The organism is Rathayibacter sp. AY1G1 (genome assembly GCF_002932095.1).
GTDB lineage: Bacteria > Actinomycetota > Actinomycetes > Actinomycetales > Microbacteriaceae > Rathayibacter.
In genome coordinates this window covers 114,946-171,195 of sequence record NZ_PSUZ01000001.1, presented here as the reverse complement: position 1 = coordinate 171,195, position 56,250 = coordinate 114,946, and the positions used below count along the sequence as shown (strand labels likewise).

Sequence of the window (56,250 nt, the reverse complement as noted above, 5' to 3'; positions counted from 1 at the left end):
GTCCGGTGGGTCTCGATGCCCCGCGTCCCGCGGCCTCTCGACCAGCAGCGACCCGTTGTCCGTGCCTGGCGGTTCTCGATAGGCCGCGTCCCGCGGCTACTTGACCGGCACGACTCGGGCACGCCCGCCCTGCTCGATCGCAGGAGCAGGTGGCCGCCGCTCGACGAGGTGGAGCCCGCCGACAGTGATCCGCGTGTCAGCGGATCGATGCCGGGCGACGCGCCCCGCTCTGCGGAACGCACTACGTCGTGAAGTCGACCGCGCCGCGGCGGGCGGGGACCGCCGCGCCTTCGTGGAGCCCGCCGACAGTGATCCGCGTGTCAGCGGATCGATGCCGGGCGACGCACCTCGCTCCGCGGAGCGCGCCGCGTCCTCAAGTCGACCGCGCCGCGGCGGGCGGGGACCGCCGCGCCCTCGTGGAGCCCGCCGACAGCGATGCGCGTGCCAGCGGATCGATGCCGGGCGACGCACCTCGCTCCGCGGAACGCACCACGTCGTGAAGCCGACCGCGCCGTGGTGGGCAGGGACCGCCACGGAAGAGGACTCAGTCCGTCTCGATGAGGATCCCGTCGTGGATGGCGCGCTTGCGGAGCGCCACTTTCGTGCCGACGTCGATGCCGACGACGCGGTACTTCTCGCGGATCCGCTTGAGGTACGACTTCGCCGTCTCCTCCGAGATGCCCAGCTCGAACGCGACCGACTTGACCGGCTCGCCGCCGCCGTAGAGGGCCATCACGCGGCGCTCCTGCGCGCTGAGCTTCGGCGCTCCGTCGGAGTCGCCGGTGGAGAGCGCCATGTCGAGCTCGTGCGAGATGTAGGAGTGGCCGTCCTTGGCCGCGCGGATCGCCTCGACGATCATGTCCGCGTCCTCGGTCTTCACGAGGTAGCCGAGGGCTCCGGAGGCGAGTGCCTCGCGGACCACGGCGGGCTCGGAGTAGGTGCTCATCAGCACGGTCTTCACCCCGGTGGTCTTGAGGGTCGAGAGCTTCACCGAGATCGGGATGTTGTCCTTGAGGTCGAGGTCGAGGAGCACGACGTCGACGGGGAACTCGGGGTGCGTGAGCAGCTCGGGCCAGGAGGCGACCGCGGCCACCAGCTGGATGTCGGAGGCGGCTCCGCGGATCCACTCCGTGAGCGCTCCGAGGAGCATCTTGTGGTCGTCCACGACCGCGAGAGTGATCTTCGCGTCAGCGGTGGGTGTCATCGGTGTCCTTCGGTCGGCGGTCGTCGGCGGTCTCTCGGCGGCTGCTCACCGGTCGGCGGGATTCTCGACCAGGCAGTCGATCTCGATCCGGAGCTCCCCGTCGCGTGAGGTGTCGCGGAAGACGCCGACCTGAGCGATAGCCTCCCACGTCGCAGGATCGACGCCGCGCAAGGGCGCGCCTGAGGAGCGGAGCGTGATCGGCACGAGCAGTCCTCGGGCGGCCGTCCCGGCTCCGGGATCGCGGGGGCTGCCCGACTCGACGTGGAGGACCACGGCGAGCCCGGTCGCGCTGTCGGCGATCAGCCAGATCGCCGAGAGGAGCCCGTCGCGCTGCTGGTGTCCGAGGAGTCCGGCGGTGCCGTCCGGGTCGTCGAGCTCGACGAGCGGCGCGAGCAGCTCGGACTCGAGCACGGCGTGGTGCAGCCAGGTCTCGCGCCGCCCCTCGATGAGGTGGAGGCGGAGCTGGGTGGCGAGCGAGGTCGCGTGCGCGGCGCGCTGGGCGTCGAGGGGCAGGCGGACCGAGCCGTCGCCCACCTCGGCGAGGAGGCGCTCGGCGGCGAGGTCGAGCCGTGCGAGCTCCTCCGAGGCGAGCATCCCGACCGCGTAGCGCGGGCCGAGCGTGGTGCTCTGCACGAGGGCGCGGTCGATCTCGAGCTGAACCATCCGGCGGAATCCGCGCATCATCACGACCACGACGACGGCCGGCGCGATCGTCACCACGAGGGCGCTGATGCGCACCGAGAGCGCGCCCGCGCCGCCCGACTCCATCGAGAGGAACGCGATCACCTCGGCGATCGCGATGAGGGCGCTCACCGCGAGGATCTCGATCCCGCGCCGGTGGACGATCAGCGCGGCGTGCGCGACGGCGCCCGCGACCGCGGCGGTGGGGACGGTGCGGGCCGCGCCGGAGTCGGTCACGGCCACCAGGTCGAGCACGACGGCGGCTCCGAGGGCGACGAGGAAGCAGAGGTAGACCGGGAGCGGCAGGCGGCGTCCGCCGAGGTGGATCGCGAGGACGGTGGACCCGAAGGCCAGGACGACGAGGACCCAGGCGATCGCCGCGGGTGCGAGGTCGCTGTAGCGGGCGGAGGTCGAGAGGAAGATCAGCAGCTCGTAGGCGAGGATCGCGGCGGCGATGCCGTTGAGGCCGCTGCCGAGGTAGTTGGTGCCGAGCCCCTCCTGCTGGCGGCGGACCGAGCGGGCGGACCGGGAGGAGCGGCCGTGCGTCGCGGGCACGCGTCCCAGCAGCGGGGCCCGCGACTCCGGCGCGGGGCTCACTTGGGGACCTCCAGCACCACGGTCGTCCCCGATCCGGGGGCGCTGAACAGTCTGGTGCGGCCGCCGACGTCGCCGAGCCGGGCGATCACCGACTCCTTGAAGCCGAGCTTCGTGTCGGGGACGGTCGCGATGTCGAAGCCCGCGCCCGCGTCCGTGACCATCGCGCGGACGGTCGTCTCGTCCTCGGTGATCGTCACGTCGGCCGAGGCGACGCCGGAGTGGCGGCGCACGTTCTCGAGGCACTCCGCCAGGGCGAGCACGAAGGAGTCGAGGGCCGCGCCGGTGAGCGCCACCTGGCCGGAGCCGTGCCAGATCACGTCGAGCCCCATCCGGCCGAAGCGGTTGCGGACGGTCTCGAGGGTGTTGGCCGCGGGGGCGGAGGTGACGCTGGTCAGCTGGTAGGAGCCGGACGCGCTCGGGGTGGGGGTCCCGCCGAGCCGGAGCTGGCGCAGGAGCTGCGCGTCCTGCGCCGCCTGCTGCCGGAGCGCGTCGACCGACACTCCGCGGCCCGAGTGCGCGAGGAGCGTGAGGGTGGCCAGCACCGTGTCGTGCAGGAGCCGCGCACCCTGCCGGCGCTGCGCCTCCGTCTCGCTGGCGAGGCGCTCCACACGGTGCGCGTTGCCGATGCTGTCGATCCGCCGCACCACCCGAGGGACCGCTGTGCCGATCCAGAGGGCGAATCCGCAGAGCGTGCCCCAGGGCAGCAGGCTCTGGACGACCACGGTGGGGATCATGGTGCCGCTCGAGACGAGCACCGACGGGATCAGGCTCGGGAGGAGCACCGGCAGCAGCAGGAGCAGTCGGCGCGCGGACGTCGTCACGACCACGGCGATGCTCGCGGTCACGGCGTTCGCGGTGTTGACCAGGACGAACCCGGCGAAGTCGGCGCCCGGAGCGAGCCCTAGCGCGAGGCCCCAGCCCAGCAGCAGGCCGCCGACGGCGACGGCGATCACTCGGCTGCGGCGCCCCGTCCGGGCGAGCTCGACGTGGGCGGCCATCATGCCCAGGAGCAGCGCGACGGCGAACGGCACGGCGGCGGGCTGGAGCGTCCCGGGGATGAGGGCCATGCCGAGCGCCCCCGCCTCCGTGAGCAGGCCGATCCCGCAGGCGGAGTGGCGCAGCAGCCGATCGCGCTCGCGGGCGCTGCGGATCATCGGCACGCTCTGGCCCCCTCCGGTCGTGGCGCGGGGCTGGCCCCCGTCTCACGATAGCCACTGGCCGGGCCGGTCGGCGCGGTTCGGGGCGTCGAACCGCGCCGGAGTCGGGCGGGTCAGGCCGTCGCGGGATGCGCCAGCAGCCGGGCGAGGTGCGCGCCGACCGCGTCGTCCTCGATGAGGAACCCGTCGTGGCCGAACGTCGAGGTGATCACCGCGACCTCTCCGCCGTCGAGAGCGCCGGGAGCGTGCGCCGCGATGATCCGCTGGCCCTCGACCGGGAAGAGCCGGTCGCTGTCGATGCCGAGGACGAGGGTCGGGCTGGTGATCCGGGAGAGGGCGGCCGCCTCGCCGCCCCGGCCGCGGCCGACGTCGTGCGAGTTCATCGCCTCGACCAGCGTGATGTAGCTGTTCGCGTCGAAGCGGCGCGTGAACTTGTTGCCGTGGAAGTCGAGGTACGACTCCACGGCGAAGCGGCCGCCGCCGCCGAGCGGGCTGAGCCCCGACTGCCAGCTGCGCTCGAAGCGGTCGTTGAGCTCGGAGGGGCTGCGGTAGTTGAGCAGTGCCATCCGGCGGGCGAGCGCGAGGCCGTGGTACGGGCCCTGGCCGTCGCCCGCGTCGTAGTAGGAGCCGCCCGCGAAGGCCGCGTCGTTGCGGATCGCCTCGAGCTGCACGAAGTTGAGGGCGATCTGGTCGGCCGTGGCCCGCGGGGGAGCGGCCAGAACCGCGAGGCGCGCGACCCGCTCCGCGTGGTCGATCCCCCACTCCAGCGCCTGCATCCCGCCCATCGAGCCGCCGATGACGGTGTGCCAGCGCTCGACGCCGAGCAGGTCGCTGAACTGCACCTGCGCCCGCACCTGGTCGCGGATGCTCGTGTACGGGAACCGTGCGCCCCACTCGTGGCCGTCCGGGGCGAGGGACGCGGGCCCGGTGGAGCCCTGGCACCCGCCGAGCATGTTCGGGGCGACCACGAAGAAGCGGTCGGTGTCGATCACGAGGCCGGGGCCGACGAGTCCCGACCACCAGCCGTCCGTCGCGTGGCCGGGATCGCCGCGGCCGAGCAGGTGGGAGTCGCCGGTCAGCGCGTGCAGGACGAGGACGGCGTTGTCGCGGCGCTCGTTCAGCGCGCCCCAGGTCTCGTAGGCGATGCGGGCGTGGGGGAGGCGGCCGCCCGCCTCGAAGTCGAACGGGCCGAGGTCGACGAAGCGGCGCCCGCCCGGGTGGTCGCCGTCGCGCCAGGCTCCGGTGGCGGGCGGCTTGCCGATGACCGAGAGGAGCTGGCGCTCGGTGACGAACGCCGACGGGACCGTGTCCTCGAGTGTCTGCTGCCAGTCCATAGCGCTGTCCATCGTGTCAGAGCGCCGCGGGGCGGAGCCGTTTGTTACGCCCTGCTCCCGCGCTCCTCCGCCTGCGCGCGGAGCGCCCCGACGCGATCCCCGAGGACGGGGACCCCGTCAGGGCGCCGAGGGGCCTCAGGCGTTCGCGCGGGAGGCCTCGACGACGGCGCGCGCGGCGCGGAGGGCCTGGTCGAGGTCGGCGCGGAGGTCGTCGACGTTCTCGAGTCCCACCGACAGGCGCACCAGGCCCGGAGTGACGCCGGCGGTCAGCTGCTGCTCGGGCGAGAGCTGCGAGTGCGTGGTCGACGCGGGGTGGATGACGAGCGAGCGGACGTCGCCGATGTTGGCCAGGTGCGAGAACAGCTCCAGCGAGTCGACGAAGGCCCGGCCGGCGTCCACTCCGCCCTTGAGCTCGAACGAGAGCACCGCGCCCACGCCCTTTGGCGCGTAGCGGTTGGCCGCGGCGTACCAGGGCGAGGTGGGCAGGCCCGAGTAGTTCACCGAGGCGATGTCGGAGTGGTTCTCGAGGTACTCCGCGATCTCCTGCGCGTTCTGCACGTGGCGCTCGATCCGGAGCGAGAGGGTCTCGATGCCCTGGATGAGCTGCCAGGCGCTCGCCGGGGCGATCGAGGCGCCGAGGTCGCGCAGCAGCTGAACGCGGGCCTTGATGATGTAGGCGAGGGAGTCGCCGACCGCGTCCGTGTAGACGGCGCCGTGGTACGACTCGTCCGGCGTGGTGAGGCCGGGGAAGCGCTCGGCGTTCGCGGTCCACGAGAAGCGGCCGCCGTCGACGATCGCTCCGCCGATGACCGTGCCGTGGCCGCCGAGGAACTTCGTCGCCGAGTGCACGATGATGTCCGCGCCGTGCTCGAAGGGGCGGATCAGGTAGGGCGTCGCGATGGTGTTGTCCACGATCAGGGGCACGCCGGCGTCGTGCGCGACATCGGCCACGGTGCGGATGTCGAGGATGTTGATCTTGGGGTTGCCGACGGTCTCGGCGAAGAACAGCTTCGTGTTCGGGCGGACGGCGCGGCGCCACTCCTCGCGGTCGTCCTGGTTCTCGACGAAGGTCGTCTCGATGCCGAGCTTGGCGAGGGTGTACTTGAAGAGGTTGTAGGTGCCGCCGTAGATCGAGGACGACGAGACGATGTGGTCGCCGGCCTGGGCGATGTTCAGCACGGCCGCGGTCTCGGCGGCCTGGCCCGAGGCGAGCAGCAGGGCGCCGGAGCCGCCCTCGAGGGCGGTGAGCCGCTCCTCCACGACCGCCTGGGTCGGGTTCTGGATGCGGGTGTAGATGTTCCCGAACTCGGCCAGCGCGAACAGGTTCTGGGCGTGCTCCGCGTTGTCGAAGACGTAGGAGGTGGTCTGGTAGATCGGCGTCGCGCGGGCCTTGGTCACCGGGTCCGGCGCGGCGCCCGAGTGGATCTGCTTGGTCTCGAACTGCCACTTCTCGGAGTCGGTCATGGTGCTTCCCATCGGATCGTCGGGTCGGGGACGGGGCCGTTCTCCGTCGCGACGAGCGTACGCGGGGGCCCGCCGGGCGGCCAGGACCGCCGACACACGGGGTAACGGCCGTCAGCGCCGCTCGGGCTGCCGGTCGCGCTTGGCGCCCGTGGGGTCGGCGCGGTCCGGGCGCCGGGGCCTCTCGTCGGCCGCCGGGGCGAAGAGCCAGGCCGCGCGGGGCTCGACCAGCCGGTGGAAGACGGTGCGGGTCCAGCCGAGCGAGAGCACGACCGAGACCGCGATGCAGAACACGATCATCAGCACGAGGGCGAGCGTGCTCTCCGTCCGCGAGAGGATCCCGGACTCCCGCAGCGGATAGAGGACGAAGCTGTGGAGGAGGTAGACGTACATCGTCGACTGCCCCCAGGCGGTGAGCGGGGTGCGGCGGCGCGGAACCAGCGCGAAGAGCGCGAGCGAGAGCACGACCGCTCCGGCCATCAGGGCCAGCCGCACCAGCCCGGCCCACCACTGGGTCTCGCCGAGGGCGTCGTAGGGGCGGTCGTAGAAGAACCAGTAGCGCAGGTCCGCCGCTCGGAACGCCTCGATGTTGACGGTCATGACGACCGCCGTGACCGCGAAGAGGACGACGGCGAGGATCCGGGCGAGGAGCACCCGCGACGGCGGCTGATCGAGCCAGCGGTCGACGGCGGAGCGGCCGCCGGGGGCGAAGCCGCGCAGGCGCCAGCCGAACACGAAGAACGGCAGGATCCCGATCGCGCGTGCGAGCGAGAAGGTCGAGTCGATGTTGTCGTAGTAGCTGACCCCGACCGCGAGCACCACGCTGATCAGCAGCGGCCAGCGCAGCAGCGCCAGGTAGGGGAGGACGAGGCGGAAGATGCCCAGCGCGAGCAGGAACCACAGCGTCCAGCTCGGCTTCGTCGGGTTGAACTCCTGCTTCCCCTCGACCAGGAACTGCACCAGGGTCCAGATCGTCTCCATGATCAGGTAGGGCAGGAGGATGTCGGTCAGCACCCGCCGCATCGCGCGCCCGCTCGGTGCGCCGCTCTTGGAGAAGTAGCCCGAGATGATCGCGAAGGCCGGCATGTGGAAGGCGTAGATCGTCAGGTAGACGATGAGCGAGGTGTCGGAGTTGGCCGTCAGCCGCTGGACGCCGTGCCCGATCACGACGAGGGTCACGCAGACGAAGCGCGCGTTGTCCCAAAGGGGCACGCGGCGCTTCTGGGTGACGGCTGTCCCGGCGGTCGCGGGAACCGGGTCGGCGGGCGGCACGCGGCCAGACTAGCGTTGGGCTGCGACGACGGAGTCGAGGGTGTCCGAGGCTTGACGGAAGGGGACGGGCGTGGATCGACGCGTTGTCGTGACAGGAGCGAGTTCAGGGATCGGGGCGGCCACGGTCCGCCTGTTCCGCGACCACGGCTGGAAGGTCGTCGCCGTCGCGCGCCGGCGCGACCGGCTGGAGGCGCTCGCCGCCGAGACCGGCGCCGGGTACTTCGCCGCCGACCTCACCGACGCCGCCCAGGTCGACGCTCTGCGCGACCACCTCGCCTCCTCCGGGCCCGTGCACGCCCTCGTGAACAACGCGGGCGGTGCGCTCGGACTCGACTCGGTCGAGAAGTCCGACCCCGAGGACTGGCGCCGCATGTTCGAGATCAACGTGCTCTCGGTGAAGCTCGTGACCAGCGCGCTGCTCCCGCTGCTGCGCGCCGGGATCCGGGGGAGCGGCACCTCCGCGGACATCGTGACGGTCACCTCGATCGCCGGCCACGTCGCCTACGAGGGCGGGGGCGGGTACAACGCCGCCAAGCACGCCGCGCACGCGCTGGTCGCCGTGCTGCGGCTCGAGCTGGCCGGCGAGCCGATCCGCGTGATCGAGATCGCGCCGGGGATGGTGCACACGGACGAGTTCTCGCTGGTCCGCTTCCGCGGCGACCGGGAGCGCGCCGACGCGGTCTACGCCGAGGTCCCCCACCCGCTGGTCGCGGAGGACGTCGCCGCTGCGATCGTCTCCTCGGTGGAGCTCCCCGCCCACGTCAACCTCGACCTGGTGACCATCAAGCCGGTCGCGCAGGCGGCCCCGCACAAGGTCGCGAAGGGACCCCTGGCCCCGCGCGCCTGACCGATGTGACGCGGAGGCCCGCGACGGCCTAGCCTGTCCCTCATGGTTTCCGACGCCGACGACTCCGCCGCCCTCCTCGCCGCCACGGAGAAGGAGGTGCTCGGCTGGCTCGAGTTCGGCGACGCCGCTCGGCACCTGGCCGACGACGTGGTCGCGTCGGGCTACCGGCCGGAGCTGGTCGTCGCCATCGCGCGCGGAGGTCTGCTCCTCGCGGGCGCCGTGGCCTACGCGCTCGGCATCAAGAGCTGCGGCGCGCTGAACGTCGAGTTCTACACCGGCGTCGAGGCGCGCCTGGCGGAGCCCGTGGTGCTGCCGCCGCTGCTCGACGAGGCGTCCGTGCGCGGCAAGCGCATCCTCCTGGTCGACGACGTCTCCGACTCCGGCCACACCCTCGCCCTCTCGGTGAAGCTCATCCGCGCGATGGGTGCCGAGGTGCGCACCGTGACCCTCTACACGAAGCCGCGCACGGTGCTCGAGCCCGATTTCTTCTGGCGCCGCACCCCGCGCTGGATCGTCTTCCCCTGGTCGGCTCTGCCCCCGGTGGACGGAGCCCTCGCCGAGGACGACGAGTGAGCGTCCACCTCATCGGCGGCGGAGGCGGCGTCGAGCACGACCAGCAGCTGTACGGGGCGTTCCTCGCGGAGGCGCGCGCCCACGCGGTCGACGCCGGCCGGATCGAGGGCCCGCGCATCGCGATCGTCGTCGTCCACGACGGGCTCGGCCCGGAGGCCTACGCCGGCTACGCGGCACTGCTCGCGACGGTCGGCCCGCTCGACGCGTTCGCCGTGATGAAGCCGGAGGGCGGCCGGATCGCTCCCGCGGTCTTCGACGACGTCGACGGGATCTTCGTCGGCGGAGGACTGACCCCGGCCTACCGCGACGCGCTCGAGGCCTGCTTCCCGCGGCTGCGCGATCTCGTCTCCTCCGGAGTGCCGTACGCCGGCTACTCGGCGGGGGCCGCCGTCGCGGCCGATCGCGCCCTCGTCGGCGGCCACCGGATCGGCGGCGTCGCCGTCGTCCCGGAGGGCGCGGCGGAGGAGCTCGACGAGGTCACGGTGCTCGAGGGCATCGGCCTCATCGACGTGACGGTCGACGTGCACGCGGCGCAGTGGGGGACCCTCGGTCGCCTGGTCGCGGCCGTCGAGGCGGGCCTGGTCGACGGCGGCGTCGCGCTCGACGAGTCCACCGTGCTGATCGTCGGCACCGGCGCGCTCCGCGTCGGTGGCGCCGGCTCGGTGTGGCGCGTGAGCGGCAGCGACGCCGGAGTCGTCGTCGCGACGCTCGCGGCGGGCTGACCCGGTGGACCTCGCGGAGCTCGCGGCCTCGGGACTGATCGACCGGGGCTGGGCGGAGGCCCTCGCCCCCGTCGCCGGGGACATCGCCGCGATGGGCGACTTCCTCCGCGGCGAGGTCGCGGCCGGTCGGCCCTACCTCCCCGCGGGCCGCGACGTGCTCCGCGCCTTCGCCGCCCCGCTCGCGGACGTGCGCGTCCTCATCGTCGGACAGGACCCGTACCCGACGCCCGGGCACCCGATCGGGCTGTCCTTCGCGGTCGAGCGCCACGTGCGCCCGCTGCCGAGGAGCCTGCAGAACATCCACCGCGAGCTCCGGGACGATCTCGGCGTCGAGCCGCCCGAGCACGGCGACCTCAGCGGCTGGACCTCGAGCGGCGTGATGCTGCTCAACCGGGTCCTCACCGTCGCCCCCGGTGCTCCCGCCTCGCACCGCGGGAAGGGCTGGGAGGTGGTCACCGAGCACGCGATCCGCACGCTGGCCGCCCGGGACGCGCCTCTCGTCGCGATCCTCTGGGGCCGCGACGCCGCGTCGCTCCGCCCGATGCTGGGGGAGGCCGGAGTGATCGAGAGCGCGCACCCCAGCCCGCTGTCGGCCTCGCGCGGCTTCCTCGGCTCCCGGCCGTTCAGCCGCGCCAACGCCCTCCTGGAGGAGCGCGGCGCGGAGCCGGTCGACTGGAGTGCTCTCGCGTGACCGGGCGCTCGCCCGCGGGGCGGCTACGCTGGCCCGGATCGATGGGCGGAGCCGAAGGGGAGCCGGATGCTTGAGGAAGAGTACGAGAGCCGGCGCGTCCTGCCGCCGCACCTGCGGAAGGCGCCGCCTCCCGAGCCCGGCTTCTCGTTCGAGATCCGCGACGCCCGCGACGCCGACCTCCCGGACATCCGCGAGATCTACAACCACTACGTGCGCAACACGGTGGTGACCTTCGACGAGGACGACTCGACGCTGAAGGAGTGGCGGACGAAGTTCACCCGCAACCAGAAGCTCGGGCTGCCCTTCATCGTGGCCGTCTCGCCGTCGGGCCAGATCCTCGGCTACGCGATGGTGTCGCCGTGGTCCTCCAAGCGGGCGTACCGCTTCACCGTGGAGAACTCGATCTACCTGCGGGCGGCCTCCACCGGGAAGGGCCTCGGCCGGGCGCTGATGGCCGAGCTCCTCGAGCGCGCGAAGGCCGTGGGGATCCGTCAGATCATGGCCGTCATCGCCGACAAGGGCGCGGAGGCGTCGCTGGCGATGCACGCGCAGTTCGGATTCGTCGAGGTCGGCCGGATGGGCCGCGTCGGCTTCAAGTTCGAGCGCTGGCTCAGCACCGTCCTGCTGCAGAAGACCCTCAAGTAGGGCCGACCCGCCCCTGCGAATGCGCCTCATCGACAGGTGCCGGGGAGCGCGCCGTCCCTACACTGGACGGCATGGAATGGCTCGTCCCGCTCATCGTCGTCGTCGCGCTCGTCGTCATCCTCGGGGTCTACCTCTGGGCGACGTACAACTCGCTGGTCACCCTCAACGTCCGCGTGGACGAGGCGTGGAGCGACATCACCGTCCAGCTGAAGCGCCGCGCGGATCTGATCCCCAACGTGATCGACTCCGTGAAGGGCTACGCCTCGCACGAGCGCCAGGTCTTCGAGTCGGTGACGCAGGCTCGCGCCGAGACGCTGCAGGCCCAGGGCCCGGCGGAGGCGTCGGTCGCCGAGGACCACATGCAGAGCGCTCTGAAGTCGATCTTCGCGGTCGCGGAGGCGTACCCCCAGCTGCAGGCGAGCCAGAACTTCCTCCAGCTGCAGGGCGAGCTGGTCGACACCGAGGACAAGATCCAGTCGGCCCGGCGCTTCTACAACGGCGGCGTACGCGAGATGAACACCAAGGTGAAGGTCTTCCCGAACACGCTCTTCTCGCGCCGGCTCGGCTTCTCGGAGCGCGAGTTCTTCGAGGTCGGCGATCTCGCCGCGATCTCGGAGCCCCCGCGCGTCCAGTTCTAGGCAGCCGCCGTGTACAGCGCGATCGCCCGCAACAAGCGCAACACGGTCCTGATCCTCGTCCTGTTCCTGGCGATCATCGGCGGCCTGGGCGCCCTGGCTGCAGCGGTCTACCGCAGCACGGCGATCGTCGTGGTGGTGCTCGTGATCGCCGCCGCGTACGCGTTCTTCCAGTACTTCTTCGCCGCTCGCCAGGCGGTCGCGCTCAGCGGCGGCGTGGCGGTGGAGAAGGCGGACGAGCCGAGGCTCTACCGCATCGTCGAGAACCTCTCGATCGCGACGGGCACGCCGATGCCGAAGGTGTACCTGATCGACGACCCGGCGCCGAACGCGTTCGCGACCGGCCGTGATCCCGAGCACGCCGTCGTGGCTGCGACGACGGGCCTGCTCGCGATCATGGACGACGCCGAGCTGGAGGGCGTGATGGCCCACGAGCTGGGCCACGTCCGCAACTACGACATCCGCGTCTCGATGATCGTCTTCGGTCTCGTCGTCGCGGTGGGCTTCCTCTCGGACGCCTTCCTCCGCCTGGCCTTCTTCGGGCGGGGCGGCAACGGCAACGGCGGGGGCAACCCGGCGCTCCTGATCGTCGGGCTGGTGTCGATGGTCCTCGCGCCGATCGTCGCCTCGGTCGTGCAGCTCTCGATCTCCCGCCAGCGCGAGTACCTCGCCGATGCGACCAGCGCGCTGACGACCCGCCACCCCGGCGCCCTCGCCCGCGCCCTGCTCAAGCTCGAGTTCGCGGGCCGGCCGATGCAGCGGCAGAACAGCTCGATGGCGCACCTCTGGATCGCCGACCCGTCGAAGCCGGGGGTGGTCGCGCGCCTCTTCGCGACCCACCCGCCGATCGCGGACCGCGTCGCCCGCCTCTCCGAGATGGGCTCGCGCTTCTAGCAGGCCGATCCGGCCGACGCCCCGTCGACGATCGCCGCCCCGCACCGCATCCCGCTTCGGTCAGAGGTGCGCCCGTCACCGCGCCGGACGGGACGTCATCCGGTCGGAGCCGCGAGCGGACCGCCGTCGACGGTCGTCAGGTACTCGGCGAAGACCGGCGCCGGGTCGATGCCGCTCGCCGCCGCGTCGACCAGCGCCCGCCGGACCAGGGCGAGGACGACGGTGGCCAGGACGGCCGCCCGGTGCGGGGACGTGCGGCCGAGCCCCATCCGCTCCGCGAGGAACGGCGTCAGCGCCTCCTCGCCGTCGTGCAGCGACTGCGCCCAGACGGCGCGCATCGCCGAGGTCTCGGTGAGCAGGGGGATCAGCCGGAGGGTGCGGTCGAGCTGGGGACCGGAGGCCGCCGCGGCGAAGGCGTGGCCGAGCGCCGCGTTCAGCGGCTCGGCGGCCGGGCGCTCGAGGAGGGCGCGTCCCATCGCTGCGATCGCGGCGGCGAGCACCGGGCGCACGCAGTCCTCCTTCCCGCCGAGGTACCGGTGGAAGGTCCGGAGGGAGACGCCGGCCGCGTGGGCGAGCTCGCCCGTGCCGACCCCGACGACGCTCCCGCGCTCGAGCAGACGGGCGACGCAGCGCTCCGAGAGCGCCAGCGCCAGGACGCCGCCGGGCGCGCTCACGCGATCCTCCTCAGTGCTGCGGCGAGGGCGGCCGCGAGGTCGCCGCGACCGACGACCTCGACGGCGTCGAGGCCCTGCCAGGCCGCCGCCTCGACCAGCAGTGCGGCGAGCCGCTCCGGCGTGTCGGCCGGGGCCCCCGGCTCGAGCCAGGCGGCCTGCACGAGGAGGACCCGGCGCTTGCGCTCGCTCTTGAGGTCGACCCGTGCGGCGATCACGTCGTCGAGGAGCACGGGGAGGACGTAGTAGCCGTGGACCCGCTGCTCGGCCGGGGTGTAGATCTCGATCCGGTAGTGGAAGCCGAAGAACAGCTCGGCCCTCGGCCGGTGCCAGACCACGGGGTCGAACGGCGAGAGGAGCGCGTCCGCCCGGAGCGTGCGGGGGCGTCGGGCGTCGACGTGCCGCCAGAGCGGCACGGGTCGCCCGCCCCGCTCCCAGCCGCGCACCTCGACGCGCTCGAGCTCGCCCGCCTCGACCAGCTCGTCGATCGCGACGCGCGTGGGGGACTGGAGCAGCCGGTGGTAATCGGCCAGGTCGCCGAGGGTGCCGATCCCATGGGCCCGGGCCGCCCGGCGCACGAGCTCGCGGACGGCGTCGGGGAGGGGCACGTTGGCATCGAGCACCGCGCTCGGGAGGAGCCGCTCGGCGAGACCGTAGGAGCGCTCGAAGCGCGTGCGCCCCGCCGTCACCACCTCGCCCCAGCGGAACAGGACCTCGAGGCCGCGCTTGATGTCGGACCAGCCCCACCAGGGGCCCGTGCGGACGTTGGCCTCGTGCTCGATCTCGGAGGCGCGGAGGGGACCGTCGGCGAGCGCGGCGCGGAGCCAGTCGAGGGTGGCGCGGTTCTCGTGGGCCCAGCCCTCGTGCTCGGGCAGGCGGACCCGGCGGTAGTGCTCCATCCGCCAGCGGTAGAGCGGGAGGTCCTCGCGGCGGACGAGGGCGGCCTCGTGGGCCCAGTACTCGACGTAGGGGCCGTCGGGGGAGAAGGCCGCTGCGTCGAGGAGGGAGCGATCGTACGGGCCGAGCCGCGCGAGCAGCGGCAGGTAGTGGCTCCGCTCGAAGACGTTCACCGAGTCGAGCTGGAGCGGGCGGATCCGGTCCACGGCGGCGCGCACCCGGCGCGCGTCGACCCGGGACGGACGGGGGACGCTGAACCCCTGCGCCGCCAGGGCGATGCGGCGCGCCAGCGCGGCGGAGAGCTGCTCGGTCATGGTCCGCCCACGCTAGCGAACGCCCCCGACATCGCCGTCCCCGATTCGGCCCCCGGCGTTCGCCCGGCATTGACCGCCGCGCTCCCTCGCCGACTCGCGGCGCTCCTACCGTGCCCGAGGCCGTCCCACCGGGGCGGCCCACCCGACTCCTGGAGGACCCTTGACCATTCAGCGCCTGTCGCGCGCCGCCGCGGTCGCCGCCGCCGGCACCGCCCTCGTCTTCACGCTCTCGGCCTGCTCCGGCGGCGCCACCGCCTCGTCCGACGGCGGCGGCGCGGAGGCGGCGTCCGCCACGTCCGCCGCGGACCTCGGCGGGCTGGACGCCCTGGTCGAGGCCGCGAAGGCCGAGGGCGAGCTCAACGTCATCGCCCTGCCCGACACCTGGGCGAACTACGGCGAGCTGATCAGCGGCTTCGAGGACGAGTACGGCATCACCGTGAACTCCGCCGACCCCGACGTCTCCTCCGCGGAGGAGATCAGCACGGCGGAGAACCTCGCCGGGCAGGACACCGCTCCCGACGTGTTCGACCTCGGGCCGGCCGTCGCTCTGGCGAACACGGACGTGTTCGCGCCGTACAAGGTCGAGTCCTGGGACGACATCCCCGAGGGGAACAAGGAGGAGTCGGGCCTCTGGGTCAACGACTACACCGGCCTGATGTCGATCGGGTTCGACGCGGACGCGGTGCCTGCGCCCACGTCGCTCGAGGACCTCCTCGGCGCCGACTACCGCGGCTCGGTCGCGATCAACGGCGACCCGACCCAGGCGGGAGCCGCCGCGGCCGCGGTGCAGCTCGCGGCTCTCCAGTCCGGCGGCTCCGCCGCCGACGTCCAGGCGGGGATCGACTTCTTCGAGAAGCTGAACGACGCCGGCAACTTCCTGCCGCTGGACCCGACCGACGCCACCATCGCCTCGGGCGAGACCCCGGTCGTCTTCGACTGGAGCTACAACAACCTCGCCGCCGGGAAGGCGAACGAGGGCACCCGCGAGTGGACGACGACCGTCCTCCCGGGCTCCGCCGTCGGCAGCTACTACAACCAGGCGGTCAACGCCGACGCTCCGCACCCGGCGGCCGCGCGGCTCTGGCAGGAGTACCTCTACTCCGACGCCGCGCAGAACCTCTACCTCGCCGCCGGCGCCTACCCGGTGCGTCTGGCCGCGATGACCGAGGCCGGCACGGTCGACCAGGACGCGCTCGACGCCGTCGGCGCCGCTCCCTCCGACCTCGTCCAGTTCACGGAGGAGCAGACCGAGGCGGCCTCGTCGCTCCTCGCCGAGAAGTGGGCCCCGGCGATCCAGTGACCACCGCTCCCGCCGAGGCCGTCTCCGGGGCGTCCGCGCCCCGGGGACGGCGCGGCACCCCGGCCGTGCTGGGCGTCGCCCCCTTCGCGCTCTACGTCCTGCTGTTCCTGGCCGTCCCCACGGTCCTCGCCGTGGCGACCGGATTCACGGACGGAGACGGCCGCTTCACCACGGCTAACGTGCTCGCGCTCGGGGATCCCGTCGTGCTGTCCGCCTTCGGCGCGTCGCTCGGGCTCTCGGCCGTGACCGCCGTCGTCGGCGCGGTGCTGGGCGCGGTCGTGTGCCTGGCCCTGCTCGGCTCCGATCCGCGCGGGGCGCTCCGGACCGTCGTCGATGCAGCGGCGAGCGTCCTCGCGCAGTTCGGCGGGGTGATGCTCGCGTTCGCGTTCATCGCGACGATCGGCGTGCAGGGGCTGGTGACCACCCTCCTCGCGGGAGCGGGCGTCGACCTCTACGCCGACGGCGTGTGGCTCTACCAGCTGCCCGGGCTCGTCCTGCCCTACCTCTACTTCTACTTCCAGGTGCCCCTGATGGTGCTCACGTTCCTGCCCGCGCTCGAGGGCCTGCGTCCGGAGTGGGCCGAGGCGAACGCGGTGCTCGGCGGGGGCCGGCTCGGCTACTGGCTGCACGTGGCCCTCCCGGTGCTGGCGCCGTCGTTCCTCGGCTGCGTGCTGCTCCTGTTCGCGAACGCGTTCTCCTCCTTCGCCACCGCGGCGGCGCTGATCAGCCAGGGCGCGCAGATCGTCCCCCTCCAGATCCGCGCCGCGCTGGTCAGCGAGACGGTGCTGGGCCGCGAGAACCTCGCGGGCGCCCTCGCGCTCGGGATGCTCGCGGTGATGGTGGTCCTGATGTCCGGGTACGCGCTGCTGCAGCGCCGGGCCCGGCGGTGGCAGCGATGAGGCCCGCGCGGCTCCTGTCCGGGGCGGTGCTCGTGATCACCGGGCTGGTGTTCGCCGTCCCGATCGTCGCGATGGCGGAGTTCACGCTCCGCGGCGCCGGCGGCCACGACCTCGCGCACTGGACGGCGATCCTCGACCCGGAGAACGAGCGCGCCTACCGCTCGCTGTTCCAGGGGATCGGAAACTCGCTGGTCCTCGCCGTCGTCACCGCCCTCATCGTCCTGATCCTGCTGGTGCGGACGATGCTGCTCGTCGAGATCCGGCTCCCGCGCCTGCGCCGGGCTCTGGAGCTGGTCTGCCTGCTCCCGCTGACCGTGCCCGCCATCGTCCTCGTCGTCGGCCTCGCGCCGGTCTACTCCGTGGTCACCGAGCTCGCCGGCTCCGCGCCGTGGACGCTCGCTCTCGCCTACGGGGTGCTGGTCCTGCCCTACGCCTACCGCGCCGTGGCGGCGGACCTCGCCGGTCTCGACGCCGTGACGCTCTCGGAGGCGGCCCGCTCGCTCGGCGCGGGCCCGCTCGCGGTGCTCGGGAGGGTCCTCCTGCCGAACCTGCGCCGGGGCCTGGTCGCGGCCGCGCTGATCACCGTCGCAGTCGTCCTCGGCGAGTACACGATCGCCTCGCTCCTCAGCCGCACCACCCTCCAGACCGGCCTGGTGCAGGTGTCGAAGTCCGACGCCTACGTCGCCGTGATCTTCTCGCTGCTCTCCCTCCTCTTCGCCTTCGCCCTCCTGATCGGGATCGGCCGCCTCGCGCGGATCGGCCTGCCGACGGGCCGGGCGCGCTCCTCGAAAGGCTCCTCGTGACCGCTCCCACCCTCCCCGGCGCCCGCGTGCGCTTCGTCGACGTGGAGCGGCACTACGGCTCCGCGCGAGCGCTCGACGGCGTCTCGTTCGACGTGGCCCCGGGCGAGTTCATCGCGCTGCTCGGCCCCTCCGGCTGCGGCAAGACCACAGCCCTGCGAGCCCTCAGTGGTCTCGAGCGGATCGACGCGGGGCGGATCCTCGTCGACGAGGAGGACGTCGCCCACGTCCCCGTCGCGAAGCGCGACATGGGCATGGTCTTCCAGTCGTACTCGCTCTTCCCGCACCTGCGGGCGCGCGAGAACGTCGAGTTCGGGCTGCGCACCCGGGGAGTCGGGGCGCGCGAGCGCCGGGCGGCCGCGGGGGAGGCGCTGGAGGTCGTGGGCCTCGGCGCCCTCGGCGACCGCTACGCGCACGAGCTCTCCGGCGGCCAGCAGCAGCGGGTGGCGCTCGCGCGCGCCCTCGTCACGCGGCCGCGGGTGCTGCTGCTGGACGAGCCCCTGTCGGCCCTGGACGCGAAAGTCCGCGTCCAGCTGCGCGACGAGATCAAGCGCCTGCAGTCCGAGATCGGCATCACCACGTTCTTCGTCACGCACGACCAGGAGGAGGCGCTCGCCGTCGCCGACCGCGTCGCGGTGATGAACGCCGGGCGGATCGAGCAGCTGGGTGCACCGGAGGACCTCTACGCGCGCCCGGCGACCGCCTTCACGGCCCGCTTCGTCGGCCTCTCGACGGTGGTCGCGGGGACGGTCTCGTCGGGATCGGTCCTCGCGCTCGGCGTGCGCCTGCCGCTCGTCGACGCGGCGGTAGCGGACGGGCCTGTGTCGGTGTTCCTCCGCCCCGAGGACCTCGCCGTCGTGGCCGACGGCGCTCCCGACTCCCTGCCCGGAGTCGTCCTCGCCTCGAGCTTCCTGGGGCCGGTGCGGCGCTCGACAGTCCGGCTGGCGACGGGCGAGGAGGTCACCGTCCAGCACGCGTCGGGGCACCGCCTCGAGCCGGGGGAGCGGGTCGGCGTGCTGCCCGCGCGGCGCCCGGTCGCGGTCGCTCCGGCACCGGAGCAGGCGGCGATCGGCGCCGCCGCATGAGCACTCCCCGGGGATACCGCGCGGGGTATGCGCCGGGGCCTAGTCTGGACAGATGAGACTCGGCAGGTCCCGCCGCACCTCCGGCCCGCGCGCCGTCCAGCCCGCCGCGCCCGTCGCCCCGGCCGCCCCCTCCCGGCCCGCTCCCGTCGCCGATTCGGCCTTCGTGAGCGACGGGATGCGCATCGCCGGCGCCTGGGCCTGGCGCGTCCTCGTCGTGGTCGCGGCGCTCGCGGTGCTGGTGCTGCTCGTCATCGAGCTGCGGCTGATCGTCATCCCGCTCCTGCTCGCGATCGTGATCGCCGCCCTGCTCGTGCCGTTCTCGAGCTTCCTCCAGCGCCACCGCTGGCCCAAGTGGGCCGCCGTCGTCCTGGCGGAGCTGGGGATCGTCGTGGTGATCGGCGGGCTCCTCTTCCTCGTCGTCACCCAGGTCTACTCCGGCTTCGACGATCTCAGCCGGCAGACGGTGCAGTCCTACGACGACTTCAAGGCCTTCCTCCTCGAGTCGCCGCTCCACCTCACCGAGACCGACATCAACCAGTACGCGCAGCAGGCGCTCACGGCCCTGCAGCAGGACTCGGGGATGCTGGTCAGCGGCGCGCTCAGCGTCGGCTCGACCGTCGGCCACCTGCTGACGGGCGTGCTGCTCACCCTTTTCTCGACGCTGTTCATCCTCATCGACGGGCCGAACATCTGGAGCTGGGTCGTCCGCCTCTTCCCGCGCCGCGCCCGCGGAGCCGTCGACGGCGCCGGCCGCGCAGGGTGGGTGACGCTGACCAACTTCGTGAAGGTGCAGATCCTGGTCGCCTTCGTCGACGCGGTCGGCATCGGCCTCGGCTCCTTCCTCCTCGGCGTCCCGCTGGCCATCCCGATCGGCGTGCTCGTCTTCCTCGGCTCCTTCGTGCCGGTCATCGGCGCCGTGGTGACGGGGGCGCTGGCCGTCTTCATCGCGCTGGTCTACAACGGACCGCTGATCGCGCTCTTCCTGCTGATCGTCGTCCTCGCGGTGCAGCAGCTCGAGGGCCACATCCTCCAGCCGCTGATCATGGGGTCGGCGGTCAAGGTCCACCCGTTGGCCGTCGTGCTCGCTGTGGCCGGAGGCTCGATCATCGGCGGCATCGCCGGCGCCTTCTTCGCGGTGCCCGTCGTGGCCACACTCAACGTCATGGTCAAGTACGTCGCGAGCGGAGCCTGGCGCTCGCCGACCCGAACCCCCGAGAGAGTTGCCGCAGAGCATGCAGACTAGCCGCGTCGTCGGACCCGCCCTCCACGAGTTCGAGGCGGCCCGCGCCGTCCTCGCCCCCGTCATCGCCGCCACCCCCATGGAGACGAGCACCTTCCTCGCGCAGGTCCTCGGCTCGCCCGTGTTCCTCAAGTGCGAGAACCTCCAGCGCACCGGCTCCTACAAGATCCGCGGAGCCGTGTTCCGGATGTCGCGGCTCACCCCGGAGGAGCGGGCCCGCGGAGTCGTGGCGGCCTCGGCCGGCAACCACGCGCAGGGCGTCGCCTACGCGGCGCGGGAGCTGGGGATCAAGGCCACGATCTTCATGCCGATCGGCGTCGCGCTGCCCAAGCTCGCGGCCACCCGTGACTACGGCGCTGACGTGGTGCTGAGCGGGCACATCTTCAACGAGGCGCTCGCGGCGGCGGCGGAGTTCGCCGAGCGCACCGGCGCGGTCTTCGTTCCTCCCTACGACCACCCCGACGTGATCACCGGCCAGGGCACGGTCGGCCTCGAGATCCTCGAGCAGGCCCCCGCCGTCGAGACCATCGTGGTGCCCATCGGCGGGGGCGGCCTCATCGCCGGGGTCGCCTCGGCGGCCAAGCAGAAGGCGGCCGAGGAGGGGCGCACGCTCCGCGTCATCGGCGTGCAGGCGGCCAACGCGGCGCCGTACCCGCTCTCGCTCGCGAGCGGCGAGCCGACCGCGATCACGATCTCTCCGACGATCGCCGACGGCATCGCCGTGGCGAAGCCGGGGCAGCTGAACTTCGCGATCGTCCGCGAGATGGTGGACGAGGTCGTCACCGTCGAGGACGACGACATCGCCCGGGCTCTGCTGGTGCTGCTGGAGCGGGCGAAGCTCGTGGTGGAGCCCGCGGGCGCGGTGGGCATCGCGGCGATCCTGACGGGGAAGATCCGCGACGCCGGAGCGACCGCGGTCATCCTGTCGGGCGGCAACATCGATCCGCTGATGATGGAGCGGGTGATCAGCCGGGGCCTGGCCGCGTCGGAGCGCTACCTCAAGATGAGCATCGGGCTGCCGGATCGTCCGGGGCAGCTGTCGCGCATCGCGGAGCTCATCTCGGAGGCGAACGCGAACGTGGTCGAGGTGCTGCACACCCGGCACGGCCGGGGCCTGCAGATCAGCGAGGTCGAGATCGAGATCAGCGTCGAGACCCGCGGCCCCGAGCACGCCGACCGCGTCATCCAGGTCCTCACCGACGCCGGCTACGCCCCCCGCATCTCCCGCAACTGACCGCTCGAGGGCGCCGCGGTGTTCTCCGCAGAGCGGAGGACAAAGCCGGTACCGGCGATCTCGCGCCCTCGCCGTCGCCGCGAAGCCGGCGCGGCGCGCCCGTTCGGAGAGGGCTGATCGTGCGTCGCCGCGTTCTCCGCAAGGCGGAGGAGGAAGCGGTACCGGCGGCATCGCGCCCGACGCTGTCGCCGCGAAGCCGGCGCCCCCCGTCTGGAGAGGGCTGATCGTGCGTCGCGGCGTTCTCCGCAAGGCGGAGGAGGAAGCGGTACCGGCGGTATCGCGCCCGACGCTCTCGCCGCGAAGCCGGCGCCCCCCGTCTGGAGAGGGCTGATCGTGCGTCGCGGCGTTCTCCGCAAGGCGGAGGAGGAAGCGATACCGGCGGTATCGCGCCCGACGACAACGCCGCGGAGAGCGCCGCGACGTGCGATCAGTGGCCGGACCAGGTCTCGACGTTGGCGACGCGGACCTCGATCTCCCGCCCGTTGGGTGCCGTGAAGCGGGCGGTGTCGCCGACGTTCAGGCCCATGATCGCCGATCCGAGGGGGCTCTGGGGGCTGTAGACGTCGAGGTCGCTCTCGCCCGCCATCTCGCGGTTGCCGAGGAGGAAGCGGGACTCGTCGCCGGCGATCTCGGCGGTGATGATGGTGCCGGCCTCGACGACTCCGTGGCTCTCGGGGGGCGTGCCGATCTCGGCTTCGCGGAGGAGGGAGGTCAACTGGCGGATGCGGGCCTCGATCTTGCCCTGCTCGTCCTTCGCGGCGTGGTAGCCGCCGTTCTCCTTCAGGTCGCCCTCCTCGCGGGCGACCTCGATGCGCTTGGCGATCTCCTCGCGTCCGTTGGTGGACAGCTCGGTGAGCTCCGCCTCGAGGCGGTCGTACGACTCCTGGGTCATCCAGGTCACCTGTGACTGGTCGGCCATGGTGGGCTCCTGCTCTGCGGGCCGCGCTCGCGGCGCCCGGCAGCACCGTGCGGAGGTGTCCGCGTCCGGCGGTGGGGACGGCCGGCGTCAGGCGGCGGTGGGAATGGCGAGGCCCCGACGAGTCCGTCAGGGCTTCGGGCAAGCCTACGGGAGCCAGCAGGAGGAGATCAAACCTGTGTTCGCGAGCTCGGTGGTGCGGACGGTCTCCGTGTAGGAGCGGAAGCGCTCCGTCGTGGCGGGGTACTCCACGACCAGCCAGCCGACCACGGCGGACTGCTCGTTGAGGGCCTGGACCGCGCAGGCGACCTCGCGGCCGACGGGCGCGGTGAGGTCGAAGGAGACGGTGACGGTGCGGTCGTCGACGACCTGGTGCGCGGTGTCCTGGACGTCCACTCCGCCGCGTGCTCCGTCGAGGCCGGCCCAGACGACCCAGGCGGCGAAGACGGCGACGAAGGCGAGCGCGACACCGCCGAAGAGCCAGCGGTTCCCGCGGCGGGTGCGCGTCGTGCGGCCGTAGCGGGTGGCGAGGGGTCCGGCGGCGCGGACGGCGTCCGGATCGAGCGCGGGCGCGGCGGCTCCCTCGACGCTCTCGGACGTGCGGGCGGCCACGGAACTCCCTGGGTGATGCGTCTACTCTGGACGGGTGGCGCGCGTCCTCCGCGGACGGGAGCGCCGATCCCATTAAACCCCGAGGAATCGAGCGATCGTGTCCCAGGCCGTCGAGGTCTCCGTCGATTCGGAGGTGCGGGACACTCCGCGCCTCCTCGCCGTGCACGCCCATCCTGACGACGAGTCGAGCAAGGGCGCGGCGACGCTGGCCGCCTACGCCTCGCGGGGCGCCGAGGTCATGGTGGTCTCCTGCACCGGAGGCGAGGCCGGCTCCGTGCTGAACGAGGGCCTCGAGGCCCGCGCGCACGCCGAGCGCGACATCGGCGGCCTCCGCCGGTACGAGATGGCGGCCGCTCGCGAGGCGCTCGGCGTCGAGCACGCCTGGCTCGGCTTCGTCGACTCCGGCATGCCCGAGGACGGGAAGGTCGACGCCGCCTCGTTCGCGGGCCTGCCGCTCGCCACGGCCGCCGCTCCGCTCGTGCGCCTGGTCCGCCGGTTCCGGCCGCACGTGATCATCAGCTACGACGAGAACGGCGGCTACCCGCACCCCGACCACATCCGCGCCCACCAGGTCGCCGTCGAGGCGTACCGCGCGGCGGGCCTCGCCGAGGAGTACCGGGGCACGGGCGCTCCGTGGTCGATCTCGAAGCTGTACTACGACCGCGTCTTCAGTGGCCAGAAGCTGCGGGCGATCGCCGAGCACCTGCGCTCGATCGACCCGGAGGACCCGCGCCTGTCGGTCTTCGAGGAGATGAAGCGCTGGAACGAGGACACCCCGTACCTCGCGACGACGCGGGTCGTGATCTCCGGCTTCCACGATCGGCGCGATGCGGCCCTGCTGGCCCACGCCAGCCAGGTCGCTCCGGACAACGCCTTCTTCTTCCTCCCGCACGAGGCGATCGACGCCGCCTGGCCGACCGACGACTTCCAGCTCGTCGAGAGCCGGGTCGACGCGCCGACGCCCGAGACGGATCTCTTCGCCGGTCTCGACCTGGCCGAGCTCGCCCCGGGCCCGACCGCGGTCGTCCCGCCGATCGCTCCCGACCCCGAGCCCTCGGGGGACGCCCCGGTGTCCCCGGAGCCCGACGGCTCCGGCGTCGTCGTCGCCGACGAGGTGCGCGCGTGATCGCCGGGCTGCTCGAGGGCGCCCAGCGCGCCGTCGTCCTCGCCTCCACGACGGTGCCGACCCCGGGTCCCGAGTTCAACGAGGACACGGTCACGCCGGGCCTCTTCGGCTTCATCACGATGCTCGTGATCGCTCTGGCCGCCGTCCTCCTCGCGCTCGACATGGTCCGGCGCGTGCGGCGCACCACCTACACCGCCCAGGTGAAGGAGCGGCTCGACGCCGAGGAGGCGGAGCGCAGCGAGGGCTGAGCCCGGCCCGCACCGGTGGGCCCGGGCCCCGCTAGGCGTTGTAGGCGGGGTGGAGCGAGACGATCAGCGCCGCCGTCCAGTGGCAGAGGAACGCCACGGCCGTGAGCGCGTGGAAGATCTCGTGGAAGCCGAAGACGCCCGGGACCGGGTTGGGCTTCTTGATCCCGTAGATCACGGCTCCGGCGGAGTAGCAGAGCCCGCCGACGAGGACGAGCACCATCATCGTCGCGCTGGCCTCGAAGAGCGGACCGAGGTACATCACGGCCGCCCAGCCCAGCAGCAGGTAGAGCGGCACGTAGAGCCAGCGCGGCGCGCCGATCCAGAAGACGCGGAAGCCGATCCCGAGCAGCGCCCCCGCCCAGACCAGGACCAGCAGGAGCGTGCCCTGCGCGGGCGGCAGGGCGAGCGCGGCCAGCGGCGTGTAGGTGCCGGCGATCAGCAGGAAGATGTTGGCGTGGTCGATCCGCTTGAGGATCATCTTCGTCCGCGGCTTCCAGTCGAAGCGGTGGTACAGAGCGGAGTTGCCGAAGAGCAGGAGCGACGTGGCCGCGAACACCGCGGCCGCCCACTTCGCCGCGGTCCCCTCCGCGACCACGATCAGCACCACTCCGGCGACGATCGCGAGCGGGAAGAGGCCGGCGTGGATCCAGCCGCGCCAGGTGGGCCGGACCTCCGCCGAGGAGTCGTGCTCGATCGCGTCCTCGACGAGGGGGAGGGCGGGCAGGTCCGGGCCGTCCGCTCCGACGGCGTCTCCGCCGCGGTCGGTGCGGGCGCGGGGATCGGACGGGGGAGGCGTCGGCCGCTGGCTCATGCCGGACAGACTACGACGCCGTCCCGGGCCGACGCCGAGCGCCGCCGGGCTTCGAGGAGCGCCCCGGGTCGACTACCGTGTCACTGTGCCGAAGCCGAGACTGCCTGTGGGAAGGGACCTCCTCTACGGCGTCTACAAGAAGCGCCTCCGCTCGAGCCTTCCCCCCGACTCCCTGCCGAACCACGTCGCGATGATCATCGACGGCAACCGGCGCTGGGCGCGGCAGCGGGCCCTCGAGACCGCCGCGCACGGCCACCGGGCCGGAGCCGCCAAGGTGCACGAGTTCCTGCAGTGGTGCGACGAGCTCGGTGTGCGCCACGTCACCCTCTACCTGCTCTCGCAGGACAACCTCGTCGGCCGCGACAGCAGCGAGCTGACCGAGCTGATCGCGATCATCGCCGACCTCGCCGAGGAGGTCTCGCAGCAGCCCGACTGGCGCGTGCAGCACGTCGGCTCCGACGAGGGCCTCCCGCCCTCGCTCGTGGCCGCGCTCGACACGGCGGAGGCGCGCACCGCCTCCCACACGGGCCTGCACGTCAACCTCGCGGTCGGCTACGGCGGGCGGCACGAGATCGCCCAGGCCGTGCGGAGCATCCTGGAGGAGCACGGCAAGCGCGGCTCCTCCATCGAGGACGTCGCGGGCCTGCTGACCCCGGAGCTCATCGGCGAGCACCTGTACACCAGCGGGCAGCCCGACCCCGATCTGGTCATCCGCACCTCGGGGGAGCAGCGCCTCTCCGACTTCATGCTCTGGCAGAGCGCGCACAGCGAGTTCTACTTCATGGAGGCGCTCGGCCCCGACATCCGCGAGGTCGACTTCCTCCGCGCGCTCCGCGACTACGCCGGACGGCACCGCCGCTTCGGCAGCTGACCTCGCGGCTCCTGCCGCACCACCGACCGGAAGGGCCGGCATGAGCTCGAACGAGGCCACCTCCACCACGACCGAGGACTACCTCGCCGGCTTCGGCGAGGAGACCGGGTACCTCGACTTCGGCCGGGTGGGCCCGCTCTCGGCGACCGTCGCCGCCGAGCAGGAGGCGGCCGTCGAGCTGCTGGTGCGCGCGCGCAGCGGCACCCTCGACGAGCTGTTCCGGCAGGACGAGCGCGTCCGGGAGGCGGCGGCGGCGCTCGTGCGCGTCCCCGCCGACAGCGTCGTCTTCCAGCCCAACACCTCGACCGGCCTCCTGCACGCGCTGTTCGGCGCCTCGGGCGCGGTGCTGCTGTCGGCCGCGGAGTTCCCGAGCCTGCCGTTCGCGGCGGTGCGCTCGGCGCAGGCTCTCGGCTCGGTGGAGCCCCGCTGGCTGCGGACCGAGCAGGGACGGGTGACGCCGGAGGCGGTCCGCGAGCAGCTCACGGACGACGTGACGACCGTCGCGGTGAGCCTGGTCGACTCCCGCACCGGCTACCTCGCGGACGTCGCGGCGATCCGCGACGTGATCGGCGACCGGATGCTCGTCCTCGACGCGATCCAGGGCTTCGGCATCGTCGACGCGCCCTACGAGCTGGCGGACGTGGTCGTCACCGGCGGCCAGAAGTGGCTCCGCGCCGGCTGGGGGACGGGCTTCCTCGCGCTCAGCGAGCGGGCGCTGTCGCGGCTGACCCCGGTGCTCTCCGGCTGGACGGGATCGGAGCAGGCGGAGCCGTGGGACGAGGTGGCTCCGCCGCGCGGCGACGCCCGCGCCTTCAGCATCAGCAACCCGGACCCGATCGCCCAGGCCCGGCTCGCGTCGGCGCTGGAGGAGGTCGCCGCGGTCGGGCAGTCGACGATCGCCGCGCTCGTGGCGGAGCGGGTCAGCGCGATCGTCGACCTCGCGGACGAGTTCGGACTGGCGGTCGTGGGCTCCCGCGGCGAGCACGAGCGCGCCGGCATCGTGGTCGTCGAGCCGGGGCCGGAGGAGCTGGCCCCGCTGGCAGCCTCCCTCGCCGCGCACGGCGTCACCGCGCGCGTGCGTCCGAGCACCGTCCGCTTCAGCGCGCACGCCGGCACCACCGACGCGACCCTCGCGCTGCTCCGCGCCGCCCTGATCTCGTCGGCCACGAGCATCGACTACTAGGCCGGATTCCGCGCGTTCACACACTGGTTACACATTCGTAGCGGTGAGAAGCACACGGATGTCATTCGCCGGGTTAGGTTCGAGTCATCAGGTACAGCGCCTGGTCGAGACGGCCACAGAAGTACGGCTCGACATCGCGCAGACGCCGAAGGGACACTGCGCGGTGCACGACACGCACCGATGAGACCGGCTCGAGGACATGAGCCGGGGGCTCCGGCCCCCGGAGTGTGGAGAGTCGTCGTGACAGTTCCCCAGGGCATGGATCCGCAGACCGGGACGCAGGGCGGCGTCCACCGCCGTGTCCAGCACGGCTCCTCGGATCCGGCCGATCAGCTCCTCCGCACCTACGTCCTGGACACCTCGGTGCTGCTGTCGGATCCCTCCTCGATGTTCCGGTTCGCGGAGCACGCCGTCGTGCTGCCGATCGTCGTCATCAGCGAGCTCGAGGGCAAGCGCAACGATCCCGAGATCGGCTACTTCGCCCGGCAGGCCCTGCGCCGCCTCGACGAGCTGCGCGTGCAGCACGAGCGCCTCGACTTCCCCATCGCCGTCGGCCGCGGCGGCACGCTCCGCGTCGAGCTCAACCACTCGAACATGTCGGTGCTGCCGAGCGGGCTCCAGATGGGCGACAACGACGCGAGGATCCTCGCCGTCGCGCTCAACCTGCAGAGCGAGGGCGCCGCGGTCACCGTCGTGTCCAAGGACATGCCGATGCGCGTGAAGGCCGCCTCCATCGGCCTCGCCGCGGAGGAGTACCTGGCGGAGCAGGCCCCCGAGTCCGGTTGGACCGGCATGGACGACGTGACGCTCGGCGGCGACGCGATGAGCGAGCTCTACGACCGCGAGCGGCTCTTCACGGACGTCGTGGCCGACATCCCGGTCAACACCGGACTCGTCGTCCACTCCGACCGCGGCTCCGCTCTCGCGAGGGTCACCGGCAAGCGGCAGATCACGCTGGTCCGCGGCGACAAGGACGTGTTCGGCCTGCACGGGCGGTCGGCGGAGCAGCGGCTCGCGATCGACCTGCTGCTCGACCCGGAGGTCGGCATCGTCTCGCTCGGCGGCCGGGCCGGCACCGGCAAGTCGGCGCTGGCGCTCTGCGCGGGCCTGGAGGCGGTGCTGGAGAAGCGCCAGCACAAGAAGATCATGGTCTTCCGGCCGCTCTACGCGGTGGGCGGCCAGGACCTCGGCTTCCTGCCCGGCGACGCGGCCGAGAAGATGAACCCCTGGGCGCAGGCGGTCTTCGACACGCTCGGGGCGCTGGTGTCGCAGAACGTGCTCGACGAGGTCATCGAGCGCGGGATGCTCGAGGTGCTGCCGCTCACGCACATCCGCGGGCGCTCGCTGCACGACGCGTTCGTGATCGTCGACGAGGCGCAGTCGCTGGAGCGGAACGTCCTGCTCACGGTGCTCTCGCGCGTCGGGCAGAACTCCCGGGTGGTGCTGACCCACGACGTGGCGCAGCGCGACAACCTCCGGGTCGGCCGGCACGACGGGGTCGCCTCCGTGATCGAGACGCTGAAGGGCCACCCGCTGTTCGCGCACGTCACGCTGACCCGCTCCGAGCGCTCGGCGATCGCCGCTCTGGTCACCGAGATGCTGGAGTCGAACGAGCTCGCCTGACGGGCTCGCTGTGCGTCCGGTCCGTGGGATCCGAGGATCCCCGGGCCGGGCGCGTCCCTGCAGGGCACCGGGGCGTAGCGTGGACGGGTGAGCATCCTCGACGACGCGCTCCTCGAGCGCTTCCGCACCCGCGCGGCCGACTACGACGAGCGCAACGCGTTCTGCGCGGACGACCTGGAGGAGCTGCGCTCGATCGGCTACCTGGCGCTGCTCGTCCCCGAGGAGCTCGGCGGTGCCGGCCTCGGCCTGGAGCAGGCGGCCGCCGAGCAGACGCGCCTCGCGACGGCCGCGCCCGCGACCGCGCTCGCCGTCAACATGCACCTGGTCTGGACCGGGATCGCGCGGCTCCTGCTCGAGCGGGGCGACGACTCCCTCCGCTCGGTCCTCGTCGACGCCGCGGCGGGTCACGTCTTCGCCTTCGGCAACAGCGAGGCGGGCAACGACCTGGTGCTCTCGGACTCACTGACGCGGGCGGAGCCGCTCGGGGACGGCGGCTACCGCTTCACCGGCACGAAGGTCTTCACCTCCCTCGCGCCCGCCTGGACGCGGCTCGGCGTGTTCGGCCGCGACGACAGCGGGACGGAGCCGCGGCTCGTGCACGGCTTCGTGCACCGTGAGCGCCCGGACTCGCCGGTCGCCGGGCTCGAGGTCCGCGACGACTGGGACACGCTCGGCATGCGGGCGACCCAGAGCCGCACGACGGTGCTCGACGGCGTCGTCGTCCCGGCCGAGCGGATGATCCGCTCGCTGCCCGTCGGACCGACCGCCGACCCCTTCGTCTTCGCCGTCTTCGCGGCCTTCGAGCTGCTGATCTCCTCGGTCTACCTCGGTGTCGCGCAGCGCGCGCTCGAGCTCGCCGTCGCCTCCGTCCGCCGACGGACCTCCCTCCGGGCGGGAGGGCGGCCACTGGCGGAGGACCCCGAGGTGCGGCACCGGGTGGCTGAGACCGGGATGCTGCTCGACGGGCTCGAGGCGCCCCTGCGCTCGGCGGCGGCCGACGTGGACGCGCTCGTCGACCGGGGCGCGCGCTGGTTCCCGTCGCTGGTGGGGGTGAAGATCCGCACCACGGAGGGAGCGCTCCGCGCGGTCGAGAGCGCCGTCCGGATCGCGGGCGGGTCGGCGTACCAGCGCCGGTCGGAGCTCGGTCGCCTCTACCGCGACGTGCTCGCCGGGCAGTTCCACCCCTCCGACGACGCGTCGGCGCACGGCGCCTGGGCGTCGCTCCTGCTGGGACCGCTGCCGCCGCACGACTGAGGCCGGGATGGGACCCGCCGCCGCCCGAGCACGCCGGCGGGCCGCCCTGTGGAGAACTCCGACGCCCCGAGGGCGTCGCCCCCTAGTCTCGGCGGATGCTCCGCGGATCTCTGCTCGACCGGGCCGTCCTGCTCCTCGGCGCCCTGGTGCTCCTCCTGATCGGGGCCCCGCACCTCGGTCGGGCGCCCGGCCTCGTCCCGGTGGCGCTCGCGAGTGTGCCGCTGGTGCTGGCGGACGTGCGCGGGCACCGGCTCCCGAACGCGGTCACGCTCCCGCTGCTGGTGGTCGGAGCCGTCCTCGCGCCCACGGCGGGGACGCTTCTCGCCGTCCTCGCGACGGTGCTGTGCCTGGGCGTGCTGCATGCGGCGGGCGGGCTGGGCCTCGGCGACGTGAAGCTCCAGGCGGCCCTCGCACCGCCGCTCGCGGCTCTCGGACCCGAGCAGGTCGTCGCCGCGCCCGCTGTCGGCTTCGCGGTGGCAGGGCTGTGGGTGCTCGTGCTGTGCGTCCGCGGACGGGTCGCGTTCGGACCGTTCCTGCTCACGGGGTTCTGGCTGGTGCTCTGACGGCCCGCCTCCGCGCCGAGCGCAGGGACGGGCCGTCGGAGGGCCGGGCTCAGCCGGGGTGGGTCATCGACATGACGTCGAGGGCGCTGTCGAGCTGCTCCTCCGTCACCTCGCCGCGCTCGACGAAGCCGAGGTCCACGACCGACTCGCGGACGGTGATCCCCTTGGCGACCGAGTTCTTCGCGACCTTGGCGGCGGCCTCGTAGCCGATCACCTTGTTGAGCGGGGTGACGATCGAGGGGGAGGACTCGGCGAGGGCGCGGGCGTGCTCGACGTCGGCCTCGAGGCCGTCGACGGTCTTGTCGGCGAGCAGCACGGCGGAGTTCGCGAGCAGGCGGATCGACTCCAGCAGCGCCGTCCCCATGACGGGGATCGCGACGTTGAGCTCGAAGGCACCCGAGGCGCCCGCCCAGGCGATGGTGGCGTCGTTGCCGATCACGCGCGCGCAGACCATGAGGACGGCCTCCGGGATCACCGGGTTCACCTTGCCGGGCATGATCGAGGATCCGGGCTGGAGGTCGGGGATCCGCAGCTCTCCGAGGCCGGTGTTGGGGCCGGAGCCCATCCAGCGGAGGTCGTTGTTGATCTTGGTCAGGCTCACCGCGAGCACGCGCAGCGCTCCGGAGGCCTCGACCAGCGAGTCCCGCGCGCCCTGGGCCTCGAAGTGGTTGCGGGCCTCGGTGACGGGAAGGCCCGTCTCCTCCGCGAGGCGCGCGATGACCTTCTGCGGGAAGCCGGCGGGGGTGTTGATCCCGGTGCCGACCGCGGTGCCGCCGAGCGGGACCTCGGCGACGCGGGGGAGCGCCGACTGCACGCGTTCGATGCCGAGGCGGATCTGCGCGGCGTAGCCGCCGAACTCCTGGCCGAGCGTGACGGGGGTGGCGTCCATCAGGTGGGTTCGGCCGGCCTTGACGACCTCGGTCCACTGCTCCGCCTTGACCTCGAGCGACTCGGCGAGCTGCTCGAGCGAGGGGATCAGCGACTCGATGAGCGCGCCGGTGACGGCGACGTGGACCGAGGTGGGGAACACGTCGTTGGAGGACTGCGAGGCGTTGACGTGGTCGTTCGGGTGCACGGTGCGGCCGAGGGCCGTGGTCGCCAGCGAGCCCAGCACCTCGTTCATGTTCATGTTCGAGGACGTGCCCGAGCCGGTCTGGTAGACGTCGATCGGGAAGTGCGCGTCGTAGCCGCCCCCGACGACGAGGTCGGCCGCGTCGGCGATCGCCGTGGCGATGTCGGCGTCGAGCACGCCCAGCTCGGCGTTGGCCAGCGCCGCCGCCTTCTTGATGCGCGCGAGGGCCGCGATCTGGGCCGGCTCGAGGCCCGCACCCGAGATCGGGAAGTTCTCGACCGCCCGCTGGGTCTGCGCGGCGTAGAGGGCGTCGCGGGGGACCCGCACCTCGCCCATCGTGTCGTGCTCGATGCGGAAGTCGCCGGAGTCGTCGGTCGGGGAGTGATCCACCACGCTGTGTTCGTCCTTGTCTGATCGGTTGGTGCTGTGCTGTCCGGAGCCGCTCACGCGGGATCCGATCCCACCGCGCTCGGAGCGGCGGCGGAGGAGGCCGAGCCGGAGTCGCGCTCCAGCTCGGAGAGGTAGGGGCTGAGCTCGGGCGGATCGATGCCGAGCACGACATCGGACATCACGGTGCCGTCCGAGAGCCGGTAGTTGGCGCCCACGAGGGCGAGCCGCCCGGTCGCGACCGCGTCGGCGATCAGCGGGGAGCGCTGGAGCAGCTCGGCGACCGTGTCGCGCAGGTGCTCGCGGCCGACGGCCAGCGCGTCGGTCGCCGACGGGTCGACGAGCACGCGGCCGTCCGGCTGGGCGCCCACGAGGCGGCGCACCGCGGGGATGATCGGCTCGATCAGGTGCTCGATGTGCGGGGGGAGCCGCTCGGCGCCGGGCGCCTGCGACTGGATCGCCGCCCGGACCGCTCCGCACTCGTCGTGGCCGAGCACGAGCAGCACCTTCACGCCGAGGACGGCGACGCCGTACTCCAGCGAGCCGATGATGGAGTCCGCGATCACCTGGCCGGCGTTGCGGACGACGAAGAGGTCGCCGAGCCCCAGGTCGAAGATGATCTCGGCCGCGAGGCGGGAGTCGCTGCAGCCGAAGAGCGCAGCGAGCGGGGCCTGCGCGGCGGCGAGCTCGGCGCGGCGCTCGACGTCCTGGCGGGGGTGGCGGGGCTCGCCTGCGACGAAGCGCTGGTTGCCGCGGAGCATCTCCTTCCAGACCCACGCCGGCGGGCGGGACTCGCGGGGGACGGTGCTGCTGGTTCCGAGGCTCATCGGGACTCCTCCTGGCCGATCTGCGGGGTGATGGCGTCCACGACCAGGCGGATCTCGTCCGTCGGGGCCGTGCCGTAGACGAGGTAGGTGCTGGAGCCCTCCGTCGTCTCGAGTGCGTAGGGCGTGTTGCCGGTGTCGTCGCCGGAGTCGCGGTGGTCGTAGACGGTCCAGTCGCGGCCGTCGATCGTCTCGACGCCGGTCGCCGCCCGGCGGTCGAGCTGCGTCGCGACCCAGGCCGCGTCCGCGTCGAGCCCCTGACTCAGGCCGATGTAGCCCGCCTTCGGCGTGATCAGGCCGACGTACCAGTAGTCGGTGCCGTTCTCGCGGCGGAGCTCGGCCGCGTTGGCCTTCCAGCCCTCGGGCAGGGAGGGCACGGCGAGCGTCTGCTCCTCGCCCAGCTGGACCTGCGCGGCGACGCGGGGGACATCGACCGAGGAGAGCTCCACGGTGTCGCCGCGGGGGACGAGCAGGACGATGAGCGCTACCGCGCCGACGGTCGCGAGCAGCGAGAAGACGAGGTTGTTGACCGTCTTGCGCTGACGGTAGAGCCGGGAGTTCTCGGCCTTGCGTGCGGCCGTCTCGGCGGCCGTCTCCGGGCGCCCGAGCTCGGCGACGACCCGCGCGGGCTTCGCGCGGCTCATCCGGCGGCCGCCCCTCCGGAGCGGGCCGCGTCCAGCCGGGCGCGTGCTCCGATCAGCCACTCCTCGCAGCGGGCGGCGAGGGCCTCGCCGCGCTCCCACAGGGCGAGCGAGCGCTCGAGGGTGGAGCTGCCCTGCTCGAGCTCGGAGACGACGCGGACGAGCTCGTCGCGCGCCTGCTCGTAGGAGAATCCCGAGACGTCGGAGTCGTTCGCCGGGGCGTCGGGGGAGTCGGGCATGGGTCTGATCCTATCGATCGGGGCTGAGGGGGGACGGGTGGCGCGGCGGGCTCAGGACCGGCCGGCGGGATCGCCGGTGGGCCCCTCGGAGCGGGCGCCGACGGCCCCCTCCGCGAGCGTGAGGACGAGTGCGCCGCCGGCCGGCGCGTCACCGGGCGCCCGGACGACGTGCCCGGCCGCGTTCTGGACGATCGCGTAGCCGCGGTCGAGGGTGTGCTGGGGGGAGAGGGCGCGCAGGTGGCCGTGCAGGCGCTCGACCTCGAGGTGCGCGCGCTCGAGGCGGCGGTCCACCAGCTCGGCGCCGCGCGCCACCCAGCGGGTCAGCTCCTCGGAGTGCCGGTCGACCAGCACGTGCGGCTGGGCGAGCACCGGCCGCGAGCGCAGCTGCGAGAGCCGGTCGATCTCGTGCGAGACGAGCCCGCTCACGCGGCCGGTCATCCGCAGCCGGGCCTGCTGCACGCGCAGCAGCTCGTCGGAGACGTCGGGCACGACCCTCTTCGCGGCGTCGGTGGGAGTGGAGGCGCGCAGGTCGGCGACGTCGTCGAGCAGCGGGCGGTCGGCCTCGTGGCCGATCGCGCTGACGACCGGAGTGGAGCAGGCGGCGACGGCGCGCACGAGCGCCTCGTCGCTGAAGCCGAGCAGGTTCTGGAAGTCGCCGCCTCCGCGGGCGATCACGATCACGTCGATGCTGTCGTCGGCCTCGAGGGTCCGCAGGGCCGAGAGCACCTCCGGGACCGTCCGGTCGCCCTGCACGGCCGAGTGGACCACCCGGAAGCGCACGGCCGGCCAGCGCAGCTGCGCGTTCCGCAGCACGTCCTTCTCGGCGTCCGAGTCCTTGCCGGTGATGAGGCCCACGCCGTGCGGGAGGAACGGCAGCGGCTTCTTGCGGGAGGCGTCGAACAGCCCCTCCGACGCGAGCTGCCGGCGGAGCCGCTCGAGCTTCTCCAGCAGATCGCCCAGGCCGACGTGGCGCATCTCGAAGACCTGCATCGAGAGCGTGCCGCCCTTGACCCAGTAGTTGGGCTTCACCAGCGCGATGACCCGATCGCCCTGCTTGAGGTCGGCCGGGAGGCGGCTCCGCACCGACGACCAGACGGTGAAGCCGACCGTCGCGTCTCCGGACAGGTCCTTCAGCTTCCCGTAGACGTTGCCGCCGGACGCGCCCCACTGGGTGATCTCGCCCTCGACCCACGCGGTGCCGAGGCGCTCGATCCAGCCCTTGATCTTGCTGGCGAGCAGGCCGACCGGCCAGGGTGCGTCGGCGGTGGGTGGGGCGTCGGTCATCGCTGCCTCTGCTCGGAGGGACGGGGGGAACGGGAGTGCCCTCCCGCGACGACAACGGTACGGGACGGGTCCGACACCGGGACGGCCCGGGCACAGGATGCACCACGTAGAATCAGGGGGTGAGCCAAGTCCCGATCAGCCTGCCCATGCCGCGCATGCCCCGCGCCACAGGGCGTCTGCGCGACGTCCCCGTCGAGGGCCGCAAGCGCGTCCTCCTCGCCGCGCCCCGCGGCTACTGCGCCGGAGTCGACCGCGCGGTCGTCGCCGTCGAGAAGGCCATCGAGCACTACGGTGCGCCGGTCTACGTGCGCAAGCAGATCGTGCACAACGTGCACGTCGTCTCCACGCTCGAGAGCCAGGGCGCCATCTTCGTCGACGAGGTCGACGAGGTGCCCGAGGGATCGCACATCGTCTTCAGCGCGCACGGCGTCTCACCGGCCGTCGTCCAGGGCGCGGCCGACCGCGGTCTCCAGGCGATCGACGCGACCTGCCCCCTGGTGACGAAGGTGCACCGCGAGGCCGTCCGCTTCGCGCGCGACGACTTCGAGATCCTCCTCATCGGCCACGAGGGCCACGAGGAGGTCGAGGGCACCGCGGGCGAGGCCCCTGATCACGTCACCCTCGTCGGCAGCCCCGACGACGTGCCGAACATCGTCGTGAAGGACCCGGACAAGGTCGTCTGGCTCTCGCAGACGACGCTCTCGGTCGACGAGACGATGGAGACGGTGCGCCGTCTCCGCGAGCGCTTCCCCAACCTGCAGGACCCGCCGAGCGACGACATCTGCTACGCCACGCAGAACCGCCAGGTCGCGATCAAGAAGGTCGCCGCGGGCGCCGAGCTGGTCATCGTCGTCGGCTCCGCGAACTCCTCCAACTCCGTGCGCCTCGTCGAGGTCGCCCTCGAGTACGGCGCGAAGGCCGCCTACCGGGTCGACTACGCGAGCGAGATCAAGCAGGAATGGCTCGAGGGCATCCGCACCGTCGGCGTCACCAGCGGCGCCTCGGTGCCCGAGGTGCTCGTCCAGGAGGTCCTCGACGACCTCGCCGCCGCCGGGTACGGCGATGTCGAGGAGGTCAAGACCGCGGAGGAGGACCTGATGTTCTCGCTCCCCAAGGAGCTGCGCAAGGACGTCGCCGGCAAGCGCGACGCCCGCGGCGTCGGTGGACGCATCAGCGCGGGAGCGGGCGCCTAGAGCGTTCCGGCCCGGACACGGAAGAGGCCGCCCTCCCTCGGGAGCGGCGGCCTCTTCCGTGTGCGGTGGAACGGGGATCGACGCTAGACGTCGGTGCCGGCGCCGCCCTGCGAGCCCGACATGCGCGTGACGTACTCCGCGAACGTCGGGTCGCCCAGGATGGCGATCGCCGCGACGATCAGGGAGAGCAGCACGGTCGCCGCGATCCCGAGGATCGGGACGAGCACGGCGCGCTTGCCGGCGCGGAGCCGCCGGATCGAGATCCACACCGCGAAGGCGACGATCAGCGACTGCGCGAGCGCCACCACTACGCCGAGGATCCGTGCGAGCTCCGGCGACGCGTAGGTGCCGATGCCCTGGGAGCGGTAGAGCTCCTGGAGGGTCGTCGCGAAGCTCGAGGGATCGAGCAGCGTCGGCACGGCGAAGAACACGCCGAGCGCGAGCAGCACGATCGTGAGCAGGCGGTCGACGGGATGCGCGACGGGCTTCGCGGCCGGAGCGGTCGCGGGCCTCGGATCGGTCTCCGACCCCCTCGGGTCGGGGACGACCACGGCGTCCTCCGGCGGCTGCCACGACCAGCCGGGCGGCGCGTACTCGCCGTACTGCGGCTCCGGACGCCTGTCGCCCGGCTGATCGTGTGCGTTCGTCACGGAGCGGTGCCCTACTTCCCGGAGTTCCCGGCCGAGCCGAGCTGACGGGTCGCCTCGGCGACGCGCGCGGCCATCGCGGTCTCGGCGATCTTGCCCCACGAGCGCGGGTCGTAGACCTTCTTGTTGCCGACCTCGCCGTCGACCTTGAGGAAGCCGTCGTAGTTCTTCAGCACGGTGTCCGCGACGGAGCGGCTGAACGCGTACTGCGTGTCGGTGTCGATGTTCATCTTGACGACGCCGTTGCGGACCGCCTCGGCGATCTCCTCGTCGGTCGAGCCCGAGCCGCCGTGGAAGACGAGGTCGAGGGGGAGCGCGCCGGTGCCGTACTTCGCCTGCAGGCCGTCCTGGATCTCGCGGAGCAGCTCCGGGCGCAGGCGGACGTTGCCCGGCTTGTAGACGCCGTGGACGTTGCCGAAGGTCAGGGCGGCCATGTAACGGCCCTGCTCGCCGAAGCCGAGGGCCTCGACGGTCGCGATCGCGTCGTCGAGCGTGGTGTAGAGGTGCTCGTTGATGTCGTGCGAGACGCCGTCCTCCTCGCCGCCGACGACGCCGATCTCGACCTCGAGGATGGCGTTGATGTTCTTGACGCGCGGGAGGATCTCCTTCGCGATGGCGAGGTTCTCGTCGAGCGGGATCGCGGAGCCGTCCCACATGTGCGACTGGAAGAGCGGCTCGCGACCGGCCTTGACCTCCTCCTCGGAGGCGGCGATCAGCGGGTAGACGAAGCCCTCGAGCGCGTTCTGCGGGCAGTGGTCGGTGTGGAGCGCGACCGTGACCGGGTAGTTCTTGGCGACCTCGGTCGCGAACCTCGCGAAGGCGATCGCGCCGGCCGCGCGATTCTTCACGGTGTGGCCGGCGAAGTAGTCCGCGCCTCCGGTGGTGACCTGGATGATGCCGTCCGAGCCCGCCTCGGTGAGGCCCTGGAGGACCGCGTTGATCGTCTGCGACGACGAGACGTTGAACGCCGGGTAGGCGAAGCCGCCCGCCTTCGCCTTGTCGAGCATCTCTGCGTACTGGTCCGGGGTAGCGACGGGCATGGCATCTCCTTTGACGGATGAACGAAGGGGGGTCGGGCGAGGCCCGCGTCGCGGACGAGTCTAGCGAGGCGCCCCTCCGCGGTCCCTCCGCCCGTGGAGGGCCCTGGACTAGGCTTCGGGCAGGGATGGGGATCCGCTCCGCGGGTCCTGCGACGACGTGCACGAACTCGACGACGAAGGACTCCACTCTGTGATCGACAACGACTCGTTTTACCTCCACCCCGACCGCAACCTCGGCATGGAGCTCGTCCGCGCCACCGAGGCCGCCGCGATCCGCGCCGTGCCCTTCATCGGCAAGGGCGACAAGAACGCCGCCGACGGCGCAGCGGTCGACGCCATGCGCACCTTCCTCGGGACCGTGAACTTCGACGGAGTCGTCGTGATCGGCGAGGGCGAGAAGGACAACGCGCCCATGCTTTTCAACGGCGAGCACGTCGGCAACGGCTCGGGGCCCGCCGCCGACATCGCCGTCGACCCGATCGACGGCACCTCGCTGACCGCCGCCGGGCGCCAGAACGCGCTCTCGATGATCGCCGTCGCCGACCGCGGCGCGATGTTCGACCCCTCCGCCGTGTTCTACATGGAGAAGATCGTCACCGGGCCCGAGGGCGTCGGGATCATCGACATCCAGCGCCCGATCGGCGAGAACATCCGCGCCCTGGCCCGCGCCAAGCGCAAGCCCGTCGAGGAGATGCGCATCGCGGTGCTGGACCGCCCGCGCCACGCTCAGCTGATCGAGGACATCCGCGCGGCCGGAGCCGGCACGCGCCTCCTGCTCGACGGCGACGTCGCGGGCGGCATCAACGCCGCTCGCCACGACTCCCGACTCGACATGTGCGTCGGCACCGGAGGCACGCCCGAGGGCATCATCACGGCCTGCGCCATCCGCGCGCTCGGCGGAGTGATCCAGGGCATCCTCCGCCCGAAGGACGACGACGAGCGCCAGCGCGCCATCGACGCCGGCCACGACCTCGATCGCGTCCTCCACGCCAACGACCTCGTCCGCAGCGACAACACCTACTTCGTCGCGACCGGAGTGACGAACGGCGGGCTCGTGAAGGGCGTGCGCAAGGAGGGCCACGTCATCACGACGGAGTCCATCGTGCTGCGCTCCCGCTCGGGCACCATCCGCCGCGTGACCGCCCAGCACCTCGCGGAGAAGTGGGTCTAGGCCGTCACTGTCTCTCCGAGACGCCGCCCCGCCGCTGAGACGCCGCTCCGCTGACGGCGCCTCGGCGAGTGCGGCGGCGTTTCGGCGTGCGGGACGCGGAAGGACACCGGCCCCGGTCACCGAGGCGAGCGGGCGGGGCCGCGGCGGGTCTCGAGACGCCTCGCGGGCGCTCCTCCGCCGAGCCGCGGAGGTGGAGCGCCGTCGCGAGCTGCGGTCGTCCGGGTGTCGAGCCGGATGGACGGCGCCGCTCGCGCCCGGCCTGCACGCCCGGTGCTCGCTCAGCGAGGACCCGGGACCCTACGCGCTCCGCTCGGACTCGTCGTCCGCGGCGAGCAGCTCGACGGCGGTGAGGCGGCGCGGCGAGGAGGCGACTCCTCCGACCGGGGCGATGACGCGCGACTCGTCGAGGGAGTCGAACTGGCGCGCGGTGACCAGCACGCGGCTCTCGAGCGAGCCGGCGAAGGCGTTGTAGGAGTCGACCGTCTTCTCGAGCGAGCGGCGCAGGCCCTCGGCGTGGTCGGCGAGGGTGCCGAGACGGGCGTAGAGCGTCTTGCCGAGGTCGAGCAGGCGCTTGGCGTCGTCGGTGAGCACGTCCTGCTGCCAGGTGTAGGCGACGGTCTTCAGCACCGACCACAGGGTCACGGGCGAGGCGAGGGCGACGCGCTTGCGGAACGCGTACTCGAGCAGGCTCGGGTCGGCGTCGAGCGCGCTCGCGAGCAGCGGCTCGCTCGGCACGAACGCGATGACGAACTCGGGGCTCGCCGGGAGACCGGTCCAGTAGGAGCGGGCGGCCAGCGCGTCCACGTGGCCGCGGAGGGCGCGGACGTGCGCCCGCAGGAGCCCCGCGCGCCGCGCCTCCTCCTCGCCGCCGGCGCCCGCGGGGATCGCGCTCGCCTCCAGGTACGCGTCGAACGGCACCTTGGCGTCCACCGCGATCGCCTTGCCGCCGGGCAGGCGGACCACCATGTCGGCGCGGCCGCGGCCCGCCTCGCCCTCGAGCCCGAACTGCACGTCGAAGTCGACCCGCTGGGTGAGCCCGGCGGCCTCTACGACGTTCCGCAGCTGCGTCTCGCCCCAGGCGCCGCGGCTCGTGGTGGAGCGGAGCGCGGACGCGAGGGTCTCGGTCGTCGAGCGCAGCTGCTCGCCCGCCGCCCGCTGTCCCTCGAGCTGCTCGGTGATCGCCCCGAACTGGGCGGCGCGCTCGCGCTCGAGCCGGCCGACCGCCTCCTGCATGCCGCGCAGGCTCTCGGCGACGGGGGAGAGGGTCTGCAGGATGCGCGCGTCGTGCCGCTCGCGCTCGGCGACGACGCGCAGCTGCTCCTGGAGCTCGCGGATCTGGTCGCGGGCGGAGCCGAGGTGCTCGCGGTGCTGCTCGACGACGGCCTCGTGGCGCTCCTCCAGGCCCTCCGCGCGGGCGCGGGCTGTCGCGAGGTCGAGGGCGAGGGCGGCGTCGGGCGTGCGGGAGCGGGCGAGGAGGACGGCCACGACTCCCGCGAGGAGCGCGCCGACCACCAGGCCGAGGGCGAAGGAGAGATCCATGCCGCCGATGACACCACGCACTTCCGACATCGATCGATCGACGCGCCACGACCACCGAACGAGGGCCAGGACGCCCTGCGACCGCCTCGTAGACTTCGCGATCATGGGGAATCACCACCGCTCATCGCGCCTGCTCACGGTCGCGCTCGCTCTCGCCGTCGGGCTCGGCACCGCCCTCGTCCCGATCACCTCCGCCTCGGCCGCCGAGGACGCGCCGTCGACCGTCTCGGTCGAGACCGGCGCTCTCGACGCGTCCCTCGACCGCGCCGACCTCGGCGTCCCGGACCAGTCGACGCAGTACAGCGCCGAGGAGACGAAGAGCTTCCGCGCCGGCTTCATCGTCAGCGACGCCCAGTTCTTCGACGGCGACGCGCTGAGCACCGGTCAGGTGCAGTCGCTCCTGAACGAGAAGGGCAGCCGGTGCTCCACCGCCGGCACCGCCCCCTGCCTCAAGAACTTCTCGCAGGCGACGCCGTCCAAGGCGGCGGACGCGATGTGCAGCGCCTACCAGGGCTCCGGCAGCGAGTCGTCGGCCTCGATCTTGACGCGCGTCGGCCTGGCCTGCGGCATCAACCCGCTCGCCCTGGTCGTGCTCGTGCAGAAGGAGCGGAGCCTCGTCACCGACACGACGCCGAGCCCCGAGGACTACGCCAAGGCGACCGGCTACAACTGCCCGGACACCGCGGCGTGCGACCCCGGCTCGGCGGGCTTCTTCACGCAGGTCTACAGCGCGGCCCGCCAGTTCAAGCGCTACGCCAACCCGCCCGGCTCCGGCTCGAACTTCACCACCTACGCTCCGGGCACGACGCCGAACGTCGCCTACTACCCGAGCACCGCGTGCGGCTCCTCGCCGGTCACCATCCGCAACCAGGCCACGGCCGACCTCTACTACTACACGCCGTACCAGCCCAACGACTACGCGCTCACCGGCTCCGGCAACGCGGCCTGCGCGACCTACGGCAACATCAACTTCTGGTACCTCTTCAGCGACTGGAACCCGAACGGCACCCTGGCCAACGCCGGGATCGCCCCCGCGGGACGCGTCGACGCCCCGCGCATCTCGGGCAGCACGCTGAGCGTGTCCGGCTGGGCCGTCGACCCGACGACGCAGCAGGCCGCGCTGACCACGACGGTCACGGTGACCGGCCCCGACGGCACCCGCACGGTCCGCACGCAGACCGCGAACGGCGACCGCGGCGACATCCCGGGCGAGTACTCCGTCGCCGGCCGCGCCCACGGCTTCGGCGCCACCACGCCCGTCTCGGCACCCGGCACCTACCAGGTCTGCGTCTCCGCCGACTCCGTCGACTGGAACCGCTGGGTCGGCACGGGCGACTCCCGGGGCCCCGGCCGGAAGGATCTCGGCTGCTCGTCCGTGAGCACGTCGGCCGGGATCGACGTCTTGCGTCTGGCCGGCACCGACCGCCAGGGCACCGCCGTCGCGATCTCGAAGGCCGTCTTCGGCCCGAACGTCCCCGTCGTCTACATCGCGACCGGCGCGAACTTCCCCGACGCGCTGAGCGCCGCCCCGGTCGCGGCCAAGCAGAAGGGTCCGCTGCTCCTGGTCGACCGCGACTCGATGTCGCAGCCCGTTCGCGACGAGCTCAGCCGGCTCAAGCCGGCGAGGATCGTCGTGGTCGGCTCCCCACTGAGCGTCGGCGACGGCCTGCTGAACCAGCTGAGGTCCTACTCGCCGACGGTGGACCGCATCGGAGGGAAGGACCGCTACGACACGTCTAGGCTCATCATCCAGAGCGCGTTCCCGAGCGGCTCGTCGCGCGCCTGGCTCGCCACGGGCGAGAAGTTCCCCGACGCGCTCGGCGCGAGCGCCGCGGCCGGCTCCGTCGACGCACCCGTCGTCCTCGTGAACGGCACCGGCAGCACGGCCGACGCCGTGACGAAGGGCATCCTCTCGAAGCTCAAGGTGCAGAGCCTCACCATCGCGGGCAGCCCCCTGTCGGTGAGCGAGGGGATCAAGAACTCGCTTCCGGTGCCGACGATCACCCGCATCGGCGGAGTCGACCGCTACGACACATCGGAGCAGCTGAACCGGGCCGCCTTCTCGAGGGCCGAGACTGTGTTCCTGGCGACGGGCGAGAACTTCCCCGACGCCCTCGCCGGAGCCACGGCGGCGGGCTACTCGAACAGCCCGCTGTTCGCCGTGCCGACGACCTGCGTGCCCCGCGCCGTCCTGACCGACATCGCGAAGTCGGGAGCTCAGCGGGTCGTCCTCCTCGGCGGTCCCACCACCCTCTCGGAGGACGTCGCGCGGCTCACCCCCTGCGGCTGATCGCCCGCGACCCCGCCACTAGCGTGGAGGGATGACCCCGACCGCACCGTCCCCGACCGGCCTCCGACGCCGGCGGGGCGGTGCGGTCGTCGTCGTCGCGGCGCTGGTGGCACTCCTGCTGGGAGGCTCCGTCGACGGCACGCGCCTCGCAGCGGTGCCGTCCGAGCCGCAGACCGTCCGGCTGTGGACCTTCCTCCAGCCGGGCCCCGTCGCGGCCGACTTCGACCCGGGCGACCTGATCTCCGACGAGGTCTTCTTCGCCGGCGACGCGCTCGGACCGCTCACGGTGCAGGCGTTCCTCGACGCCCGCGTCCCCGACTGCGCTGGCGGGCCGGTGCCGTGCCTGCGCGACTACGCCGAGGACACCGCGGCGATCACGGCCGACGAGCAGTGCGACGCGCTGCCCGCCGGACGCGACGTCCCGGCCGCGGAGATCATCACCTCGGTCGCCGGCGCGTGCGGCGTGAATCCGGCCGTCCTCCTGGTGCTGCTGCAGAAGGAGCAGTCGCTCGTGACCGATCCGGAGCCGAGCGAGCGGCAGTTCCGCAGTGCCACGGGCTACGGCTGCCCGGACACCGCCGACTGCGACACGGACTCCTACGGCTTCGCGGCGCAGGTGTACGGAGCGGCGTGGCAGTTCCAGCGCTACCGGAATCCGGACTCGAGCTTCGACTGGTACCCGGTCGGCGCGGCCAGCGACGTCCGCTACTCCCCGGACGAGTCCTGCGGCACCGCCCCGGTGACGATCGCCAACGCGGCCACGGCGGGCCTCTACTACTACACGCCGTACCAGCCGAATGCGGCGGCGCTCGCGAACCTCTACGGCGAGGGCGACGACTGCTCGGCCTACGGGAACCGGAACTTCTGGCGCATCTTCAGCACCTGGTTCGGCGACCCCCGCGGCTGAGCCGATCGTCTCGAGCCGGCTCGGCATGACGGACGTCAGGCGGCGACGGGGGCCTTCGGGCGCAGGCGCTTCACGGAGACGCCGGCCAGCTCGCCGAGCTCGGCCATGCTCGCGGCGCCGTGCCGCCGGGCCGCGTGCACGACGATCGCGGCGCACGCCTCGGCGTCGGCCGACGCGTCGTGGTGGCGGAAGTCCTCGAAGCCCGCGGCCATGGCGACGACGGGGAGGCGGTAGGAGTCGAGCTCGTACGTCTTGCGGGCGAGCTGCAGCGAGCAGAGGTAGTCGTACTCGGGGTGCTCGAGGGAGGTCGCCGCGCAGGCCGCGCGGATGACGCCCATGTCGAAGCCGGCGTTGTGCGCGACGAACACGTCCTCGCCGGCGAAGGCCGCCAGGTCGGCGAACTGGTCGACCCAGGAGGCGGCGGCGTGCACGTCGTGCTTGCGGATGCCGTGGATGCGCGTGTTCCACTCGAGGAAGTCGTCGTACCCCAGCGGCGGGCGGATGAGCCAGCCGGCGCGGTCGACGACGCGGCCGTCGCGGACCTTCACGAGCCCGACGGAGCAGGCGGAGGCCCCGTGCGAGTTGGCGGTCTCGAAGTCGATGGCGGTGAAGTCGATGGGCACGCTCCAGCCGCTCACGCACCTCCGACGCCGCCGGGAGCGTCGCGCGCGCGTCGCCCCGAGCGGGCGGGAGCACCCGCCGGCCGCGGGCGGGCGCCTCCCGTTCCTCCGCGCCCCGCCCGCCCGGCCCTTCCGCCGCCACGCCGTAGGATAGATGCCCGTGGCTCTCACTATCGCAATCGTCGGTCTCCCCAACGTCGGCAAGTCGACGCTCTTCAACGCATTGACCAAGAACACGGTGCTCGCGGCGAACTACCCGTTCGCGACGATCGAGCCGAACGTGGGTGTGGTGAACCTGCCCGACTCCCGCCTCGAGGTGCTCGCCGGGATCTTCGGCTCCGAGCGCATCCTCCCGGCGCCCGTCTCCTTCGTCGACATCGCCGGCATCGTGCGCGGCGCGTCCGAGGGCGAGGGCCTGGGCAACAAGTTCCTCGCGAACATCCGCGAGGCCGACGCGATCGCGCAGGTCATCCGCGGCTTCGAGGACTCCGACGTCGTCCACGTCGACGGCAAGGTCGACGCCGCCAGCGACATGGAGACGATCAACACCGAGCTGGTCCTCGCCGATCTCCAGACCCTCGAGAAGGCCGAGGCCCGCTACGAGAAGGAGCTCAAGGGGAGGAAGATCGAGCCGATCGTGGTCGAGACCGCGAAGAAGGCGCGCGAGTTCCTCGACCAGGGCAAGCCGCTGTCGGCCTCCTCGATCGATCTGGAGCCGATCCGCGAGCTGGGCCTGCTGACCGCCAAGCCGTTCATCTACGTCTTCAACGTCGACGAGGCCGTGCTGACCGACGACGCCCGGAAGGCCGAGCTCGCGGCCCTCGTCGCGCCGGCGAAGGCGATCTTCCTCGACGCGAAGATCGAGTCCGAGCTGATCGACCTCGACGAGGCCGACGCCGCCGAGATGCTCGAGTCGACCGGCCAGACGGAGTCGGGCCTCAACCAGCTCGCGACCATCGGCTTCGACACCCTGGGCCTCCAGACGTACCTCACGGCCGGCCCGAAGGAGACGCGCGCCTGGACCATCGGGAAGGGCTGGACCGCGCCCCAGGCCGCCGGCGTCATCCACACCGACTTCCAAAAGGGCTTCATCAAGGCCGAGATCATCTCGTTCGACGACCTCGTCGAGACCGGCTCGATCGCCGAGGCCCGCGCGAAGGGCAAGGCCCGCATCGAGGGCAAGGACTACGTGATGCAGGACGGCGACGTCGTGGAGTTCCGCTTCAACGTGTAGGACGGCCGCGCTCGGCTCGAGGCGCCCGGTTCGCTCGGATCCCCGGATCCGCGAGCCGGGCGCTTCTGCAGGGAGGTGCGGGATCGCCGACCCCGGGAGTCCGACACGAGGCCGGTCACGTCCGCGGACGTCCGCCCCGCCCCGTCAGTTCAGCACGTCCCCGATCAGCCAGCTCGACAGCCCGACGAGGGTGCAGACGCCGACGACCACCCAGGCGACGGTCCGGCGGAGCGAGCGGGAGACCGCCTCCGAGCTGCGGGGAGTGGGACGCAGCGGCGCCGTGTACGCGGGCGGGACGGAGTAGGTCCGGGCCGGCGGGAGGAGTCGGGGGAGAGTGACCGGACGGCCGTCGACCCACTCGGCGGGCAGCTCCGCGGCCTTCGCGGCCTGCAGCGTGAGCTCGACCTTCAGCGGGGATCCGCGGAGGGAGGCGTAGGCGGCGGCGGTGAGGCCGAGGCTCGCGAGGTGGCGGAGGGTCGGGGCGAAATCCGCCGAGAGGGTCGGGGAGAGCTCGCCCACCCGCTCGCCGTCGAGACGGAGCTCGACGAGGTCGCCGGCCGGGTGCAGGGTCACCAGCAGCAGGCCGCGACCGCTCGCCGGAACGACCGTCGAGAGGCGGGCGAAGTGCTCGTCCTCGCGCAGGATCGGCAGGCCCCGCGACCAGGGGAGGATCGAGTGGCGCTCGACGGGCGGCTCGTTGAGCGGCACGAGCAGCTCGGGGGCGACCAGGGCGACGCGGAGGACGGCCCGCAGGCCCTCCTCGCCGCGCTCGACCCGGATGCGCGCGGTCGTGACCGGGACGGCTCCGCTCGCCACGACCCGGTCGAGAGCGGCCCGGTGGGCGGAGGCGTTCGGCAGGTAGCCGAGGACGCGGCCGCCGACCCGGACCGAGACGGCGTCGAGGCCGGTGGGGTGGTCGGGCTCGGGGATCAGGTCGACCTCGAGGGTCCGCTCGTCGATCTCGCCCGGCTCGAGCGTGCGGCCGATCAGATCGGCGATCTCCTCGATCCGCTCGGCCTCGGCGAGGGCGTCGACGCTCGGGGCGCCGTCGGCGTTCGGGAGGCGGTAGACGACGCGCTCCGTGACGGGGGTGACGGGTGCGTCCCGCACCACCGCGGCACTGTCCTGCGCGGAGCGGCGCGCCTCGGTGAACCGCTTGCCGTTCCACCAGCGCATCTCGGCCGCATCGGCCTCGTCGCGGTACCAGCCCGCCGGCGCACCCTCGTCCATCGACCCCCCCCGTTCCTCCGGCGAACGAGTCTACGAGGAGGGCGGGAGCGTCAGAGACCCGGGTCCGTGGCGGCGGGATCCTCGGGGGCGAGCGCGGCCGCGGGCTCTCCCGAAGCGGGGCCGCTCCACGCACCGGACTCGTGCGCCCGAGGGCCGGCGATCCACTCCAGAGCCTCGCGGACGAGCATCCGGACGTGACGCGCGTGGCCGATGGTGACGGGGGCGGGATCCTCGAGGACCTCGAGCAGGCGGTGCAGCACGGCACGGCTCTGCAGTCGTGTCATGGGCCTCACGGTAGGGGCCCGGTCGCTCGGACGGTAGTGCCGATCCGCGACAGCGCACCCGTCTAGGCTCGCCACATGACTCGTCTCGACGGTGCCGTCGTCCTCGTCCTCGGAGCCTCGGGCGGCCTCGGCCGCCTCCTGGCCGATTCGCTGGAGGCGCGCGGTGCCGTCGCGGTGCGCTCGGGGCGCGACTCCGCGGCGCTCGGCGAGGCACCCCTGGTCGCCGACCTGCGCGGGGAGGACGAGCCCCGGCGCGTGGTCGCCGAGGTGCTCGAGCGGCACGGGCGCCTCGACGGCGTCGTCGTGGCCGCGGGCGTCGTGGCCTTCGGGCCCTCCGCCGAGCTCGATCCGGCCGTTCTGGAGGAGCTCGTCGAGGTGAACGCGCTGGCGCCGATCCGGGTGCTGACCGCCGCGCTGCCGTCGCTCGTCGCGTCGGCGGGCGAGGGGCGCGAGCCGTTCGCGCTGACCATCAGCGGCGTGGTGGCGGAGGCTCCGACCGCGCGACTCGCCGCGTACTCCGCCTCGAAGGCGGCACTGCACTCCTTCGTGAAGGCCTCGGCCCGCGAGTACAAGCGGGCGGGCGTCCTCCTGCTCGACGCGCGCCCCGGCCACACCGAGACCGAGCTGTCCCGGCACCCGCTCGCGGGAGACGCGCCCCGCTTCGGCGCGGGTCTGGCGCCGCAGGACGTGGTCGACCGGCTGCTCGACGCGGTCGAGGGCGGCGAGACCGACCTGCCTCCTGCGGCGTTCACCGGCTGACGCCGTCCCGAGACGAGGCGGAGCCGGTCGATCGTCGCGGGAGCGCCCCGGATCGAGCACTGCAGCCTCGGCTGCGTACAGCCGCCGTGATCAGCCTGCGCATCCGGCGGCCGGGACCGCGATCGGCGCGGCAGCCCGTCCGACCGTCCTCCCCGCAGACGCGGGGATACCCGCCGTTCACCGGAGCGTCGCACGGGCGCACTAGCGTCCCTCCGTGCCCGACACCGCCGATGACGCCCTCCGTCCCACTCCCGAGCTGCTCCGCACGCTCACGCCCGCCGACGCGCGGGACCTCGTCGTGCTGGACGAGGACGACGACGATCCGGTGCTCCTGCGCCGCGACGGCACGCAGATCGACACCTGGCGCGAGGGCTACCCCTACGACGAGCGGATGTCGCGCGAGGAGTACGAGGCAGGCAAGCGCCTCCTCCAGATCGAACTGCTGAAGCTGCAGAACTGGATCAAGAAGCACGGGCGCCGACTCGTGGTCGTGTTCGAGGGGCGCGACGCCGCGGGCAAGGGCGGCACCATCAAGCGCTTCACCGAGCACCTCAACCCGCGCGGAGCCCGCGTGGTCGCGCTCGAGAAGCCGACCGAGCGCGAGGCCGGTCAGTGGTACTTCCAGCGCTACGTCTCGCACCTGCCGGCCGCCGGCGAGATCGTCCTCTTCGACCGCTCCTGGTACAACCGGGCCGGCGTGGAGCGCGTGATGGGCTTCTGCACGCCGGCGCAGTACGACGAGTTCATCCGCCAGACGCCGCTGTTCGAGCGGATGCTCGTCGGCGACGGCATCGACCTGGTGAAGCTGTGGTTCTCGGTCTCGGCGGAGGAGCAGCGCACCCGGTTCACGATCCGCATGATCGACCCCGTGCGCCAGTGGAAGCTCTCGCCGATGGACCTCGCCTCGCTCGACAAGTGGGGCGACTACACCGCGGCCAAGGAGGCGATGATGGCGGCGACCGACACCGCCGACGCTCCCTGGACCATCGTGAAGAGCAACGACAAGAAGCGCGCCCGGCTCGAGGCCATGCGCTACGTCCTGAGCCTCTACGACTACGACGGACGCGACGAGGAGGTCGTGGGCCCGCTGGGTCCGGACCCGCTGATCGTCGGATCGGCCGCGGACGTGTACGAGCGCGGCGAGCACGCCGCGACGAGCTGACCGGGGGGACGGACATGGGGGAGTCGGGGATCGGCGCGGAGCTGCCGGGGGTGCACCTGCGCTGGCTGGCGCTCGACGAGCAGACGCTGGACGCCGAGCGGCTGCTGCCGCTGCTGAGCGACGAGGAGCGCGAGCGCTACGCCGGCACGGTCGCCGCGTCGGCGGCCGAGCGCTTCGTCTTCGGGCGGGTGCTCCTGCGGATGCTCGCGGCCGAGCTCACGGGGACGCGCGCGTCGGAGGTCCGGGTCGTCGCGTGCTGCCCGCGCTGCGGGGGCGCGCACGGCCGGCCGCGGCTGGAGGGACGCGGGATCGCGCTCGAGCTGCTGTCGGTGAGCATCGCGCACTGCGCGGGCGCCGTCGTGGTCGCGGCGAGCAGCGCCGGTGCGGTCGGCGTCGATGTGGAGCCGACGCTGGGCACGCCCGAGCGCGGGGAGCGGATCACGCGCATCGCCGGGGCGCCCTTCGCCACGGGCGGGATGCGCCCCGCCGACCCCGTCCTGCACTGGACCCGGATCGAGGCCGCGCTGAAGGCGGACGGCCGCGGGCTCGAGCTCGACCCGCGCCGGGTGCACGTGCACGAGTCGCACCACGCGGCGGAGGCGCGGATCGACGGCGTCCGCTTCCGGCTGGCCGAGCCGCAGCTGGACCCCGCGCTGCGGGTCAGCGTCGCCCTCGGGCCGATGGGGGACGCGGGCGCCGGGCCCATCATCGGCTGGCGGCGCGAGCACGGCGACGCGCTCGCGGACTCGCTGGTGTCAGCGCCGGGACGGTAGCGGCGGCAGCTCCTCGTCGAGGAGCCAGGTGTCGAGCAGGTCGTCCACGCCCTCGCCGAGGACCTCGGTGCAGAGCTCGCGGAACTCCTCGTCGGTGACGGCGGCGGAGGAGTAGCGGGACGTCCACTCCCGCAGCAGCCGGAGGAAGGGCTCGTCGCCGACGGTGAGCCGCAGCGCGTGCAGGGTGAGCGCGCCGCGCTTGTAGACGCGGTCGTCGAAGAGTGCGACCGGCCCCGGATCGGCGAGCACGAGATCCTGCGCCGCAGCCCGCAGCACCGCGTGGTGGCGGCGGGCGCAGGCGTCGGCGGTGGCGCGGCCCGACTCCTCCGACCACAGCCACTCCGCGTAGCAGGCGAACCCCTCGTTGAGCCAGATGTGGCGCCACCGGGCGATGCCCACGCTGTTGCCGAACCACTGGTGCGCGAGCTCGTGCGCGATGAGGCGCTCCGAGCCGCCGCGGCCGTCGGCGTGGTTGGCGCCGAACACCGCCATCGCCTGCGCCTCGAGCGGGATCTCCAGCTCGTCCGCCGTGACGACGACGCAGTAGCGGGCGAAGGGGTAGGGCCCGAACAGCCGCGTGAACAGGGCGAGCATGCGCTCGAGCGGAGCGAAGTCGTGCGCGACCCGAGCGGCCAGGGCGGCGGGGCGGGCGAGGGTCACCGCGACGCCGGCGAGCACGCGCTCCTCGATCGCGTAGCGGCCGATCTGCACCGACGCGAGGTACGCGGCGCTGGGCTCGCGCTGCTCGTAGAGCCAGGTGCGGCGGCCGGAGCGGGCGCTCGAGTCGACGAGCACCCCGTTCGCGAGCACGGCGTAGCCCTCCTCGGCGGTGACGCGCAGGCGGTACGGAGCCTTCTCGGCGACGTCGTCGTTGCAGGGGAACCAGGTGGAGGAGCCGGAGGGCTGCGAGGCGACGAGCACCCCGTCCTCCAGCTCCTCCCAGCCGAGCTCGCCCCAGTGGGTGGCGCGGGGGGCGGGGTGGCCGCTGTACTCGATCTCGACGTCGACGCTCTCGCCGGCGGCCAGCGGCTCGGCGGGGGACACCCGCAGCTTGTGCGGCGCCTGCTCGTGGCGGGCGCGGCGTCCGTCGATCCGGACGCGGGCCACGCGGAGCCGGGAGAGGTCGAGGGAGAACCGCCGGAGCGGCTGCAGCGCGACGATCCGCAGCACGGCCCGGCCGGCCAGGCGGTTCGAGGCGACGCGGTAGTCGAGGTCGAGGTCGTAGGACTCGACGCGGTAGCCGGTGTTCCCGATGCCGGGGACGTAGGGGTCGCCGGCGGTCTCGAGCCCGGTCAGCGCAGGGCTCACGCGACGGGCGCGTGGTAGTCGGCGACGCGCACCTCGCGCCACGGGCCGATCGGGTTGCCGCTCCAGCGGCTGCCCGCGGGCACGAGCTCCCCCCGCATGACGAGCGAGGCCGGGCCGACCGTGCCGTGCTCGGCGATCCGCGCGGCGGGGAGGATCACGCTGTGCGGGCCCAGGGTGGCGCCGGCGTCGAGGCTCACGAGATCCATGCTCATGATTCGATCATGGAACAGGTGCGTCTGCACGACGCAGCCCCGGTTCACGGTCGCTCCGTCGCCGAGCGAGATCAGATCGGCCTCGGGGAGCCAGTAGCTCTCGCACCAGACGCCGCGTCCGATCCGGGCGCCGAGGCTCCGCAGCCACCAGACCAGCGCCGGAGTACCCGCGGCGGCGTGGGCGAACCAGGGCGCGGCGACCATCTCGGTGAAGGCGTCGGCCAGCTCGCTCCGCCAGACGAACGAGGACCACAGCGGCTGCTCGCTCGGCTCGACCCGCTGGATCAGGATCCACTTCGCGGCGGTGGAGACGGCCGCGGCGACCGCCCCGGCGGCCAGCAGCACGACGCCTCCCACGAGCGCGGCGAGCACCGCCCCGAGCGTCTGGATCAGCGCGAGCAGTCCGGCGACCACGCCGAGGCCGATCGCGACCGAGACGACCACCGGGACGAAGCGGCCGAGCTCCCACGCGATGCGGGCCGCGCGGAGTCGGCGGGCCGGGCGGAAGGTGCGCGCCGACTCCGCCTCGACGACGGTGCGCCGCAGCCGCACGGGAGGTGAGCCCAGCCACGACGAGCCCGCCTTCGACTTCCGGGGCGCGGAGGAGAGGACGGCGACGAGTCCGCCGGCGGGCACGGTGTGGCCGGGCGCGGCCATGCCGGAGTTGCCGAGGAACGCGCGCTCGCCGATCTCGGCGCGGGCGAGCCGCATCCAGCCGCCGCCGAGCGCGTAGGAGGCGACGAGCGTGTCGTCGGCGAGGAAAGCGCCGTCGCGGATGGTCGTCATCGCGGGCAGGAGCAGCACCGTCGAGGCCTCGACGTCGCGTCCGACCTTCGCGCCGAGGAGCCGCAGCCAGACCGGGGTGAACAGGCCCGAGTAGAGCGGGAAGAGCAGGACCCGCGCGGAGTCGAGCAGCCGTTCCGTCGACCAGACCTGCCAGCCGATCCGACCGCGCACGGGGTGGGTGCCCGGCTCGACGCCCCGGCCGAGCAGGCGCACCAGGACGACGACGAGAGCGGCGAGGACGACTCCGGAGACGGCGACGGCGGGCACGAGGGCGGCGAGAGCGGGCCCGAGCGCGGCGCCGAGGCCGGCCGAGCCGCGCACGGCGGCGGCCACGACGGCGAGCCCGGCCGCGAGGGCGAGGACCGGGACCGCCGCGAGGCCGACCGCGGACGCTCCGTACGCCCAGACCCAGCCCGGGCGGCGCGCCGGGCGCTCCGAGGGGAACCCGGCGTTCGCCCTGCCGAGCCGCTGGGCGGGGGATCCTCCCCAGCGCTGCCCGGCCGGCACCCGCCCGAAGACGGCCGATCCCGGCTCGATCTGCGCGTGCTTGCCGATCCGGGCGCCGGGGAGGAGCGTGCTGCGCGCGCCCACCGTGCTGCCGGCGCCGACCCGGACGGCACCGACGCGCAGGACGTCGCCGTCGATCCAGTAGCCGGAGAGGTCGACCTCCGGCTCGATCGCGGCGCCGCGCCCGAGCGTGAGCATCCCGGTCAGCGGAGGGAGGGAGTGCAGGTCGACGTCGTCGGCGATGCGGGCGCCGAGCGCGCGGGCGTAGTAGGCGACCCAGGGCGCGCCCGCGAGGCTCACGGCCTTGAGCTGGAACGCGATCTGCTCGGCCAGCCAGAGCCGGAGGTGCACGCTCCCGCCGCGCGGGTGGTCTCCGGCTCGGATCCCGCGCAGCAGGGTGCGCGCGGCGAGGACGGTGAGCCCCATCCGCCCGAACGGCGTGAGGAAGAGCGCGAACGCGGGGATCAGCGCGGCGAGCGGAGCGGTGGGCAGCCAGCCGAACCCCGGCACCAGGTCGAGCACCGCGGTGACGGTGAGGATCGCAGTGACCCAGCGGGCGCTGCCGAGCACGAGCAGCGGTGCGCCGAGGAGGGTCTGCAGCACGCGCATCCTGAGGGGGACCGGCGCGATGCGGTGAGCGGACACCTCCGCAGTGCCGGTCGAGCGGCTCTGGATCTCGGCGGCCATCGCCGCGAGACGCGGGTGGGCGTAGACGTCGGCGACCGTGAACTCGGGGTCGCGCTCGCGGATCCGCGCGACCAGCTGGGCGGCGGCGAGGGAGCCGCCGCCGAGGTCGAAGAAGTTCGCCCGCTCGTCGACCGGCACGCCGAGCACGTCGCGCCAGAGGGCGGCGAGCCACGCCTCCTCGGGGTCGAGGGAGGCGTCCTCGGTCGTGCCCACGGCGAGCGGCCAGGGGAGTGCGGCGCGGTCGACCTTGCCGGAGACGCGGGTCGGCAGCTCCTCGACCACGGCCAGCAGCGGCACGAGGGATGCGGGCAGCTCCTCACGCAGGCGGGCGAGCGCCGCGTCGCGGTCGAGCTCCCGGCCGCCGGCGAGGGCCAGGTAGCCGACGAGGACCTGGTTGCCGGCCGCCGTGGTGCGGACCGCGGCCGCCGCCCCCGAGACTCCGGGGAGCGCCTGCAGCGCCGCCTCGACCTCGCCGAGCTCGATCCGCCGACCGCCGAGCTTCACCTGGTCGTCCGCGCGCCCCTGGAAGACCAGGCCGGCGCTCTCGAAGCGCACCAGGTCGCCGGAGCGGTAGGCCCGCTCCCAGCCCAGGAGCGGTGCCGGCGCGTACTTCTCGGCGTCCTTGACCGGGTCGAGGTAGCGCGCGAGCCCGACCCCGCCGATGACCAGCTCGCCGACGTCGCCCTCGCCGACCCGCTGCCCGTCCGCATCCACGACGGCGAGCCGCCAGCCGTCCAGCGGCAGCCCGATGCGCACCGGGGGAGGCCCGCCGAGGGGCGCGGCGCAGGCGACGACGGTGGCCTCGGTCGGCCCGTAGGTGTTCCAGACCTCGCGGCCCTCGACGGCCAGGCGCTCGCCGAGCTCCGGCGGGCACGCCTCGCCGCCGAAGATCAGCAGGCGGACGTTCTCGAGCGACTCCGCGGGCCAGAGCGCCGCGAGGGTCGGCACGGTCGAGACCACGGTGATGCCGTGCGTGGTCAGCCAGGGGCCGAGGTCCATGCCGCTGCGGACCAGCGAGCGGGGAGCGGGGACGAGACAGGCGCCGTGCCGCCAGGCGAGCCACATCTCCTCGCAGGACGCGTCGAACGCGACCGAGAGACCGGCCAGCACCCGGTCCCCGGGGCCGAGCGGCTCCGCCTGGAGGAACAGGCGCGCCTCGGCGTCGACGAAGGCGGCGGCGGAGCGGTGGCTGACCGCCACTCCCTTGGGGGTTCCGGTGGAGCCGGAGGTGAAGATGATCCAGGCGTCGTCCTCGAGCGAGGGCGGCTGCAGCAGCGGGATCGACGCCGTGCTCGGGTGCGGCGCGCTCGCGGTGAACAGGCGCGCGGCCGGCTCGTCGGCGCCGGTGCGCTCGAAGCGGCCGGAGCCGGTGATCACGCCGCGGACGGCGGCCTCGCCGAAGACGAGGCGCGCCCGCTCCTCGGGGTCGTCCGCGTCCACCGGGACGTACGCGGCTCCCGCGGCGAGGACGGCCAGGATCGCGAGGTAGAGCTCGCGGGAGCCGCTGGGCATGCGTATCCCGACGCGGTCGCCGCGTCGGACCCCTGCGGTGGTGAGCTCGCCCGCGAGCTGCACCGTGCGGGCCAGCAGCTCCCGGTAGCTGAGCGCTCCGTCCGGGTCCTCCAGCGCGGAGGCGTCCGGGTGGCGCTCCGCGGTGTCGCGGAGGACGTCGACCAGCGTGCGGGGAGGCGGGGTGGCCGCTCCAGCGTCGAGCACGTCCTGGGGGCCGGCCGTCTCGGTCACGTCTCGTCTCCGTCCCGGCCGCGCGATCGGGAGCGCGGCGGCCGGGGCGACACCGTAGGGAGGCGGGGTGACGCGGAGGTGAACAGGCGGGGTCGGCCCGCCCGGCTCAGTGCGCCATCGGGAGCGGCGCGTCCGACTCCGCCGGGCGGCGGACGAAGAACGCGGCCACGATCGCGACCGTCGCGATCGACGCGCCCCACAGGAACGCGGAGTGGATGCCGCCGGCGTAGGAGGCGACCTCGTCGGCTCCGCCCTGCGCGAGCTCCGCCGACCGGATCGAGAGGACGGTGACGAACAGCGCCGTGCCCGCCGCGCCGCCCAGCTGCTGCACGGTGCCGATGATCGCGCTGCCGTGCGAGTAGAGCGAGGGGCGCACCGAGCCGAGGCCGGCGGTGAACAGCGGCGTGAAGACGAAGGCGAGGCCCAGGCTGAGGGTGACGTGCAGCGAGAGGACGAACCAGGGCGACGAGTCCGCCGCGAGCAGGGTGTACCCCCACAGTGCGCCGGCGACGACGATCGAGCCGGGCACGAGCAGCACGCGCGGGCCGAAGCGGTCGTAGCCGCGGCCGACGAACGGCGCGAGCAGGCCCATCAGCAGGCCGCCGGGGAGCAGGAGCAGCCCGGTCTCCAGCGGAGTCAGGCCCAGCACGTTCTGCGTGTAGAGGGGCAGCAGGATCAGCGTGCCGAAGAGCGCCGACATGCTGACCGCCATCATCGCGATGACGATGGTGAAGTTCGCGGAGGAGAAGGTCCGGAGGTCCAGCAGGGCCCGGTCGGTGCGCTGCAGCAGGAGCTGGCGCGCGATGAAGCCCGCGAGGCCGAGGCCCGCGACGACGAACGGGATCCACGGCGCGACGACCGCGGCTCCGCCCTCGCCGAGGCTCGACAGGCCGTAGACGAGGCCGCCGAAGCCGAAGACCGAGAGGACGACCGAGAGCGAGTCGATCGGGATGGAGCGGGGCTCGGTGACGTTCTCGACCTTGCGCAGGCCCAGGAGCAGCGCGCCGATCGCGATCGGCAGCACGATCCAGAACATCCAGCGCCAGCCGAGGAAGTTGAGGATGACGCCCGAGATCGTCGGTCCGACGGCCGGAGCCACCGAGATGACGATCGAGATGTTGCCCATCATCCGGCCGCGGATCGCCGGGGGCACCAGCGTCATCACGGTCGTCATCAGCAGCGGCATCATGATGGCCGTGCCGCCGGCCTGCACCACGCGGGCCACCAGGAGGACCGCGAAGGTCGGGGCGAGCGCGGCGGTGAGCGTGCCGAGGCTGAAGAGGATCATCGCGGCGGCGAAGAGCGTGCGGGTGTGCAGCCGCTGGATCAGGTAGCCCGTGATCGGGATGAC

The 56,250-nt window shown here is 73.1% G+C and carries 53 protein-coding genes (1 of these 53 only partly in view); 28 read left to right on the top strand and 25 right to left on the bottom strand.

The window, feature by feature from the left end; all coding sequences use genetic code 11:
• Positions 1-544: 544 nt before the first annotated feature.
• The 6 genes from C5C36_RS00785 to C5C36_RS00760 all read right to left on the bottom strand — a co-directional run bounded on the left by C5C36_RS00785 (position 545) and on the right by C5C36_RS00760 (position 7,646).
• The gene (locus C5C36_RS00785) at positions 545-1,204 is read right to left on the bottom strand and encodes a response regulator (RefSeq protein ID WP_104224447.1); all 660 of its coding nucleotides are present in this window, start codon (positions 1,202-1,204) and stop codon (positions 545-547) included.
• A gap of 45 nt (positions 1,205-1,249) precedes the next feature.
• Positions 1,250-2,440, bottom strand: coding sequence for a hypothetical protein (locus C5C36_RS00780; RefSeq protein ID WP_146084554.1), 1,191 nt, complete (start codon positions 2,438-2,440; stop codon positions 1,250-1,252).
• Between the two features lie 38 nt (positions 2,441-2,478).
• On the bottom strand, positions 2,479-3,636 hold the full coding sequence (locus tag C5C36_RS00775; protein WP_104224445.1) for a sensor histidine kinase: 1,158 nt from the start codon (positions 3,634-3,636) through the stop codon (positions 2,479-2,481).
• 116 nt (positions 3,637-3,752) lie between these two features.
• Positions 3,753-4,973 carry a homoserine O-acetyltransferase gene (locus tag C5C36_RS00770; protein WP_104262457.1) on the bottom strand — a complete coding sequence of 407 codons (1,221 nt, stop codon included), beginning with the start codon at positions 4,971-4,973 and terminating at the stop codon, positions 3,753-3,755.
• A gap of 135 nt (positions 4,974-5,108) precedes the next feature.
• Positions 5,109-6,437, bottom strand: a complete 1,329-nt coding sequence (locus tag C5C36_RS00765) for a bifunctional o-acetylhomoserine/o-acetylserine sulfhydrylase (protein ID WP_104237865.1) — start codon at positions 6,435-6,437, stop codon at positions 5,109-5,111.
• Between the two features lie 111 nt (positions 6,438-6,548).
• Positions 6,549-7,646 carry an acyltransferase family protein gene (locus C5C36_RS00760; RefSeq protein ID WP_104262458.1) on the bottom strand — a complete coding sequence of 366 codons (1,098 nt, stop codon included), beginning with the start codon at positions 7,644-7,646 and terminating at the stop codon, positions 6,549-6,551.
• A 130-nt stretch (positions 7,647-7,776) separates the two neighbouring features.
• On the opposite strand from C5C36_RS00760, the gene C5C36_RS00755 reads away from it, so the two are divergent.
• From C5C36_RS00755 to C5C36_RS00725, 7 genes are all read left to right on the top strand, one after another.
• Entirely contained in the window at positions 7,777-8,553 is a 777-nt protein-coding gene (locus C5C36_RS00755) for an SDR family NAD(P)-dependent oxidoreductase (RefSeq protein ID WP_258068975.1), read from the top strand.
• 42 nt (positions 8,554-8,595) lie between these two features.
• The gene (locus tag C5C36_RS00750) at positions 8,596-9,126 is read left to right on the top strand and encodes a phosphoribosyltransferase (protein ID WP_104224441.1); all 531 of its coding nucleotides are present in this window, start codon (positions 8,596-8,598) and stop codon (positions 9,124-9,126) included.
• The gene (locus tag C5C36_RS00745) at positions 9,123-9,848 is read left to right on the top strand and encodes a peptidase S51 (RefSeq protein WP_104262460.1); all 726 of its coding nucleotides are present in this window, start codon (positions 9,123-9,125) and stop codon (positions 9,846-9,848) included. Before C5C36_RS00750 ends, C5C36_RS00745 begins: the two co-directional genes overlap by 4 nt.
• A 4-nt stretch (positions 9,849-9,852) precedes the next feature.
• Positions 9,853-10,539: a uracil-DNA glycosylase gene (locus C5C36_RS00740; RefSeq protein WP_104262461.1), complete on the top strand. Its 687-nt coding sequence runs from the start codon at positions 9,853-9,855 to the stop codon at positions 10,537-10,539.
• A gap of 66 nt (positions 10,540-10,605) precedes the next feature.
• Positions 10,606-11,184, top strand: coding sequence for a GNAT family N-acetyltransferase (locus C5C36_RS00735; RefSeq protein WP_104262462.1), 579 nt, complete (start codon positions 10,606-10,608; stop codon positions 11,182-11,184).
• Positions 11,185-11,255: 71 nt separating this feature from the next.
• Positions 11,256-11,822 (top strand): LemA family protein, encoded by a 567-nt coding sequence (locus tag C5C36_RS00730; protein ID WP_104225511.1) that lies wholly within the window; start codon positions 11,256-11,258, stop codon positions 11,820-11,822.
• A gap of 9 nt (positions 11,823-11,831) precedes the next feature.
• Entirely contained in the window at positions 11,832-12,713 is an 882-nt protein-coding gene (locus tag C5C36_RS00725) for a M48 family metallopeptidase (RefSeq protein WP_104262463.1), read from the top strand.
• Positions 12,714-12,808: 95 nt separating this feature from the next.
• On the opposite strand, the gene C5C36_RS00720 is transcribed toward C5C36_RS00725, so the two are convergent.
• Entirely contained in the window at positions 12,809-13,387 is a 579-nt protein-coding gene (locus tag C5C36_RS00720; RefSeq protein WP_104224435.1) for a TetR/AcrR family transcriptional regulator, read from the bottom strand.
• Positions 13,384-14,595 carry a winged helix-turn-helix domain-containing protein gene (locus C5C36_RS00715; protein ID WP_104262464.1) on the bottom strand — a complete coding sequence of 404 codons (1,212 nt, stop codon included), beginning with the start codon at positions 14,593-14,595 and terminating at the stop codon, positions 13,384-13,386. Before C5C36_RS00715 ends, C5C36_RS00720 begins: the two co-directional genes overlap by 4 nt.
• A gap of 160 nt (positions 14,596-14,755) precedes the next feature.
• Here C5C36_RS00715 and C5C36_RS00710 point away from each other — a divergent pair, with 160 nt between their 5' ends.
• The 6 genes from C5C36_RS00710 to ilvA are packed head-to-tail and all read left to right on the top strand — an operon-like array spanning position 14,756 to position 21,153.
• The gene (locus tag C5C36_RS00710; protein WP_104246638.1) at positions 14,756-15,895 is read left to right on the top strand and encodes an ABC transporter substrate-binding protein; all 1,140 of its coding nucleotides are present in this window, start codon (positions 14,756-14,758) and stop codon (positions 15,893-15,895) included.
• Positions 15,892-16,794 (top strand): ABC transporter permease subunit, encoded by a 903-nt coding sequence (locus C5C36_RS00705; RefSeq protein WP_104246637.1) that lies wholly within the window; start codon positions 15,892-15,894, stop codon positions 16,792-16,794. Before C5C36_RS00710 ends, C5C36_RS00705 begins: the two co-directional genes overlap by 4 nt.
• Positions 16,791-17,597: an ABC transporter permease gene (locus tag C5C36_RS00700; protein ID WP_104262465.1), complete on the top strand. Its 807-nt coding sequence runs from the start codon at positions 16,791-16,793 to the stop codon at positions 17,595-17,597. Before C5C36_RS00705 ends, C5C36_RS00700 begins: the two co-directional genes overlap by 4 nt.
• Entirely contained in the window at positions 17,594-18,679 is a 1,086-nt protein-coding gene (locus C5C36_RS00695; RefSeq protein ID WP_104262466.1) for an ABC transporter ATP-binding protein, read from the top strand. Before C5C36_RS00700 ends, C5C36_RS00695 begins: the two co-directional genes overlap by 4 nt.
• A gap of 52 nt (positions 18,680-18,731) precedes the next feature.
• Positions 18,732-19,922 carry an AI-2E family transporter gene (locus tag C5C36_RS00690; protein WP_104225517.1) on the top strand — a complete coding sequence of 397 codons (1,191 nt, stop codon included), beginning with the start codon at positions 18,732-18,734 and terminating at the stop codon, positions 19,920-19,922.
• The gene (gene ilvA / locus C5C36_RS00685) at positions 19,912-21,153 is read left to right on the top strand and encodes a threonine ammonia-lyase (RefSeq protein ID WP_104224429.1); all 1,242 of its coding nucleotides are present in this window, start codon (positions 19,912-19,914) and stop codon (positions 21,151-21,153) included. The genes C5C36_RS00690 and ilvA overlap by 11 nt, the downstream gene beginning before the upstream one ends.
• 427 nt (positions 21,154-21,580) lie before the next feature.
• On the opposite strand, the gene greA is transcribed toward ilvA, so the two are convergent.
• Both greA and C5C36_RS00675 read right to left on the bottom strand, forming a co-directional pair.
• Positions 21,581-22,072 (bottom strand): transcription elongation factor GreA, encoded by a 492-nt coding sequence (gene greA, locus C5C36_RS00680; protein ID WP_104225519.1) that lies wholly within the window; start codon positions 22,070-22,072, stop codon positions 21,581-21,583.
• 144 nt (positions 22,073-22,216) lie between these two features.
• The gene (locus C5C36_RS00675; RefSeq protein ID WP_104232767.1) at positions 22,217-22,681 is read right to left on the bottom strand and encodes a DUF4307 domain-containing protein; all 465 of its coding nucleotides are present in this window, start codon (positions 22,679-22,681) and stop codon (positions 22,217-22,219) included.
• A gap of 97 nt (positions 22,682-22,778) precedes the next feature.
• On the opposite strand from C5C36_RS00675, the gene mca reads away from it, so the two are divergent.
• Both mca and C5C36_RS00665 read left to right on the top strand, forming a co-directional pair.
• Positions 22,779-23,807, top strand: a complete 1,029-nt coding sequence (gene mca, locus C5C36_RS00670; protein ID WP_244229458.1) for a mycothiol conjugate amidase Mca — start codon at positions 22,779-22,781, stop codon at positions 23,805-23,807.
• Complete coding sequence (locus C5C36_RS00665; RefSeq protein WP_244230611.1) at positions 23,804-24,055, top strand: hypothetical protein; 252 nt, start codon at positions 23,804-23,806, stop codon at positions 24,053-24,055. Before mca ends, C5C36_RS00665 begins: the two co-directional genes overlap by 4 nt.
• 31 nt (positions 24,056-24,086) lie before the next feature.
• Here C5C36_RS00665 and C5C36_RS00660 read toward each other — a convergent pair whose 3' ends face one another.
• A complete protein-coding gene (locus C5C36_RS00660; protein WP_104262467.1) occupies positions 24,087-24,866 on the bottom strand; it encodes a hemolysin III family protein in 780 nt (259 codons plus the stop codon).
• Positions 24,867-24,972: 106 nt separating this feature from the next.
• Here C5C36_RS00660 and C5C36_RS00655 point away from each other — a divergent pair, with 106 nt between their 5' ends.
• The 5 genes from C5C36_RS00655 to C5C36_RS00635 all read left to right on the top strand — a co-directional run bounded on the left by C5C36_RS00655 (position 24,973) and on the right by C5C36_RS00635 (position 30,360).
• Positions 24,973-25,737, top strand: coding sequence for an isoprenyl transferase (locus C5C36_RS00655; protein WP_279630826.1), 765 nt, complete (start codon positions 24,973-24,975; stop codon positions 25,735-25,737).
• Between the two features lie 40 nt (positions 25,738-25,777).
• The gene (locus C5C36_RS00650) at positions 25,778-26,920 is read left to right on the top strand and encodes an aminotransferase class V-fold PLP-dependent enzyme (RefSeq protein ID WP_104262468.1); all 1,143 of its coding nucleotides are present in this window, start codon (positions 25,778-25,780) and stop codon (positions 26,918-26,920) included.
• A gap of 258 nt (positions 26,921-27,178) precedes the next feature.
• Positions 27,179-28,543 carry a PhoH family protein gene (locus C5C36_RS00645; protein ID WP_104224423.1) on the top strand — a complete coding sequence of 455 codons (1,365 nt, stop codon included), beginning with the start codon at positions 27,179-27,181 and terminating at the stop codon, positions 28,541-28,543.
• Positions 28,544-28,630: 87 nt separating this feature from the next.
• Entirely contained in the window at positions 28,631-29,797 is a 1,167-nt protein-coding gene (locus tag C5C36_RS00640; protein WP_104262469.1) for an acyl-CoA dehydrogenase family protein, read from the top strand.
• Between the two features lie 95 nt (positions 29,798-29,892).
• Positions 29,893-30,360: a prepilin peptidase gene (locus C5C36_RS00635; RefSeq protein WP_104262470.1), complete on the top strand. Its 468-nt coding sequence runs from the start codon at positions 29,893-29,895 to the stop codon at positions 30,358-30,360.
• Positions 30,361-30,409: 49 nt separating this feature from the next.
• Here C5C36_RS00635 and C5C36_RS00630 read toward each other — a convergent pair whose 3' ends face one another.
• Genes C5C36_RS00630 through xseA form a run of 5 tightly spaced genes read right to left on the bottom strand, consistent with a single transcriptional unit; the run spans position 30,410 to position 34,807 of the window.
• Complete coding sequence (locus C5C36_RS00630) at positions 30,410-31,825, bottom strand: aspartate ammonia-lyase (protein ID WP_104309078.1); 1,416 nt, start codon at positions 31,823-31,825, stop codon at positions 30,410-30,412.
• A gap of 50 nt (positions 31,826-31,875) precedes the next feature.
• The gene (locus C5C36_RS00625) at positions 31,876-32,646 is read right to left on the bottom strand and encodes a carbonic anhydrase (protein ID WP_219814135.1); all 771 of its coding nucleotides are present in this window, start codon (positions 32,644-32,646) and stop codon (positions 31,876-31,878) included.
• Positions 32,643-33,287 (bottom strand): DUF4245 domain-containing protein, encoded by a 645-nt coding sequence (locus C5C36_RS00620; RefSeq protein WP_104225525.1) that lies wholly within the window; start codon positions 33,285-33,287, stop codon positions 32,643-32,645. Before C5C36_RS00620 ends, C5C36_RS00625 begins: the two co-directional genes overlap by 4 nt.
• Entirely contained in the window at positions 33,284-33,523 is a 240-nt protein-coding gene (locus C5C36_RS00615; protein ID WP_104262471.1) for an exodeoxyribonuclease VII small subunit, read from the bottom strand. Before C5C36_RS00615 ends, C5C36_RS00620 begins: the two co-directional genes overlap by 4 nt.
• A 51-nt stretch (positions 33,524-33,574) precedes the next feature.
• Entirely contained in the window at positions 33,575-34,807 is a 1,233-nt protein-coding gene (xseA, locus tag C5C36_RS00610; protein WP_104224417.1) for an exodeoxyribonuclease VII large subunit, read from the bottom strand.
• Between the two features lie 146 nt (positions 34,808-34,953).
• Here xseA and C5C36_RS00605 point away from each other — a divergent pair, with 146 nt between their 5' ends.
• Positions 34,954-36,000, top strand: a complete 1,047-nt coding sequence (locus tag C5C36_RS00605; RefSeq protein WP_104225527.1) for a 4-hydroxy-3-methylbut-2-enyl diphosphate reductase — start codon at positions 34,954-34,956, stop codon at positions 35,998-36,000.
• A gap of 83 nt (positions 36,001-36,083) precedes the next feature.
• On the opposite strand, the gene C5C36_RS00600 is transcribed toward C5C36_RS00605, so the two are convergent.
• Both C5C36_RS00600 and fbaA read right to left on the bottom strand, forming a co-directional pair.
• A complete protein-coding gene (locus C5C36_RS00600; RefSeq protein WP_104224415.1) occupies positions 36,084-36,650 on the bottom strand; it encodes a DUF6264 family protein in 567 nt (188 codons plus the stop codon).
• Between the two features lie 11 nt (positions 36,651-36,661).
• Positions 36,662-37,687 (bottom strand): class II fructose-bisphosphate aldolase, encoded by a 1,026-nt coding sequence (gene fbaA, locus C5C36_RS00595; RefSeq protein WP_104224414.1) that lies wholly within the window; start codon positions 37,685-37,687, stop codon positions 36,662-36,664.
• 238 nt (positions 37,688-37,925) lie between these two features.
• Here fbaA and glpX point away from each other — a divergent pair, with 238 nt between their 5' ends.
• Complete coding sequence (glpX, locus tag C5C36_RS00590) at positions 37,926-38,858, top strand: class II fructose-bisphosphatase (RefSeq protein WP_097165697.1); 933 nt, start codon at positions 37,926-37,928, stop codon at positions 38,856-38,858.
• A gap of 297 nt (positions 38,859-39,155) precedes the next feature.
• Here glpX and C5C36_RS00585 read toward each other — a convergent pair whose 3' ends face one another.
• The gene (locus tag C5C36_RS00585; protein ID WP_208543606.1) at positions 39,156-40,397 is read right to left on the bottom strand and encodes a DNA recombination protein RmuC; all 1,242 of its coding nucleotides are present in this window, start codon (positions 40,395-40,397) and stop codon (positions 39,156-39,158) included.
• Between the two features lie 103 nt (positions 40,398-40,500).
• On the opposite strand from C5C36_RS00585, the gene C5C36_RS00580 reads away from it, so the two are divergent.
• Both C5C36_RS00580 and C5C36_RS00575 read left to right on the top strand, forming a co-directional pair.
• Positions 40,501-42,687, top strand: coding sequence for a cell wall-binding repeat-containing protein (locus tag C5C36_RS00580; protein WP_104262473.1), 2,187 nt, complete (start codon positions 40,501-40,503; stop codon positions 42,685-42,687).
• A gap of 31 nt (positions 42,688-42,718) precedes the next feature.
• Positions 42,719-43,594, top strand: coding sequence for a hemagglutinin (locus C5C36_RS00575; protein WP_104262474.1), 876 nt, complete (start codon positions 42,719-42,721; stop codon positions 43,592-43,594).
• A gap of 35 nt (positions 43,595-43,629) precedes the next feature.
• On the opposite strand, the gene C5C36_RS00570 is transcribed toward C5C36_RS00575, so the two are convergent.
• The gene (locus C5C36_RS00570) at positions 43,630-44,217 is read right to left on the bottom strand and encodes an exonuclease domain-containing protein (protein WP_104224410.1); all 588 of its coding nucleotides are present in this window, start codon (positions 44,215-44,217) and stop codon (positions 43,630-43,632) included.
• A gap of 157 nt (positions 44,218-44,374) precedes the next feature.
• On the opposite strand from C5C36_RS00570, the gene ychF reads away from it, so the two are divergent.
• Positions 44,375-45,448, top strand: a complete 1,074-nt coding sequence (gene ychF / locus C5C36_RS00565) for a redox-regulated ATPase YchF (protein WP_104222958.1) — start codon at positions 44,375-44,377, stop codon at positions 45,446-45,448.
• 144 nt (positions 45,449-45,592) lie between these two features.
• On the opposite strand, the gene C5C36_RS00560 is transcribed toward ychF, so the two are convergent.
• The gene (locus C5C36_RS00560; protein WP_104309077.1) at positions 45,593-46,678 is read right to left on the bottom strand and encodes a DUF2510 domain-containing protein; all 1,086 of its coding nucleotides are present in this window, start codon (positions 46,676-46,678) and stop codon (positions 45,593-45,595) included.
• A 50-nt stretch (positions 46,679-46,728) separates the two neighbouring features.
• Positions 46,729-46,962, bottom strand: a complete 234-nt coding sequence (locus C5C36_RS00555) for a hypothetical protein (RefSeq protein ID WP_104222960.1) — start codon at positions 46,960-46,962, stop codon at positions 46,729-46,731.
• 75 nt (positions 46,963-47,037) lie between these two features.
• Between C5C36_RS00555 and C5C36_RS00550 the strand changes: the two genes are divergently transcribed.
• The 3 genes from C5C36_RS00550 (at position 47,038) to C5C36_RS00540 (ending at position 49,656) form a co-directional block, all read left to right on the top strand.
• On the top strand, positions 47,038-47,721 hold the full coding sequence (locus tag C5C36_RS00550; protein ID WP_104309076.1) for an SDR family oxidoreductase: 684 nt from the start codon (positions 47,038-47,040) through the stop codon (positions 47,719-47,721).
• Between the two features lie 301 nt (positions 47,722-48,022).
• The gene (gene ppk2, locus C5C36_RS00545; protein ID WP_244229668.1) at positions 48,023-48,883 is read left to right on the top strand and encodes a polyphosphate kinase 2; all 861 of its coding nucleotides are present in this window, start codon (positions 48,023-48,025) and stop codon (positions 48,881-48,883) included.
• A gap of 14 nt (positions 48,884-48,897) precedes the next feature.
• Entirely contained in the window at positions 48,898-49,656 is a 759-nt protein-coding gene (locus C5C36_RS00540; RefSeq protein ID WP_104222962.1) for a 4'-phosphopantetheinyl transferase superfamily protein, read from the top strand.
• Here the strand turns inward: C5C36_RS00540 and C5C36_RS00535 are convergent.
• The 3 genes from C5C36_RS00535 to C5C36_RS00525 all read right to left on the bottom strand — a co-directional run.
• Positions 49,639-50,964 (bottom strand): M1 family metallopeptidase, encoded by a 1,326-nt coding sequence (locus C5C36_RS00535; protein ID WP_258072155.1) that lies wholly within the window; start codon positions 50,962-50,964, stop codon positions 49,639-49,641. The two genes, C5C36_RS00540 and C5C36_RS00535, sit on opposite strands and share 18 nt — an antisense overlap.
• A complete protein-coding gene (locus C5C36_RS00530; RefSeq protein ID WP_181133756.1) occupies positions 50,961-54,899 on the bottom strand; it encodes a Pls/PosA family non-ribosomal peptide synthetase in 3,939 nt (1,312 codons plus the stop codon). The genes C5C36_RS00535 and C5C36_RS00530 overlap by 4 nt, the downstream gene beginning before the upstream one ends.
• 106 nt (positions 54,900-55,005) lie before the next feature.
• A protein-coding gene (locus tag C5C36_RS00525; RefSeq protein WP_104309074.1) for a DHA2 family efflux MFS transporter permease subunit crosses the window boundary here: on the bottom strand, positions 55,006-56,250 show its 3' portion. It continues 273 nt past the right edge of the window; only the last 1,245 of its 1,518 coding nucleotides appear in the window; its start codon lies beyond the right edge, outside the window — the gene reads right to left on this strand; its stop codon occupies positions 55,006-55,008.

What these genes read in the sequence shown, in the direction of transcription:
- C5C36_RS00550 (WP_104309076.1), top strand. Translation starts at nt 47,038, where the DNA reads ATGACTCGTCTCGACGGTGCCGTCGTCCTCGTCCTCGGAGCCTCGGGC.
- C5C36_RS00765 (WP_104237865.1), bottom strand. Translation starts at nt 6,437, where the DNA reads ATGACCGACTCCGAGAAGTGGCAGTTCGAGACCAAGCAGATCCACTCG.
- C5C36_RS00650 (WP_104262468.1), top strand. Translation starts at nt 25,778, where the DNA reads ATGAGCTCGAACGAGGCCACCTCCACCACGACCGAGGACTACCTCGCC.
- C5C36_RS00645 (WP_104224423.1), top strand. Translation starts at nt 27,179, where the DNA reads ATGGATCCGCAGACCGGGACGCAGGGCGGCGTCCACCGCCGTGTCCAG.
- C5C36_RS00620 (WP_104225525.1), bottom strand. Translation starts at nt 33,287, where the DNA reads ATGAGCCGCGCGAAGCCCGCGCGGGTCGTCGCCGAGCTCGGGCGCCCG.
- xseA (WP_104224417.1), bottom strand. Translation starts at nt 34,807, where the DNA reads ATGACCGACGCCCCACCCACCGCCGACGCACCCTGGCCGGTCGGCCTG.
- C5C36_RS00585 (WP_208543606.1), bottom strand. Translation starts at nt 40,397, where the DNA reads ATGGATCTCTCCTTCGCCCTCGGCCTGGTGGTCGGCGCGCTCCTCGCG.
- ilvA (WP_104224429.1), top strand. Translation starts at nt 19,912, where the DNA reads ATGCAGACTAGCCGCGTCGTCGGACCCGCCCTCCACGAGTTCGAGGCG.
- C5C36_RS00615 (WP_104262471.1), bottom strand. Translation starts at nt 33,523, where the DNA reads ATGCCCGACTCCCCCGACGCCCCGGCGAACGACTCCGACGTCTCGGGA.
- C5C36_RS00555 (WP_104222960.1), bottom strand. Translation starts at nt 46,962, where the DNA reads ATGACACGACTGCAGAGCCGTGCCGTGCTGCACCGCCTGCTCGAGGTC.
- C5C36_RS00770 (WP_104262457.1), bottom strand. Translation starts at nt 4,973, where the DNA reads ATGGACTGGCAGCAGACACTCGAGGACACGGTCCCGTCGGCGTTCGTC.
- greA (WP_104225519.1), bottom strand. Translation starts at nt 22,072, where the DNA reads ATGGCCGACCAGTCACAGGTGACCTGGATGACCCAGGAGTCGTACGAC.
- C5C36_RS00700 (WP_104262465.1), top strand. Translation starts at nt 16,791, where the DNA reads ATGAGGCCCGCGCGGCTCCTGTCCGGGGCGGTGCTCGTGATCACCGGG.
- C5C36_RS00730 (WP_104225511.1), top strand. Translation starts at nt 11,256, where the DNA reads ATGGAATGGCTCGTCCCGCTCATCGTCGTCGTCGCGCTCGTCGTCATC.
- C5C36_RS00750 (WP_104224441.1), top strand. Translation starts at nt 8,596, where the DNA reads ATGGTTTCCGACGCCGACGACTCCGCCGCCCTCCTCGCCGCCACGGAG.
- C5C36_RS00715 (WP_104262464.1), bottom strand. Translation starts at nt 14,595, where the DNA reads ATGACCGAGCAGCTCTCCGCCGCGCTGGCGCGCCGCATCGCCCTGGCG.
- C5C36_RS00775 (WP_104224445.1), bottom strand. Translation starts at nt 3,636, where the DNA reads ATGATCCGCAGCGCCCGCGAGCGCGATCGGCTGCTGCGCCACTCCGCC.
- C5C36_RS00540 (WP_104222962.1), top strand. Translation starts at nt 48,898, where the DNA reads ATGGGGGAGTCGGGGATCGGCGCGGAGCTGCCGGGGGTGCACCTGCGC.
- C5C36_RS00560 (WP_104309077.1), bottom strand. Translation starts at nt 46,678, where the DNA reads ATGGACGAGGGTGCGCCGGCGGGCTGGTACCGCGACGAGGCCGATGCG.
- C5C36_RS00575 (WP_104262474.1), top strand. Translation starts at nt 42,719, where the DNA reads ATGACCCCGACCGCACCGTCCCCGACCGGCCTCCGACGCCGGCGGGGC.
- C5C36_RS00660 (WP_104262467.1), bottom strand. Translation starts at nt 24,866, where the DNA reads ATGAGCCAGCGGCCGACGCCTCCCCCGTCCGATCCCCGCGCCCGCACC.
- glpX (WP_097165697.1), top strand. Translation starts at nt 37,926, where the DNA reads ATGGAGCTCGTCCGCGCCACCGAGGCCGCCGCGATCCGCGCCGTGCCC.
- C5C36_RS00635 (WP_104262470.1), top strand. Translation starts at nt 29,893, where the DNA reads ATGCTCCGCGGATCTCTGCTCGACCGGGCCGTCCTGCTCCTCGGCGCC.
- C5C36_RS00785 (WP_104224447.1), bottom strand. Translation starts at nt 1,204, where the DNA reads ATGACACCCACCGCTGACGCGAAGATCACTCTCGCGGTCGTGGACGAC.
- fbaA (WP_104224414.1), bottom strand. Translation starts at nt 37,687, where the DNA reads ATGCCCGTCGCTACCCCGGACCAGTACGCAGAGATGCTCGACAAGGCG.
- C5C36_RS00605 (WP_104225527.1), top strand. Translation starts at nt 34,954, where the DNA reads ATGCCGCGCATGCCCCGCGCCACAGGGCGTCTGCGCGACGTCCCCGTC.
- C5C36_RS00735 (WP_104262462.1), top strand. Translation starts at nt 10,606, where the DNA reads ATGCTTGAGGAAGAGTACGAGAGCCGGCGCGTCCTGCCGCCGCACCTG.
- C5C36_RS00690 (WP_104225517.1), top strand. Translation starts at nt 18,732, where the DNA reads ATGAGACTCGGCAGGTCCCGCCGCACCTCCGGCCCGCGCGCCGTCCAG.
- C5C36_RS00580 (WP_104262473.1), top strand. Translation starts at nt 40,501, where the DNA reads ATGGGGAATCACCACCGCTCATCGCGCCTGCTCACGGTCGCGCTCGCT.
- C5C36_RS00625 (WP_219814135.1), bottom strand. Translation starts at nt 32,646, where the DNA reads ATGAGCCTCGGAACCAGCAGCACCGTCCCCCGCGAGTCCCGCCCGCCG.